This window comes from Massilia sp. DJPM01 (assembly GCF_030348125.1).
GTDB classification, from domain to species: domain Bacteria; phylum Pseudomonadota; class Gammaproteobacteria; order Burkholderiales; family Burkholderiaceae_D; genus Telluria_A; species Telluria_A frigida.
This window is the reverse complement of the sequence record NZ_JAQOZV010000058.1, coordinates 1-47,986: the sequence shown is the minus strand read 5'-3', so window position 1 is coordinate 47,986 and position 47,986 is coordinate 1. Positions and strand designations below refer to the sequence as shown.

General features: G+C 62.8%; 46 protein-coding genes and 1 tRNA gene. 30 read left to right on the top strand and 17 right to left on the bottom strand.

Annotation, left to right across the window (positions count from 1 at the left end):
- Positions 1-402 precede the first annotated feature (402 nt).
- Complete coding sequence (locus PO883_RS27890; RefSeq protein ID WP_289312666.1) at positions 403-2,070, top strand: methyl-accepting chemotaxis protein; 1,668 nt, start codon at positions 403-405, stop codon at positions 2,068-2,070.
- Positions 2,071-2,079: 9 nt separating this feature from the next.
- Here PO883_RS27890 and PO883_RS27885 read toward each other — a convergent pair whose 3' ends face one another.
- From PO883_RS27885 to PO883_RS27870, 4 genes are read right to left on the bottom strand one after another with little or no spacing between them, the layout of a single operon-like run.
- Positions 2,080-3,228: an FAD-dependent monooxygenase gene (locus tag PO883_RS27885; RefSeq protein ID WP_289312665.1), complete on the bottom strand. Its 1,149-nt coding sequence runs from the start codon at positions 3,226-3,228 to the stop codon at positions 2,080-2,082.
- On the bottom strand, positions 3,228-4,562 hold the full coding sequence (gene pepP / locus PO883_RS27880) for a Xaa-Pro aminopeptidase (protein ID WP_289312664.1): 1,335 nt from the start codon (positions 4,560-4,562) through the stop codon (positions 3,228-3,230). The genes PO883_RS27885 and pepP overlap by 1 nt, the downstream gene beginning before the upstream one ends.
- Positions 4,559-5,281: an N-acetylmuramate alpha-1-phosphate uridylyltransferase MurU gene (gene murU, locus PO883_RS27875; RefSeq protein ID WP_289312663.1), complete on the bottom strand. Its 723-nt coding sequence runs from the start codon at positions 5,279-5,281 to the stop codon at positions 4,559-4,561. Before murU ends, pepP begins: the two co-directional genes overlap by 4 nt.
- A 13-nt stretch (positions 5,282-5,294) precedes the next feature.
- Positions 5,295-6,350, bottom strand: coding sequence for an aminoglycoside phosphotransferase family protein (locus PO883_RS27870; RefSeq protein WP_167090349.1), 1,056 nt, complete (start codon positions 6,348-6,350; stop codon positions 5,295-5,297).
- 97 nt (positions 6,351-6,447) lie between these two features.
- On the opposite strand from PO883_RS27870, the gene PO883_RS27865 reads away from it, so the two are divergent.
- The 5 genes from PO883_RS27865 to PO883_RS27845 all read left to right on the top strand — a co-directional run bounded on the left by PO883_RS27865 (position 6,448) and on the right by PO883_RS27845 (position 12,376).
- Positions 6,448-8,676: an LPS-assembly protein LptD gene (locus PO883_RS27865; RefSeq protein WP_289312662.1), complete on the top strand. Its 2,229-nt coding sequence runs from the start codon at positions 6,448-6,450 to the stop codon at positions 8,674-8,676.
- A gap of 74 nt (positions 8,677-8,750) precedes the next feature.
- Positions 8,751-10,145 (top strand): peptidylprolyl isomerase, encoded by a 1,395-nt coding sequence (locus PO883_RS27860; RefSeq protein WP_289312661.1) that lies wholly within the window; start codon positions 8,751-8,753, stop codon positions 10,143-10,145.
- Positions 10,146-10,149: 4 nt separating this feature from the next.
- Complete coding sequence (gene pdxA / locus PO883_RS27855) at positions 10,150-11,199, top strand: 4-hydroxythreonine-4-phosphate dehydrogenase PdxA (RefSeq protein ID WP_289312660.1); 1,050 nt, start codon at positions 10,150-10,152, stop codon at positions 11,197-11,199.
- Positions 11,200-11,219: 20 nt separating this feature from the next.
- A complete protein-coding gene (gene rsmA / locus PO883_RS27850; RefSeq protein ID WP_289312659.1) occupies positions 11,220-11,999 on the top strand; it encodes a 16S rRNA (adenine(1518)-N(6)/adenine(1519)-N(6))-dimethyltransferase RsmA in 780 nt (259 codons plus the stop codon).
- Between the two features lie 26 nt (positions 12,000-12,025).
- On the top strand, positions 12,026-12,376 hold the full coding sequence (locus PO883_RS27845; protein WP_289312658.1) for a DUF5710 domain-containing protein: 351 nt from the start codon (positions 12,026-12,028) through the stop codon (positions 12,374-12,376).
- A gap of 117 nt (positions 12,377-12,493) precedes the next feature.
- On the opposite strand, the gene PO883_RS27840 is transcribed toward PO883_RS27845, so the two are convergent.
- Positions 12,494-14,743: a PhoX family phosphatase gene (locus PO883_RS27840; protein ID WP_289312657.1), complete on the bottom strand. Its 2,250-nt coding sequence runs from the start codon at positions 14,741-14,743 to the stop codon at positions 12,494-12,496.
- 242 nt (positions 14,744-14,985) lie between these two features.
- Between PO883_RS27840 and PO883_RS27835 the strand changes: the two genes are divergently transcribed.
- Entirely contained in the window at positions 14,986-16,461 is a 1,476-nt protein-coding gene (locus PO883_RS27835; RefSeq protein ID WP_289312656.1) for a serine hydrolase, read from the top strand.
- Between the two features lie 186 nt (positions 16,462-16,647).
- On the opposite strand, the gene PO883_RS27830 is transcribed toward PO883_RS27835, so the two are convergent.
- Together PO883_RS27830 and PO883_RS27825 are read right to left on the bottom strand one after the other, a co-directional pair.
- Positions 16,648-17,262, bottom strand: coding sequence for a hypothetical protein (locus PO883_RS27830; protein WP_289312655.1), 615 nt, complete (start codon positions 17,260-17,262; stop codon positions 16,648-16,650).
- Between the two features lie 50 nt (positions 17,263-17,312).
- Positions 17,313-17,921 (bottom strand): hypothetical protein, encoded by a 609-nt coding sequence (locus PO883_RS27825; RefSeq protein WP_289312654.1) that lies wholly within the window; start codon positions 17,919-17,921, stop codon positions 17,313-17,315.
- Positions 17,922-18,123: 202 nt separating this feature from the next.
- Between PO883_RS27825 and PO883_RS27820 the strand changes: the two genes are divergently transcribed.
- Both PO883_RS27820 and hrcA read left to right on the top strand, forming a co-directional pair.
- Positions 18,124-18,840: an HAD family hydrolase gene (locus PO883_RS27820; protein ID WP_289312653.1), complete on the top strand. Its 717-nt coding sequence runs from the start codon at positions 18,124-18,126 to the stop codon at positions 18,838-18,840.
- Positions 18,841-18,967: 127 nt separating this feature from the next.
- Complete coding sequence (gene hrcA / locus PO883_RS27815; RefSeq protein WP_167090326.1) at positions 18,968-19,984, top strand: heat-inducible transcriptional repressor HrcA; 1,017 nt, start codon at positions 18,968-18,970, stop codon at positions 19,982-19,984.
- A 21-nt stretch (positions 19,985-20,005) separates the two neighbouring features.
- On the opposite strand, the gene fur is transcribed toward hrcA, so the two are convergent.
- Positions 20,006-20,434 (bottom strand): ferric iron uptake transcriptional regulator, encoded by a 429-nt coding sequence (fur, locus tag PO883_RS27810; protein WP_054264984.1) that lies wholly within the window; start codon positions 20,432-20,434, stop codon positions 20,006-20,008.
- 90 nt (positions 20,435-20,524) lie between these two features.
- Between fur and PO883_RS27805 the strand changes: the two genes are divergently transcribed.
- The 5 genes from PO883_RS27805 to PO883_RS27785 are packed head-to-tail and all read left to right on the top strand — an operon-like array spanning position 20,525 to position 23,352.
- Positions 20,525-21,085 (top strand): outer membrane protein assembly factor BamE, encoded by a 561-nt coding sequence (locus PO883_RS27805; protein ID WP_167090324.1) that lies wholly within the window; start codon positions 20,525-20,527, stop codon positions 21,083-21,085.
- Positions 21,086-21,116: 31 nt separating this feature from the next.
- Complete coding sequence (dapB, locus tag PO883_RS27800) at positions 21,117-21,926, top strand: 4-hydroxy-tetrahydrodipicolinate reductase (RefSeq protein ID WP_289312652.1); 810 nt, start codon at positions 21,117-21,119, stop codon at positions 21,924-21,926.
- A gap of 8 nt (positions 21,927-21,934) precedes the next feature.
- Entirely contained in the window at positions 21,935-22,591 is a 657-nt protein-coding gene (locus PO883_RS27795) for a MotA/TolQ/ExbB proton channel family protein (RefSeq protein WP_289312651.1), read from the top strand.
- Between the two features lie 10 nt (positions 22,592-22,601).
- Positions 22,602-23,024, top strand: a complete 423-nt coding sequence (locus tag PO883_RS27790; RefSeq protein ID WP_289312650.1) for a biopolymer transporter ExbD — start codon at positions 22,602-22,604, stop codon at positions 23,022-23,024.
- A 1-nt stretch (position 23,025) separates the two neighbouring features.
- Positions 23,026-23,352, top strand: coding sequence for a barstar family protein (locus PO883_RS27785; protein WP_167090316.1), 327 nt, complete (start codon positions 23,026-23,028; stop codon positions 23,350-23,352).
- 55 nt (positions 23,353-23,407) lie between these two features.
- Here PO883_RS27785 and PO883_RS27780 read toward each other — a convergent pair whose 3' ends face one another.
- The 4 genes from PO883_RS27780 to PO883_RS27765 form a co-directional block, all read right to left on the bottom strand.
- The gene (locus tag PO883_RS27780; protein WP_289312649.1) at positions 23,408-23,770 is read right to left on the bottom strand and encodes a VOC family protein; all 363 of its coding nucleotides are present in this window, start codon (positions 23,768-23,770) and stop codon (positions 23,408-23,410) included.
- 72 nt (positions 23,771-23,842) lie between these two features.
- Complete coding sequence (locus PO883_RS27775; RefSeq protein ID WP_289312648.1) at positions 23,843-24,613, bottom strand: AraC family transcriptional regulator; 771 nt, start codon at positions 24,611-24,613, stop codon at positions 23,843-23,845.
- Positions 24,614-24,678: 65 nt separating this feature from the next.
- A complete protein-coding gene (locus tag PO883_RS27770) occupies positions 24,679-25,290 on the bottom strand; it encodes a hypothetical protein (protein WP_289312647.1) in 612 nt (203 codons plus the stop codon).
- Complete coding sequence (locus PO883_RS27765) at positions 25,280-25,774, bottom strand: hypothetical protein (protein WP_289312646.1); 495 nt, start codon at positions 25,772-25,774, stop codon at positions 25,280-25,282. The genes PO883_RS27770 and PO883_RS27765 overlap by 11 nt, the downstream gene beginning before the upstream one ends.
- Positions 25,775-26,034: 260 nt before the next feature.
- On the opposite strand from PO883_RS27765, the gene leuS reads away from it, so the two are divergent.
- The 11 genes from leuS to PO883_RS27710 all read left to right on the top strand — a co-directional run bounded on the left by leuS (position 26,035) and on the right by PO883_RS27710 (position 40,576).
- Complete coding sequence (gene leuS / locus PO883_RS27760) at positions 26,035-28,677, top strand: leucine--tRNA ligase (RefSeq protein ID WP_289312645.1); 2,643 nt, start codon at positions 26,035-26,037, stop codon at positions 28,675-28,677.
- Positions 28,678-28,680: 3 nt separating this feature from the next.
- The gene (lptE, locus tag PO883_RS27755; RefSeq protein ID WP_289312644.1) at positions 28,681-29,199 is read left to right on the top strand and encodes an LPS assembly lipoprotein LptE; all 519 of its coding nucleotides are present in this window, start codon (positions 28,681-28,683) and stop codon (positions 29,197-29,199) included.
- Between the two features lie 9 nt (positions 29,200-29,208).
- Positions 29,209-30,225, top strand: coding sequence for a DNA polymerase III subunit delta (gene holA, locus PO883_RS27750; protein ID WP_167090302.1), 1,017 nt, complete (start codon positions 29,209-29,211; stop codon positions 30,223-30,225).
- Positions 30,226-30,289: 64 nt separating this feature from the next.
- Positions 30,290-31,555: a glutamate-5-semialdehyde dehydrogenase gene (locus PO883_RS27745; RefSeq protein WP_289312643.1), complete on the top strand. Its 1,266-nt coding sequence runs from the start codon at positions 30,290-30,292 to the stop codon at positions 31,553-31,555.
- 16 nt (positions 31,556-31,571) lie between these two features.
- On the top strand, positions 31,572-31,982 hold the full coding sequence (locus tag PO883_RS27740) for a CopD family protein (RefSeq protein ID WP_289312642.1): 411 nt from the start codon (positions 31,572-31,574) through the stop codon (positions 31,980-31,982).
- A gap of 10 nt (positions 31,983-31,992) precedes the next feature.
- On the top strand, positions 31,993-32,592 hold the full coding sequence (locus PO883_RS27735) for a 2-hydroxychromene-2-carboxylate isomerase (RefSeq protein WP_289312641.1): 600 nt from the start codon (positions 31,993-31,995) through the stop codon (positions 32,590-32,592).
- Positions 32,593-32,704: 112 nt separating this feature from the next.
- Positions 32,705-33,907, top strand: coding sequence for a class I SAM-dependent RNA methyltransferase (locus tag PO883_RS27730; RefSeq protein WP_373890110.1), 1,203 nt, complete (start codon positions 32,705-32,707; stop codon positions 33,905-33,907).
- A gap of 2 nt (positions 33,908-33,909) precedes the next feature.
- On the top strand, positions 33,910-35,214 hold the full coding sequence (locus tag PO883_RS27725; protein ID WP_289312640.1) for a multidrug effflux MFS transporter: 1,305 nt from the start codon (positions 33,910-33,912) through the stop codon (positions 35,212-35,214).
- Positions 35,215-35,523: 309 nt separating this feature from the next.
- Positions 35,524-37,770: a bifunctional diguanylate cyclase/phosphodiesterase gene (locus PO883_RS27720; protein ID WP_289312639.1), complete on the top strand. Its 2,247-nt coding sequence runs from the start codon at positions 35,524-35,526 to the stop codon at positions 37,768-37,770.
- A gap of 116 nt (positions 37,771-37,886) precedes the next feature.
- Positions 37,887-39,119 (top strand): putative DNA modification/repair radical SAM protein, encoded by a 1,233-nt coding sequence (locus PO883_RS27715; RefSeq protein ID WP_289312638.1) that lies wholly within the window; start codon positions 37,887-37,889, stop codon positions 39,117-39,119.
- Entirely contained in the window at positions 39,095-40,576 is a 1,482-nt protein-coding gene (locus PO883_RS27710; protein WP_289312637.1) for a UdgX family uracil-DNA binding protein, read from the top strand. Before PO883_RS27715 ends, PO883_RS27710 begins: the two co-directional genes overlap by 25 nt.
- Positions 40,577-40,603: 27 nt before the next feature.
- Here PO883_RS27710 and PO883_RS27705 read toward each other — a convergent pair whose 3' ends face one another.
- Positions 40,604-41,728 (bottom strand): hypothetical protein, encoded by a 1,125-nt coding sequence (locus PO883_RS27705; protein WP_289312636.1) that lies wholly within the window; start codon positions 41,726-41,728, stop codon positions 40,604-40,606.
- 286 nt (positions 41,729-42,014) lie between these two features.
- Between PO883_RS27705 and PO883_RS27700 the strand changes: the two genes are divergently transcribed.
- A tRNA-Arg gene (locus PO883_RS27700) sits at positions 42,015-42,090 on the top strand.
- Between the two features lie 202 nt (positions 42,091-42,292).
- Here PO883_RS27700 and PO883_RS27695 read toward each other — a convergent pair.
- On the bottom strand, positions 42,293-42,616 hold the full coding sequence (locus tag PO883_RS27695; protein WP_289312635.1) for a helix-turn-helix domain-containing protein: 324 nt from the start codon (positions 42,614-42,616) through the stop codon (positions 42,293-42,295).
- Positions 42,617-42,974: 358 nt separating this feature from the next.
- Between PO883_RS27695 and PO883_RS27690 the strand changes: the two genes are divergently transcribed.
- The 4 genes from PO883_RS27690 (at position 42,975) to PO883_RS27675 (ending at position 45,695) form a co-directional block, all read left to right on the top strand.
- Positions 42,975-43,748 (top strand): replication initiation protein, encoded by a 774-nt coding sequence (locus PO883_RS27690; RefSeq protein ID WP_289312634.1) that lies wholly within the window; start codon positions 42,975-42,977, stop codon positions 43,746-43,748.
- 452 nt (positions 43,749-44,200) lie between these two features.
- Positions 44,201-44,599, top strand: a complete 399-nt coding sequence (locus tag PO883_RS27685) for a hypothetical protein (RefSeq protein WP_289312633.1) — start codon at positions 44,201-44,203, stop codon at positions 44,597-44,599.
- Between the two features lie 327 nt (positions 44,600-44,926).
- On the top strand, positions 44,927-45,136 hold the full coding sequence (locus PO883_RS27680) for a hypothetical protein (protein ID WP_289312632.1): 210 nt from the start codon (positions 44,927-44,929) through the stop codon (positions 45,134-45,136).
- A 349-nt stretch (positions 45,137-45,485) separates the two neighbouring features.
- Positions 45,486-45,695, top strand: coding sequence for a transcriptional regulator (locus tag PO883_RS27675; RefSeq protein ID WP_289312631.1), 210 nt, complete (start codon positions 45,486-45,488; stop codon positions 45,693-45,695).
- A 337-nt stretch (positions 45,696-46,032) separates the two neighbouring features.
- On the opposite strand, the gene PO883_RS27670 is transcribed toward PO883_RS27675, so the two are convergent.
- From PO883_RS27670 to PO883_RS27660, 3 genes are all read right to left on the bottom strand, one after another.
- Positions 46,033-46,515 carry an AP2 domain-containing protein gene (locus PO883_RS27670; RefSeq protein ID WP_289312630.1) on the bottom strand — a complete coding sequence of 161 codons (483 nt, stop codon included), beginning with the start codon at positions 46,513-46,515 and terminating at the stop codon, positions 46,033-46,035.
- A 44-nt stretch (positions 46,516-46,559) separates the two neighbouring features.
- Complete coding sequence (locus PO883_RS27665; protein ID WP_289312629.1) at positions 46,560-47,462, bottom strand: hypothetical protein; 903 nt, start codon at positions 47,460-47,462, stop codon at positions 46,560-46,562.
- Positions 47,463-47,516: 54 nt separating this feature from the next.
- On the bottom strand, positions 47,517-47,986 hold a 470-nt coding region (locus tag PO883_RS27660), incomplete at its 5' end, for a hypothetical protein (protein WP_289312628.1).

Below are 47,986 nucleotides of genomic sequence, written 5' to 3'. Positions count from 1 at the left end.
ATTCCACACCCCATCGGGATGCTCCAGCGCCGCGTGACGGCGCCCGCGCACCAACCCGACCATATTCGTTGCGCTCAGCTTCCTCCGCGGGCGTGACGATTCACTTTTCCGCTTCCCCTCTCATCTGCCAAGCACCCTGCGTCATGCGCCAAGCCTGGTTTGCCCACTGTATCCCGCTCCGCGACTGGCGTCAGAGCGCGCGGCGATATCAACCAAGACAAGCACACAACAATGCGGCCTAGCTTGTCGCATCGCAAACACAAGTCACGCTGAATTTGCCCTGTGTTGATACTGCGCCATTTAATTCACCATCCAAGTTCGGTATATTTCTTTGAGGACAGGCTTTCGCGCCGCGCTGCGCCCATCTGGCTCCCCCAATCGCACGCTGAAAGGTCACCGACCATGTTCAAGAATCTGACGATCAAGGCCCGCCTCATTTTCGTCATCGCGGTGCTCAGTGTGATTTCCCTGCTCATCGGCTTGCTCGGCTTGCGCAACCTGAGCGTGACCAACGCCTCGCTCAAGACGGTGTACGAAGACCGCCTGGTGGCGGTGGGCATGCTGGCCGAAGTGCTGACCGAGATCCAGCAAAACCAGACCGCCCTGTCGAAAGCGGTCAGCGCCGACCCGGCCGGCCTGGGTGCGGTGGCCGACGAGGTCGACCAGCGCGTGAAGGTCGTCACCACCGTGTGGGGCGAATATATGCAGACCTATCTGACCCCCGAAGAAAAGATCATCGCGGCCAAGTTCGTGGCCAGCCGGGAAGCGTTCGTGGCGCAGGGAATCAAGCCGACCCTGGCCGCGTTTCGCGCCAAGGACGCGCCAGCCGCTGTCGCCCTGGTGAACGGCGCGCTGACCCAGACCTTCCAGCCGGTGCGCGAGAACATGAATGCGCTGATCAAGTACCAGCTCGGCGTCGGCAAGTCCGAGTATGCGGAAGCCACGGCGCGTTTCGAGACGGCGCGCGCGCTCGCCATCGGCCTGATTGTCGTTAGCGCCGCACTCGGCCTGCTGATCGGCGCCGCGCTCATTCGCGGCATCTCGCGCTCGATCGCCGAGGCGCTGCGCTTTGCCAACAGCATCGCCGGCGGCAATCTGACCGGCACCGTCAAGATCGAATCGAACGACGAAATCGGCCAGCTGCTCACGGCGCTGCAAAAAATGAACGACAGCCTGGTCGACGTGGTGCGCCAGGTGCGCCAGGGCACCGATACGATTTCCGTCGCCTCGTCCGAAATCGCGGCCGGCAACCAGGACCTGTCGAGCCGCACCGAGGAGCAAGCCAGCTCGCTGGAGGAAACCGCATCGTCGATGGAAGAACTGACGTCCACCGTCAAGCAGAGCGCCGACAACGCGCGCCAGGCCAGCACCCTGGCCGCGACGGCATCGGACGTGGCTACCAAGGGCGGTAACGTGATCGGCAACGTGGTCGATACGATGGGCCGCATCAATGAGGCCAGCAACAAGATCGTCGACATCATCGGCGTGATCGACGGGATCGCGTTCCAGACCAATATCCTGGCCCTGAACGCGGCGGTGGAAGCGGCGCGCGCGGGCGAGCAGGGACGCGGGTTCGCGGTGGTGGCGAGCGAGGTGCGCAACCTGGCACAGCGCTCGGCCCAGGCGGCCAAGGAGATCAAGGGCTTGATCGGCAGCTCGGTCGAGCAGGTCGAGGCGGGCAGCAAACTGGTAAACGACGCGGGCAGCACGATGGACGATATCGTCCAGAGCATCCGCCGGGTGACCGATATCATGGGCGACATCGCGGCGGCCAGCCAGGAGCAGACCCTGGGGATCGAGCAGATCAACCAGGCGGTCACGCAGATGGACCAGGTGACGCAGCAGAACGCGGCGCTGGTGGAAGAGGCTGCGGCGGCGTCCGAAGCGATGCAGGACCAGGCGCGCCAGCTGGCCGCCGTGGTCAGCGTGTTCAAGCTCAATGCCGGCGCCGCGCTGGCATCGGCGCCACGGCAAATGGCGGCGCGCAGCGCGTCCAAGCCGGTGGGGCGCGCGCCGGTGAAAAAGCAGCTGGGCAGCGCTACGCCGGCCGAGGATTGGGAAGAGTTTTAAACGACGCTATCAGCGCCGTCCGAACATCATCCATTCACCCAGCAAATTCTTGGCCGGGTTGAATGTGTCGAGCAAGCCAAGCGACAATCCCAGCAGGGCCTGCCCCGGCCCCTCATGCGCGAACGCGCGCGCCATGCTATCGGTCAGCTCCACCACCAGCTTGCGGTCGCTCTGCCGCTCGCTGGCGAACGCGCTCACGGCCGCCGGCCCCGCCTCGCGTACCAGCAGCCGCGCCAGCACGGCCGCATCGCGCAGCCCCAGGTTCAATCCCTGTCCCGCCACCGGATGCAGGGTCTGCGCCGCATTCCCGATCGCCACCGTACGCTTGGTGGCAGCCGGTTCGGCATTGAGCCCGAGCGGATAGGCACTGCGCGCGCCAGTTGCGGTAAACCGTCCCAGGCGCTGCCCGAACGCCTCGCCCAGCTGCGCCAGGAAAGCCGCGTCATCGAGCGCCAGCAATGCCTGCGCGCGCTCCGGCCGCACGCACCACACCAGCGCATACTGATGGCCATCGGCGCCGTCCTGCGGCAGCAGCGCCAGCGGCCCTTCGCCGGTAAAGCGCTCGTACGCGCGATGCGCAAGCGGCGCGCTGGCGCTGACGCGCGCAATCACCGCCGTCTGCCGGTAGTCGTGCGTGCGCGACCTGGCATCCTGCTCGCCGAACACGCCGCCCTCGGCCTGCACCACCACCGCCGCATCCAGCGCGCGGCCGTCGTCCAGGGTCAGCCCGACGCCATCGGCACGCTCCGCATGGCCGGCCACGCGCGCCGGCCGCATCGCCACCACGCCGGCGCGCTCGCACGCCGCCGACAGGGCCGACACCAGGTCGCCGTAGCGCGCCACGTAACCGAGTGCCTCCACGCCATGCTCGCCGCGGTCGATCAGGCTGCGCCCGAAGTGGCCGCGGCGCGATACATGGACCTGGTGGATGGCGCTGGCCGGCAGCGGCCAGGCGCCGATCTCTTCCAGCAGCAGGCGGCTGCCATACGACAGCGCGATCGAGCGCGGGTCGCTCATTGCCGTACCCAGCGCCTTGGCGTCGATCAGGCCAATCCGCGCGCTATCCATGCCGCGCCGCGCCAGCAGGGCGGCCAGTGCCATGCCGACCGGGCCGGCGCCGCAGATCGCCACATCGAACGTTGTGTGTGTGTTGTCCATCAGGTCCGCATCAGTTGTTCAATATCGTCCGCCAGTTTGGGGGCGCAAGCGCTCAGGATCGTATGCCCGCCCGGGGTGAGCAGCACGTCGTCCTCGATGCGGATGCCGATGTGCCAGAACTGTTCCGGCACGCCGTCCGCCGGACGCACGTAGATGCCCGGTTCGACCGTCAGCACCATGCCCGCCTGTAGCGGGCGCGATGGCTTGCCATCCACCGTGACGTCGCGGTAAGCGCCGGCATCGTGCACGTCGAGGCCCAGCCAGTGGCCGGTGCCGTGCATGTAGAACTGCTGGTGCGCGCGCTCGGCGATGACGTCGTCGACGCCGCCGAATTTGCCCTTGTCCAGCAAGCCCAGGTCGAGCATGCCCTGCGCCAGCACGCGCGTGGCGGCGTCGTGGATGTCGCTGTATTTCTGGCCGGGCCGCAGCACCGCCAGCGCCGCCTCCTGCGCTGCCAGCACCAGCTCGTACAGCATCCGCTGCGGTCCGCTGAAGCGGCCGTTGACGGGGTAGGTGCGGGTGATGTCGGCGGCGTAGCTGTCCAGTTCACAGCCGGCGTCGATCAGCACCAGGTCGCCATCGCGCGTTTGCGCGTTGTTGGCGTTGTAGTGCAGTACGCAGGCGTTCGCGCCCGACGCCACGATCGGCGTGTAGGCCGGAAACTGGGCGCCGTTGCGGCGGAACTCGTGCAGCAGTTCCGCCTCGATCTCGTATTCGTACACGCCGGGCTTTGAAAAACGCATGGCGCGTTCGTGCGCCTTGCCCGAAATGGTCGCGGCGCGCAGCATCACGGCTTGTTCGCCATCGTCCTTGAACACCCGCATCTCGTCGAGCATGGCCAGCAGGTCATGCGCCACCGTCGGCGCAGTGATGCCGGTACGCGCCTGGCGCCGCACCGCCAGCAGCCAGTTCTTCATTTGCATGTCGAGCGCAGCGCTGTGTCCGAGCGCGTAATACGCCGCCGGGGCGTTGGCCAGCAGCCGCGCCATTTCCGTATCCAGCTCCTCGATCGGGAACGCGGCATCGAAACCGAAGGCGATGCGCGCGCCCTCGGGACCATGGCGGAAGCCATCCCAGATTTCGCGCTCGACGTTCTTCTGGCGGCAGAACAGGATCGCCTGCGCCGCCGTCGACCCATGCCCGGCCACCAGCACCAGCACGCTGTCCGGTTCCGTGAAGCCGCTCAGGTAATAAAAATAGCTGTCGTGGCGGTAGGGGTAGTCGGTGTCGCTGTTGCGCTGCACTTCCGGCGCGGTCGACAGGATCGCCACCGCGCCCGGCTGCATCGCCGCGCACAGGCGCGCGCGCCGCGCCGCGAAAGGCGCGTTGTTCATGGTGCCGCCTTGCGCGCGCCCAGCGGTGCGTTGAGCTCTTCGAGCTGCGCCACCGTGCCGACGTTGACCCAGTCGCCTTCGTAGATTTCGCCGCCCACCTGGCCCAGGTCCGCGTACTGGCGGATCAGGGTACCCAGGCGCGCATGCGTGCCCGCTGCGATGGCCTTGAACATCTCCGGCCGGTACACGCCGATGTTCGAGAAATTCCACTTGGTGTCGCCCTCGTTGGCCACCTGGTACATGGTCAGGCCGAAGTCGCCCTGCGGATTGTGAAACGGGTTCGGCGTCAGGTAGATCCAGCAGGCGTCGCGCTTGTCAAGCGGGTAAGGATTGCCCCACATGTCTTCGTCAACCAGCACGTCGGCCACCTGCGCAAAATCGAAGTAGGGGCAGTAGATGTCGGCCGACAGCACCAGGAACGGATCGTCCCCCAGCAGGTGCAGCGCGTTGGCGATGCCGCCGGCCGTTTCCAGCGCCACCGTTTCGGGCGAGTAGACGATGCGCGCGCCGTACTTGCCGCCGTCGCCCAGTTCGCGCTCGATCATCTCGCCCATGTATGCGTGGTTGATGACGATCTCGGTGATCCCCGCGCGCACCAGGTTCAGGATATGCCAGACGATCAGCGGCCGTCCGCGCACTTTCAGCAGCGGCTTGGGGCAATGGTCGGTCAGTGGCCGCATGCGTTCGCCGCGGCCGGCGGCCAGGATCATGGCTTTCATGAGTGGCCCCGCATCAGAAGGTGTAGCCCACTTGCGGAACCTTGTCCTCGAAGGCGTCGAGCAGGCGCGCCAGCGGTTTGAGGGCAATGTAGCGGTTGCACGTCTTGCGCACGTAGTCGATCACGGTCGGCAGATCGCCCAGGTAGGCGCTCTTGCCGTCGCGGTAGTTCAGGCGGCAGAAGATGCCGAGGATTTTCAGGTGGCGCTGCAAGGCCATGAATTCGAAGTCCTGGTAAAACGCGTCGATGTCCGGATTGACCGGCAGCCCGACCGCCTTGGCGCGCTGCCAGTAGCGCACCACCCAGTCGAGCACGATTTCTTCATCCCATTGCACATACGCGTCGCGCAGCAGCGAGGCCAGGTCGTAGGTGACCGGGCCGAACACGGCATCCTGGAAGTCCAGCACGCCCGGGTTGCCCTGGTCCATGAACATCAGGTTGCGCGAATGAAAATCACGGTGCATGAATACTTGTTGCTGGGCCAGGTTGTTGGCGATGATCGCCTCGAACACCTTGTTCAGCGTGGCGCTCTGGGCCGGCGTCATGGTCACGCCCAGGTGCTTGCCGACGAACCATTCCGGGAACAGGTTCAGCTCGCGTTCGATGAAGGCGCGGTCGTATTCGGGCAGCACGCCGGCTTCGCTGGTGAGCTGGAACTTGATCAGCGCGTCGACCGCGTCCGAGTACATGAACGGCGCATTGTCGACGTCCAGGCGCTGCAGGTACGTGGTGGTACCCAGGTCCGACAGCAGCAGGAAGCCATTGGCCACATCCTGCGCCACGATGGCCGGCACCGAGACGCCGGCAGCGAGCAGCAAGCCTTGCACGTGGATGAAGGCCGGCACGTTTTCGCGCTCGGGCGGGGCATCCATGGCGATCAGGGTGGCGCCGAGTTTGGCGCGCAGTGCGGGCGCGACGTCGAGCCGGAAGTAGCGGCGGAAGCTGGCGTCGGCCGAGGCCGGACGGCGCGATTCGACCTGCACCAGGCCGAGCGTATCGAGCCAGGTGGTGAGCTGCGTCAGGCGGGTGTCCGACGATGTTGCGGGGGTGGTGGGGAGCGATGAAGACATGATGCAGCCTGAGAATCCGATTGAAGGTGAAGATTCCCATATAATAAGGGATTAAACTCAAAAAATCGCCTGCCATGGTGTTTGCACACGTCATTTCATGAGCTGGAAAAAACCGGCAGCTCTCCCCTCGCAGCGTTGGGCCTATGCCCTGACGGCGCTCGTCACCGCCACCGCGGTGCCCTTGCACGCCCAAACCGTCCAAAACGTCCAAAAGCGCGAACGTACCGAAGATCCGAACCTGCCCGTGAACGTGCGCGCAGAGGAAATTTCCGGCCGCCCCGAACGCGAACTCATTCTTGAGCGTGGTGTCGAACTGAGCCGGGGACAAACCCGGATGAAAGCCGACCGCGCCTGCTTCAAGAACGTCGAGAATGAAGTCACCGCCAACGGCAATGTCTGGATGGAACGCTTCGGCGATACCTACAAGGGCGAAGAGTTGCAGCTGAACTTGTCTTCGGGCAAGGGCTGGGTATTGCGTCCCGAGTACCGCATGGGGCTCAACAACGCGCAGGGCGCGGCCAAGCGCGTCGATTTCATCAGCGAAGACGAAGCCATCGTCGTCGACGGCACCTACACCACCTGCGAAGGCCTCACGCCCGACTGGTACCTCAAGTCGAACACCCTGCGCCTCGACGCCGGGCGCGACGTGGGCGTGGCCGGCAAGACCGTGATCTATTTCAAGGGCGTGCCGATCATTGGCACGCCGGCGCTATCGTTCTCGCTGTCGGGCGCGCGCCGCTCCGGCTGGCTGCCGCCGACCGTGGGCCTGCGCTCCAAGGGCCGGGCCGAGGTCTTGCAACCGTATTATGTGAACATCGCGCCCAACCGCGACCTGACCCTGTATCCACGCTGGATGCTCGACCGCGGCATCCAGTTCGGCGCCACCGCGCGCTACCTGGGCGAAAACGCGTACGGCGGCTATTCCGGCCAGACCCATGCCGAAGTCTTGCCCAACGATAAGGTCACCAAGACCGACCGCTGGCGCGTCAATTCGCTGCACAACCAGGGCATTGCGCGCGGCCTGTCGTTCGGCTGGAACCTGAACGGCGCCTCGGATGACAATTATCCGAGCGACTTCTCGCAATCGATTTCCAGCAGCGCCGAACGGCAGCTGGTGCGCGAAGTGCGCACTGACTATCGCGCCGAGCACTGGAATATGTCGCTGCGGGCGCAGAGCTACCAGATTTTGCAGGACCCGAATTTCTTCATTGCGCGTCCGTACGCACGCTTGCCGGAACTGTTGCTGCATGCCGGCCGCTACGACGTCAAGGGCTTCGACTGGGCGGTCGACACCGAGGTGACGCGCTTTGCGCATCCGGACCTGCCGACCGGCAACCGCGCGGTGGTGATGCCGCAGCTCAGTTATCCGATCGTGCGTCCCGGCTACCACATCACGCCCAAGCTCAGCCTGCACGCCAGCGCCTACGAGCTTAGCCGTGGCGTCGACAGCGCCGCCAACGCCCCGACCTCGCTCACGCGCGTGCTGCCCACCTTTTCGCTCGACAGCGGCCTGGTATTCGAGCGCGACGCCAAGCTGGCCGGGCGCCAGATGACGCAAACGCTCGAACCGCGCCTGTTCTACGTCTACACGCCGTACAAGGACCAGAGCAAGTACCCGAATTTCGATACCTTCGAGGCCAGCTTCAACATGGCCCAGATCTTCAACGAAAACCGCTTTATCGGCAACGACCGGGTATCGGATGCGAACCAATTGACCGCGGCACTGGTCTCACGCTTCCTGGAATCGAACGGGGCCGAGCGCCTGCGCCTGGTATTCGGGCAGCGCTTTTACCTCAACGAGCAGCGCGTCCAGCTGCTGGCCAACGCGCCGCGCACCGAAAGCCGCTCCGACGTGCTGCTGCAGGCGTCCGGCCGCATTTCCGAGAAATGGAACTTCGACAGCGCGGTGCAATACAATGCCAGCGCCAGCAGCGTGGTCGCGTCCAACTACGGGGTGCAGTGGCAGCCGGGCGAAAAGAAGGTGATCAACGCCGAGTATCGCTTCCTGCGCGACAGCGTCAAGAATGCGATGATATCGTCGCAGTGGCCGCTCTCGAAGCGCTGGTATGGCGTGGGCCGGATGAATTACTCGGTCCTGAGCCACAAGGTGGTCGAAAGCCTGGTCGGGCTGGAATACCAGGCCGATTGCTGGGTGTTCCGCATGGGTGGCCAGCGTTTTGTGACGACCACGCGCAATACCTCGACCCAGGCGTTCGTCCAGCTTGAGCTGAACGGCCTGTCCAAGCTTGGTTTCGGCAGTCCGCTCGAATCGTTTTACAAGAGCGTTCCAGGTTACACGAGGCTCAATCCGGGCCCGAGCCGTTAAGCGGGACGTCGGATTTTTTATTCACCGAATATCACCTGAATATGAGTGCTTCCCAGATTATGCGTAATATCCGTATGCACCAACTCAAGATCGCAGCGACGCTGCTGTGCGCCCTGTGCGCCGGACAGGCCGCCGCGCAGGGCGCTCCGGCCAAGCCAGGCGCCCCGGCCAAGCCGGCGCCAGCGGCCCCCGCCAAGCCGTCGGGCGGCTTCCTGCCGCCGGCATCGGCGTCCGCCAATGTCATCGATTCGATCGCCGTGGTGGTCAACGATGAAGTCATCACCCGCAACGAGATCGCCGCGCGCGTGCGCGCCGTCGAAGGCGCGATGAAATCGCAGAACGCGCCCGTGCCCGAGGCGGCCGACCTGCAGCGCCAGGTCATCGAGCGCATGATCGTCGAACGCGCCCAGATGCAGCTGGCCAAGGAAATGGGCGTGCGCGTCGACGACACCATGCTCGACCGCGCTATCGGCCGCATCGCCGAGCAGCAAAAGATGTCGGTGCAGGACATGCGCAACCAGATGGAAAAGAGCGGCACCACCTTCGCCGCCTTCCGCGAAGAGATCCGCAGCGAAATCATGATGCAGCGCCTGCGCGAGCATGAAGTCGACAACAAGATCCAGATTTCCGACGCCGAGGTCGACACCTACCTGGCCGCCGAAAAAGCCGCCGCCGCCGACAAGGTCGAAATGAACCTGTCGCAGATCATGGTGCGCATCCCCGAAAACGCCTCGCCCGAGCAGATCGCCGCGCGCCGCGCACGGGCCGACGAGGTGATGCGCCAGCTGCGCACCGGCGCCGACTTCGCCAAGATCGCCGCCACCTATTCCGATTCGAGCGATGCGCTCAAGGGCGGCGAAATCGGCTGGCGCAACACCGACCGCCTGCCGCCGCTGTTTTCCGACGCCCTGTCCAAGCTCAAGCCGGGCCAGGTCACGCCGGTCCTGAAAAGTACCACCGGTTTCCACATCCTCAAGATGGTCGACAAGCGCAACCTGGCCGACGCCAGCGCGCCGGCGGCGGTGCAGCAGACGCGCGCGCGCCACATCCTGCTCAAGGTCAGCCCGACCATGACGGCGGCCGACGCCAAGCGCAAGCTGACCGAATTGAAGGAGCGCCTCGACAACAAGGCCGCCAAGTTCGAGGAACTGGCGCGCCTGTTCTCCAACGATGGTTCGGCCAGCAAGGGCGGCGACCTCGGCTGGCTGTACCCGGGCGATGTCGTGCCCGAATTCGAGACCGTCATGAGCACGCTCAAACCGGGCGAGCTGAGCGCCGTGGTCGAAACGCCGTACGGTTTCCACCTGATCGAAGTGATGGAACGCAAGAGCGACGACCAGAACAAGGAACGGGTGCGCATGGCCGCGCGCCAGGTGATCCGCGACCGCAAGCTCGAAGAAGCCACCGAAGACTGGGCGCGCCAGGTGCGCGACCGCGCCTACGTCGAGTTCCGCGACGAAAACAAGTAAGCCGATGCACCAGGCAAGCACACGGCCGGCGATCGCCATCACCACCGGCGAACCGGCCGGGATCGGGCCGGAAATCTCGATCCGCGCCGCCTGGGCCATGCGCGCGCAGGTCAACTGCGTGCTGCTCGGCGACGCCGCCTTCCTGGCGCTGACCGCCAGCCTGATCGACCCGGCGATCCAGTTGGCCGCGCTGTCGGTGCAGGCGCTGCGCAACGGCGGCCTGCCGCACTTCGGGCCGTCCCGCATCGCCGTGATCGACGTGCCGCTCGGCGCCCACGTGGCGCCGGGCGTGCTCGATCCGGCCAACGGGCGCGCGCTGCTGGCCACGCTCGACCTGGCGCTCGAAGGCGCGCGCGCCGGCTGGTTCGATGCCATCGTCACCGCGCCCTTGCAAAAGAGCACCATCAACGACGCCGGCGTGGCGTTTTCGGGCCACACCGAATACCTGGCCGAAAAAACCGGCACCGCGCAGGTGGTGATGATGCTGGCCGGCGAGACTGAGCCCGGCAATCCGCCGCTGCGGGTGGCGCTGGCCACCACCCATTTGCCGCTCAAGGACGTCGCGGCGGCCATCACGCGCGAGGGCCTGGCGCGGGTGATCGGCATTATTCATCACGACCTGAAAACCAAATTCGGCATTGCCGCCCCGCGCATCCTGGTCACCGGCCTCAATCCGCACGCGGGCGAGAACGGCTACCTGGGGCGTGAAGAGATCGACACCATCACGCCGGCACTGGAACAGGCGCGCGCGAACGGCATCGACGCGCGCGGGCCGTATCCGGCCGATACCCTGTTCCAGCCCAAATACCTGATCGAGGCCGACTGCGTGCTGGCCATGTACCACGACCAGGGCCTGCCGGTGCTCAAATACGCCACCTTCGGGCGCGGCGTGAACATCACGCTCGGCCTGCCGCTGATCCGCACCTCGGTCGACCACGGCACCGCGCTCGACCTGGCTGCCGCAGGCCTTGGCCGTGCCGACTGCGGCAGCATGGAACAAGCCATCCGCACCGCCCTGCACATGGTGGACGCCCAGCGTGCATCGCAGCTTTAAACAGATTTGAGAAGAAGAACATGAAACACGTCGCCCGCAAGCGCTTTGGCCAGAATTTTTTGACCGACAAACTCGTCCTCGATAACATCATCGACGCCATCGGACCCGAGAAAGGCCAGGCGATGGTCGAAATCGGGCCGGGCCTGGCCGCCATGACGGCGCTGCTGCTCAAGCGCCTGGACCACATGCACGTGGTGGAGCTGGACCGCGACCTGGTCGCGCGCCTGGAAAACAACTTCCCGCGCGACAAGCTCACCATCCACTCGGGCGACGCGCTCAAGTTCGACTACGGCCAGATTCCGGTGCCGCAAGGGCAGAAGCTGCGCGTGGTCGGCAACCTGCCGTATAACATTTCGAGCCCGCTGCTGTTTCACCTGGCCGAATTCGCGCACCTGATCGAAGACCAGCATTTCATGCTGCAAAAGGAAGTCGTCGAGCGCATGGTGGCGGCGCCGGGCAGCAAGGTGTACGGACGTTTGTCCGTAATGCTGCAATGGCGCTACGACATGTCGCTGATGTTCATCGTGCCGCCGACCGCGTTCGATCCGCCGCCGCAGGTGGAGTCGGCGATCGTGCGCATGGTGCCGACCGCGCGCAAGCTGGCCTGCGACGGGCCGACCTTGGAGGCGGTGGTGATGAAGGCGTTTTCGCAGCGCCGCAAGGTGATCCGCAACTGCGTGGCCGGGATGTTTACCGAGGCGCAGCTGATCGAGGCCGGCATCGATCCGTCGACGCGGCCGGAGACGGTCAGCCTGGAGCAGTATGTGGCGCTGTCGAACTTGCTCAAGCAACCGGCCTGACTGGCCGACCCGATGGGAGCGTTGTCATGATCATGCTGAAAGTGCCGTACGCCGAAAAAGACGAGGCCAAGGCCCTGGGGGCGCGCTGGAACAAGGATAGCAAGCTGTGGTACGTGCCCGATAACGTGGATGCGGCGCCGTTCCAGCGCTGGGTGCTCAAGGGCGTGGCGCCAGGCCCCGCCAAGGCTTCCGGCGCTCCGGCGGGCAGGGTTGATTCGTATGTGGGCAAGCAGGTCGTGGGCGCGCGCTACGTGGCGCTGGAACACGGCTGCAATCCGTTTGAGGCGTGCCCGGAGTGCGGGCCGAAGCTGGCGGCGTCCGGATGGACGGATGCCCGCGCCGAAGTGCTGCGGATTGTGAGCGGGCTGACGACCTGAAGCCGCGTCGAATGTTGTTCGCCGCGCACCCGTTACTACCCTTCCTCCACAAACCTTAAAACCGTCATTTCTGCCAGTGGCAGGAATGACGGTTTTTAAGTTAGTGGCTAATGGTCCTTACGTCCCGATCCGCCCACCATCGTTCTTGGTAATCACGATGGTCGCCGAGCGTGGCCGCTTGCCCGCGCCGTAGCCGGCATTGCTCGGCCACTGGCTGGTGTACTTCGACGGATCGCCCAGATTCGCCTGCGCCGTATTTTCACCCGGGTGCTGGATGTTGATGAACATCGACTTCCCATCCGGCGTTTCGCAAATCCCCGTGATTTCCGACCCCACCGGCCCGACCAGGAAGCGCTTGAGCGTCTCCGCGCTTGGCTTCTTGCCCACGTAGGTATCGACCGCCAAGGTGCCGCCATTGGCCTTTGGATGGTTCAGGGTGACCTTGGCGCCATCGCCGACCGTGCCCGGAATCGCGGCAAGCATCATGCAGTTGCTGACGTCGGTGTACGCGCCATCGTCGGTCTGGATCCAGCAAATGCCGGTGTACGGGCTGAATGCGAGGCCGTCCGGGCTCGAAAAATCCTGGTCCGCGGTCAGGTTCGACAAATTCACGAAGCCGCCACTGGCACCCGCTTCGGCGCCGAACAGGTACACATCCCACGTGAAGCTGGTGGCCGCGCTGGCGCCCGCGCCTTCCTTCATGCGCAGGATATGGCCGTTCGGATTACCGCTTTGGGCCGAGCTGCCTTTCATGTCGGTGTAGGCGCGCGGGTTGGCGCTGTCCGGCACCAGCTGCGACGACGTCGGGTCGACCGCGCGGTTCGAGTTGTTGGTCAGCGCGTAGTAGATTTCGCCGTTGGCCGGATTGACCGAGCACCATTCCGGACGGTCCATCTTGGTCGCGCCCACCGCATCGGCGGCCAGGCGGGCGTTGATGGCGATGTCGGCCTGGTCGGCGAACTTGTAGGCGCCGTATCCGGTAATCGCGGTGTTCGACATGGCCAGTTCGATCCACTGGCCGCTGCCGTCGGCGTTCAATTTGGCGACATACAGCTTGCCGCTATCGAGGTATTTGTCGCCGGTGGCCATGCGGTCGCTGGCGCTGGCGTCGGCGGCAGCCCAGACGGCGGTCGAGACGAATTTGTAGATGTACTCATTGCGCGAATCGTCGCCCATGTACACCGCCAGCTGCTGGCCGACGACCGGGTTGCCGAAGGCGGCGCTTTCGTGGGCGTAGCGGCCGAGCGCCGTGCGCTTCCTGGCCGGTTTGGACTTGTCGTACGGGTCCATTTCGACGATGTAGCCCATGCCGTTCATTTCATTGCGGTAGTCGTCGCTGCCATCGAGCGACGTCCCCTTTTTGCTGATGTCCCAGCGTGCGTACTTGTCGTCGCTGCCGGCGCTTTCCCAGCCGTGGCGCGAGGTGGCGCCCTGGCTGCGGCCATAGCGCTTGAGCGAGGCGATGCTCTTGTCGCCGGCGCGCGCTGCGTCGTCGGCGCCGCCGCGTACAAAGTAGCCGGACCAGTTTTCTTCACCGGTCAGGAACGAACCCCATGGCGACTTGCCGGTGCCGCAGTTGTTCAGGGTGCCGCGCGTCTTGGTCGCGGTCGGCGAGTATTTGGTGGTCAGGAGCGCATTGCCGCGCGCGGGGCCGGACAGTTCGATGTCGGAGAGCGGCGTCAGGCGGCGGTTGAACGACGACTCTTTGACGTAGGCCCAGGCGGCGCCGGTCTTCCTGACTTCGACCACGCTCACGCCGTGAATCGCGATTTCCTTGTCCACTTCGGCGGCGGGGCGCGGCAGGGTGGTCGCGCCGCCATTGGCGTGCAGGAAGAAGGACGACAGTTTCGCATCGGTGGTCGCTTCATGGTTCATGGCCAGCAGGCCGCGCTCCGAACTGCTGGTGGTGGCGGTGCCGGTCGCCGACAGGCCGTAGAATTCCATGCCGTCGTGATGGTCGCCGGCGCGGGTGTCGAAGTTGTCGTCGGAGCCGTCGTTCTTGTAGGCGGGGGTGGTGCCGTTGAGCGGGTCGCCCAGCGCATAGATCACCGACGCGGTGTAGCCGGCCGGGACGGTCACGAGATCGGCCAGGCTTTTCGGCACGGCGGTAAACGCCAGCAGTTTTTCAGCCGGGACCGGCGTCGGGGTCGGCGTCGGCGTTACCGGGCCTGGGCTGTCATCGCTGCTGCAGGCCGACAAACCGACTGCGCCGAAGATCGCCGTGGCGGCCGACGCCATGCCGCCGCGCAGCAGGCTGCGGCGGCTCAGGCGGGCATTGAGCACCGTGTTGAAGTGTTCGTTCGGCGAATCGTTGCAGTCGATATCATCCGGATCGATGGCGCGAACCGGATCGTTTGGCTTGTTCATGAAGGTCCTATGGCTGGGGGTTGATTTAGCAAGCCGGATTCTAGCCAGCCCAGATGACCGTGCCGTGACGGCAGGATGACAGGATGATGACAAGCGCTGGCTTGTCGATCCGGAATGCATGGCCGCGCAAGGCGATCCATGCAGAAATATCGATTCCAAAGCGCCAACATTGCCCCCGTTCATGCCATGATGGGTGCTGGCTTGCCGAACGAATTGCCCTCACCCTGAAGGAATGACATCCGATGAGTTTTCCCCGCACGCTGTGTTTCCTGATCGTCAGCCTGGCCGCCGGCATGCCCGGCGCGAGCGCCCTGGCGGCGGCGCCAGCCAGTGCCGCAGCCGATGCCTCCGCCGACAGCGCCGCCAGCAAGGCCGTGCTGGAATTCATGCGCGCCGAAATGCAGGAACGGCGCATTCCGGGCTTGCAGATTGCCGTGATCCGCCACCAGAAAGTGGTGTTTTCAAGCGCGCTCGGCGTGGCCAACATCCAGCACGGGGTGCCGGTCGACGATCGCACCGTATTTTCGATCAATTCCGGGACCAAGGCAGTCACCGGCGTGGCCATCATGCAGCTGGTCGAACAGGGCAAGCTGGCGCTCGCCGCGCCGGTATCGCGCTATCTGGATGGCTTGCCGGCCGCGTGGCAGGGTGTCACCATCGCCCAGTTGCTCAATCACACGTCCGGGATTCCCGACGTCCTCGATCGGGAAGGCGACCTGTTGCCGGGCGGCATGGACGGCGCCTGGAAGACTGCACAAACGCTGCCGGTACAGTTCGCGCCGGGCCAGCGCTTCAGCTATAACCAGACCAACTACGTGCTGCTGGGGAAAATCATTGACCGCCTGAGCGGCGAGCCCTTCCTGGCGTCCATCCGGCACCGCCAGTTCGACGTGGTTGGCATGCCCGACAGCAGCTTCGGCGATAGCGCCGACGTCATCAAGAACAAGGCCAATTCCTACCGCTTCGGGCGCGACGGCACGCTGCGCAACGTGGTCGAAGAGTTTCCGCCGGCGATGCGCACGGGCGCCGGCATGAATACCACGGCGACCGAACTGGGCAAGTGGATCGTGGCCCTGCAGCAGGGGCGCCTGCTGCAGCCGGCGAGCATGGCGGCGATGTGGACGCCGTCCTCGTTCGCCGATGGGCGGCCGGCACCGTGGGCCATGGGCTGGCCGGCGATCCGCCGTGGCGCACAGGCGCACCGGGCGGTGGCGGGGATCGGGGGCGGGCGTTCGGCCTTCTATATTTATCCGGACGACGACCTGGCGGTCATCATCCTGACCAACCTGGCCGGGGCCCAGCCGGACCAGTTGATCGACACGGTGGCGGGCTTGTATGTGCCGGCGCTGCGCGCCACCGGCGGCGGCTATGCCCTGTACCGCTTGCGCGAGCAGACCGCGCGCGGCGGTTTCGATGACATCGACGGGCAGCTGCGCCAGGTGACGCGGCAATATGCGGTGCCGAACCCGTCCGAGGGCAGTTTGAACGGCTGGGGTTACCGCTTGCTGTCGCGCAAGCAGCCCAAGCCGGCCATTGCGGTGCTCGGCCTGGCGGCGCGCCTGTATCCGGACAGCGCCAACGCCCATGACAGCCTGGCCGAAGCGTATGAAGCCGTGGAAGAGCAAGCGCTGGCGATCCGCCATTACCGCCGTTCGCTGGAGCTGGACCCGGACAACCGCAACGCGGCCGGCCACCTGGCGGCGCTGGAAAAGAAATAAGGCGCAAGCACCGAAAACCAGGACAAAAAAAAGCCCGCTGTGAAGCGGGCTTGAAATCCAATTCTTTTTGAGGAGAGTTGGAGGAGACAGGTGCAATTATGCTGCGCTACAGCATATCAAGCCAATTTATCTTTGGAATATCAGATATAGCTTTTGCAAATATCACCTGCCCAACCCTCGCCGCGCTTACTTCTCGCGGCAAGTCACATCGATGTTGGTGATATCGGCATCGCCCATTTCGCCTACGCGGCGCTCGACCGTGCAGGCATACTTGCCGCCATCCGGCTGCTTGAATACCGACACGCCGTAGCTGGTGCCGAAGGTGGTCGCGCCGGCGAATTTGTAGGCGGTCGCGTCCTTGGGGACGGCGTATTTGTCGCTGCTGCCGTTGATCAGCACCAAGCCTTCGCCCGTGTAGGTACGGGCCCCGCCGTCGGCGCCGAGCGCCTTGACCGCGCCGCCGATCGAAAAGGCGTTATCGATGCACTTGATAATCACGCTGATGGAAGCCTGGCGTCCGGCGTTGTCCTTGCCGTTGTCCCAGGTGCATTTCTGGTGCAGCGCACTGGTTTTGACCTGGACATCGTAGGGCACGCCGTATTCGATCGTGTTGGGGAAGCGGAAAGTGGTGGCCTTGGCCTCGACCGTGAGGTCTTGCATGCCGACGTTGCTCAGTACCAGGCCGGAATACTTCAGGTTTTCAATGGTGCCTTCGACAGGGAAGGTCGCTTTGCCGCCGCAAGCGGACAGGCCCGCGACGAGGGCCAGCAGCAGCGAATGGCGCAGGACGGATAACTTCATAGAATTCTCCAGGGGAAAGGGCGCCGCCCGCGCAGGGGCGGCTGCCGGGATCAGTTGCAGGTGATGAGGATATGGTCGACGTCGGCTTTGCCCATCGTGCCGATGGCGTTGTCAATCCGGCAAGTCAAGCCCGGCGGCTGGTGCAGCACGCTCAGGCCGTAGGCCATCGTTTCGCCGACCTGGCCGAGCTTGTCTTTTTTATTCTCGGCCAGCGTGGTCATGTTGAATTCGGTGGAGTTGGCCGCAATACTGAGGCGATAGCTGCCGTTGATGATGACCAGCGGGCCGCTCGTCAGGCCGGTGATCTTGCCTTTGATATCATGCGGGATCAGGGTGCAGCGCACGGTAATGTTGCCGACGCCGTAGACGCTCGATTTGCCCTTGCCATTGACCATGGCGCAGGTGGCGTTCGATGGCGGCGACTTGATGGTGATGTCGAATTCGGTATTGGTGGCGATCAGGTCGGGAAACACGAAGGTGCTCACGTTCGGTTCGACCTTGAGTTCCGGGCCGCCCTTGTTTTGCAACACCAGGCCGGATACGGTCACATTTTCCACGGTGCCGCCCAGCTGCATGGTGCCATCGTCGTCGCCGCCGCAAGCGGCCAGACTCAGCGCGCACGACAGTGCCACGGCGGAACGCAGGTACAGATTTTTCATACTTTCTCCAAAACGAATGCGGTAAGGTGGGAGGCTGGGCCGCCGATGGACAGCCTGATGTGGACATCATTTTAGTGCATTTGTTAACCCGGCGGCTCATTGCCTTGTAACGGGTGCAAGGGACCTGGCGCGCCCGGCGCGCCGATTGATTTTCGGCGCCGCCCTCGTTATGCTGGAACCTGTCCCATTACCGAGCCAGAACATGAGCATTCCGCCGCGCCGCACCTGGCCCAGAGCCATCCTGTTCGACCTGGACGATACCCTGTGGCCGATCGCCCCGGTCATCCTGCAGGCCGAGCAAACCCTGCATGCCTGGCTGCACAGCAACGCGCCGCGCGTGGCCGAGCGCTTCACCGTCGACGCCCTGCGCCAGGCGCGCCTGGCGCTGCTGGCCCAGCAACCCGAGTTCCAGCTCGACCTGGGCGCCCTGCGCCGCGCCGGCCTGCTGTCGGCGTTCGAGACGGCCGGCGAAGATGCCGCCAAGGTCGAGCAAGCCATGGTCCAGTTCTATGCGGCGCGCAATGCCGTGATTCCCTACGATGACGTGGTGCCCGGCTTGCTGCGCCTGAAAGGCCGCAGCCTGCTTGGCTCGGTTAGCAATGGCAATGCCGATTTGCAGGCGATCGGCTTGTCGCACCATTTCAAGGTGTCGCTGGCGGCCAGCCAGTTCGGCCGCGCCAAGCCGGACCCGGCCATCTTCCTGGCCGCCTGCGTGGAACTCGGGGTCGACCCGGCCGATGCCGTGTACGTGGGCGACGATGTGCTGCTCGACGTGCAGGGCGCCCAGCGCGCCGGGCTGCGCGCGGTCTGGCTCAACCGCACCGGCAGTGCGCTGCACCTGGAGCACGGGGTGGTGCCGGACGCCATCTGCGGCAATTTCGACGAGCTGCTCGACTGGCTCAAGCGCGCGCACGACTGAGGCGGCCGGGGCGCACGGGCGGCGCCCGTCGGCCCGGAAAAGCGCTAAACTGCACACCGCGCCTGCGAACGTGCATAATAAGCGGATCAACACTTGTGCATGTCCACCTCGCACCACACATAGAATCATGCAACTCGATACCCGTGCGCAAACGCTGCTCAAAGCCCTGGTCGAACGGTATATTGCCGACGGCCAGCCGGTAGGGTCGCGCGCGCTGTCGAAAATTTCCGGACTCGACCTCTCGCCCGCGACCATCCGCAACATCATGGCCGACCTGGAAGAACTGGGGTATGTGTCCAGTCCGCACACCTCGGCCGGACGCATTCCGACCCCGCGCGGCTACCGCATCTTTGTCGATACCTTGTTAACCGTGCAACATCTGGACGAGCACGCGGTCGATGGCCGCCTGCGCCTGCCGGCCCAGCAACCGCAAAAGATGATCGCCAACGCGGCGCAGATGCTGTCGTCGCTGTCGCAGTTCGCCGGCGTGGTACTGAGCCCGCGGCGCGAATCGGTATTCCAGCAGATCGAATTCTTGCGTTTGTCGGAAAAGCGCATCCTGCTGGTGATCGTCGATCCGCGCGGCGACGTGCAAAACCGCCTGCTGCTCACCGAGGCCGACTACACGCCGGCCCAGCTGGTGCGCTCGGCCAATTACATCAACCAGAATTATGGCGGCCTGTCGTTCGACGACGTGCGCACGCGCCTGTCCAGTGAATTGCGCCAGCTGCGCGACGATATGGGGAGCCTGATGCAGGCAGCGGTCGAGGCCGGCAGCGAGGCGATGACCGACCAGTCGGACGATATGGTCATTTCCGGCGAGCGCAACCTGCTCAGCGTGTCGGACCTGTCGTCGAACATGAGCTCGCTGCGCCAGATGTTCGACATGTTCGAGCAAAAGACCGGGCTGATGCAGCTATTGGACGTGTCGAGCAAGGCGACAGGCGTGCAGATCTTCATCGGCGGCGAATCGAACCTGGTGCCGATGGATGAAATGAGCGTGGTCACGGCGCCGTACGAGGTCAACGGCAAGATCGTCGGCACCCTGGGCGTGATCGGGCCGACCCGCATGGCCTACGAGCGCGTGATTCCGATCGTGGATATTACGGCCAAGCTGCTGTCGAACGCGCTCAGCCACTCCTAGACAGCGGCGCCGGCCGCTGCTTCAGGTTTTGTGGGGGCAGGCCGGCTTGACGCAATTACCGTAAATCGCCAGTGCGTGCTCGGCAATCTTGAAGCCGCGCTCGACCGCGACCTTGTGCTGGCGCGATTCGATTTCTTCATCGTAGAACTCTTCCACGCGGCCGCAATCGAGGCACACCAGGTGGTCGTGGTGCGAACCGGCATTGAGCTCGAAGATCGCCTTGCCGGTTTCAAAATGGTTGCGGTTGAGCAGGCCCGCTTGCTCGAACTGGGTCAGTACGCGGTACACGGTGGCCAGGCCGACATCCATATTGTCGGTCAGCAAAATCTTGTATACATCTTCCGCTGTCAGGTGGCGCACCTCGCTGTTCTGGAAAATCTCGAGGATTTTCAGACGGGGCAGGGTGGCTTTCAGGCCGCTGGCCTTGAGGTCGCTAGGATTGTTACTCATGTTTGTTACTCGTATATTGGCGTAGTGCTTTATCATATAGCGTTTTAGACGGAGGTGCCTAGGCTTCCGTACAACGATTTGAGGTCCTCTATGCCTGTCGATACTGCCGTTTTGCACCGTTTTAGCTTGCGCGCCCCGCTCGTGGCGACCCTGGCCGGCGCCGTCCTGAGCCTGTCGGGCTGCTCCATGTTCGGCGGCGCCAAGGATCCCGTGGTCCCGGTCAGTACCTCGCCAGACTCCGGCGCCCAGACCGTCCAGGCCAGCAAGCTGCAGAAGTTCCTGTGGATCTTCTCGCCGTATCGTCCGGACATCCAGCAAGGCAACTTCATTTCCCAGGAAATGCTGACCCAGCTCAAGGTGGGCCAGACCCGCGAACAGGTCAAGTTCCTGCTCGGCACGCCGCTGCTGACCGACGTCTTCCACGCCGACCGCTGGGATTTCCCGTTCTACCTGGCGCGCGGCGATGGCGAGCTGACCAGCAGCCGGGTGACGGTCTACTTCAAGGATAACAAGGTCGAGAAATTCGACGGCGGCAACCTGCCGACCGAGAAGGAATACATCGCGCGCATCGCCGGTCCGTCCAAGGTGGCCGCCAAGGAAGCGCCGAAGCGCGAAGAAGCCGGTTCGGCCTCGATCAAGATCAACAAATAAGCCATCGCACGGGTAGCACGAGGGTAGCAAAATGACGCAGATGAAAATTGCAGTAGCGGGCGCCGATGGGCGTATGGGACGGATGCTGATCGATGCGGTCGCTGCCGCGCCCGACGCGGTGCTGGCCGGCGCGCTCGGCCTGGCAGGTTCGCCATCGATCGGCCAGGACGCGGGCGCCTTTGGCGGCCAACCGGCCGGCATCAGGATCGAAGCGGACCTTGCCGCCGGCCTGGCCGGGGCTGGTTACCTGATCGACTTCACCCGTCCCGAAGGCACGCTCAGGCATCTGGAATATTGCGCCGCCCATGGCATCAAGCTGATCATCGGCACCACCGGTTTCGATGATGCCGGCAAGGCCGCGATTGCCGCCGCCGCCGAAAAGACCGCGATCATGTTCGCGCCCAACATGAGCGTGGGCGTGAACGTCACCCTCAAGCTGCTCGAACTGGCCGCCAAAAGCCTGTCCGAGGGCTACGACATCGAAATCATCGAAGCGCACCACCGCCACAAGGTCGATGCGCCGTCCGGCACCGCCTTGAAAATGGGCGAAGTGATTGCCGACGCGCTCGGGCGCGACCTCAAGGAATGCGCCGTGTACGGGCGCGAAGGCGTCACCGGCGAGCGCGATCCGTCGACCATCGGCTTTGCCACCATCCGCGGCGGCGACATCATCGGCGACCATACCGTGCTGTTTGCCGGCACCGGCGAGCGCATCGAGATCAGCCACAAGTCCAGCAGCCGGGCCAGCTACGCCAACGGCGCGCTGCGCGCCTGCCGCTTCCTGGCCGGCAAGGCGACCGGCTTGTACGACATGCAGGACGTGCTGGCACTCAAGGACTAGGCGGCGCCATGCCACCTGTCAATCACTTCAGCGTCGCGCGCTACTGGGAACAGGGCGACGCGATCAGCCACGCGGTGGCGTATGTGCTGATGCTGATGTCGCTGGTGAGCTGGTTCTTCATCCTGTCCAAGGCGCTCAGCACCTGGCGCGTGCGCCGCGCGGCGCCGGCGCTGGACGCCTTCTGGGGCGCCCCCACCCTGCAGGACGGCATTGACCTCCTGAGCCTGGCCGACCGCGAGCGCATCTATGCGCCGCTGCCCGCGCAAGGGCTGGCGCATGCCGCTGGCGGCGCCACCCTGGCCGGCGCAATGAGCAAGGACGAACAGATCATCCGCGTGCTGCGCCAGGAAATCACGCGCGCCACCCATCGCATCGAAAGCGGACTGACCGTGCTGGCCTCGATCGGCGCCACCGCTCCGTTCGTGGGCCTGCTGGGCACCGTGTGGGGGATTTATCATGCGCTGTCGAATGTGTCCGCGGCCGGCATCGTGCAGATCGACAAGATCGCCGGGCCGGTCGGGGAAGCCCTGATCATGACCGGCTTCGGGCTGGTGGTGGCCATTCCCGCCGTGTTGGCGTATAACGGATTGAACCGCCTGAACCGGCTGACCCTCGCCGAGCTGGACGGATTTGCCCACGATTTGCATTCCTACTTCAGCAAATAAGGGGAACGGCATGGCATTCGGCAGCTTCAATCCATCGCGCCAGCAGTCGATGATGAGCGATATTAACGTGACCCCGATGGTCGACGTGATGCTGGTGCTGCTCGTCATTTTCATCATCACTGCGCCCATGTTCACGCATGCGGTCAAGCTCGACCTGCCGCGCGCGCAGGCCGCGGCAGCGCAGCAGCAGCCGCACACGGTCACCATCGCCATCGATGCGGCCGGCGTGCTGCATTGGGGCGGGGAGCAGGTCGACGCGCCCGGACTCGACGCGCGCCTGCTGCAGGCCGCGCGCCAGGCCCCGCAGCCCGAACTGCAGCTGCGCGCAGACAAAAACACCCGTTACGAAGTCGTGGCCCAGGTCATGGCGGCGGCACAGTCCCATGGATTGAGCAAGCTGGGCTTCGTGACCGATCCAAAAAAGGAGAAATAACATGGCCAGCGCTGAACTCAATGGTGCCTCGATCCTCGGCTGGGATACCTTTCATTCCGAAAGCCGCGCGGCGTTCGGGTTTCCCGAGTTTTACGCCAACACGATGGATGCCTGGGTCGATTGCCTGAGCTATCTGCGCGACGAAGACGGCATGACCAAATTCCGGCTGAAACCGAACGAGGTGCTGGAAATCGTCGTCAAGGACGCCGCATCGATGCGCGAGCGCGTGCCCGACCTGCTCGACGAGATGACTTTCTGCATCGCCGGCATCAACGAGCGCTACGAGGATTACGGCGAAAAGCCGGCGCTGGCGCTGGTGTTGCGCTGACCGGCTTCATGCTGCGCGGGCAGCGCGTGCCCGCGCACAGGTTTCCGGCTGGCGCTTAACGCACCTTCTTGAGGTCGAAATTCGGGTTGTAGATCAGCCCCAGCGTATTGCCGAACGGATCCTTTAGCTCGACCACCTTGATCCCCTCGCCCACGTCCTGGATGGCCGAGTGGATACTCGCGCCCAGGCCCGTGATGCGGTCGGTTTCCGCCTCGATGTCATCCACGCCCCAGTACGCCACGCAGCCGGGCATGCCGGGTTCGCCCGGGTGCAGGCCCAGCTCGAAGCCGCCGATGTCGAAGCCGATATAGAACGGCTGATCGAAGTAGGGGGCGGTGCGGAACACCTCAGTAAACCAGGCCTTGGCCGCGTCCATATCCTGGACCGGGTAGCAGACAGTGCGCATTCCGTTGATCATATTCGTCTCCTTGAGTGCAAAGCAGCATCCTGCCATGGAGCGCCGCGTTTGTATTGTAAAAATGTAAGGCGGTCAGGCCGGCGGGGCGGCGAACGATTCCGGCGTGCTGCCCGCCAATTGGCGAAATTCGTGGATCAGGTGCGGCTGGTCGTAATAGCCAAGATCGAGTGCGAGGCATGCCCAGTCGAGCTGGTTTGCATCGCGTGCGGCGGCGCGGATGCGTTCGCTCGCCTGGCGGAAGCGGCACACGCGCGCGAACTGCTTGGCGCCCAGGCCGACTCTGGCGCGGAACTGGCTGGAGAGGTGCTGGCGCGACACGCCCAACTGCGTGGCCAGCGTCTCGATGCGCATGGTGCCGCCGGATTGTTCGATGGCGCCCACGGCGGCGTCGACCAGGCTGGGCGCCATGGTGGTGCCTGCGCTGCGCAGGCGCTGCAGCAGCAAGCGTTCGACGGTGCCCACGGCGTCGACGTCGGAGAGTGTGCGCGACCACAGGGCGTCGGTGAACTGGCGCGCCGTGGCGCCGCCCCACAGCTCGTCCAGCAGAGGATGCTGGTCAGCCAGTTCGTGCAGCGGCATGGCGAAAAAGTACGCGGCGGCGCCCGGCTTGAAGCGGGCGGCGACGGTGCGCACGGGCTGGTGCACGGGAACGTGGACGACCGTGCTCATCATGCCGGATACGCGGCTCAGCGCGGCCACATCCTGCCACAGGATATCCATGCAGTTATCGGGCAGCACCCGGTGCGTGACAGGTGAGGCGCCTGGCAGCACCTGGCAGGTCCACAGGCAGGCCAGATACGGCGCCAGCGCGGGGTGAGGCGGGTGTTCCTGGTAGAGAACCATGGTGGTGCCCTGCAAGTGGCAAAAAAGGCCATTTTACCCTGCGCGCACTGTCTTTAAAGGGGGCATCAAGGGAAGTATATCCTGGCAAAAATCGCGCTGTTCATGACGAGAAGGACGCCGAGTAGCCAGCGGTGCACGGTCAATGCCTCTTTTACCGAATCGATCTTCGCGTTCAGGTCGGTTCGGACACCGTCGATTTTGGTGCTCAGATCGGTTCGGACACCGTCGATTTTGGTGCTCAGGTCGGTTCGGACACCGTCGATTTTGGTGCTCAGGTCGGTTCGGACACCGTCGATTTTGGCGGTCAGATCGGTTTGGACACCGTCGATTTTGGTGCTCAGGTCGGTTCGGACACTGTCAATTTTGGTGCTCAGGTCGGTTCGGACACTGTCGATCTTGGCGTCGAGCACCTCGATTTTTGCGCTTGATTCAGTTCTGAATGTCTGTAGTTCGGCGCTGAGTTCCGTCTTTGCCAGAGTTATTTGCGAACTTAAGCGTTCTTCCGACCGACGAATATCGCGTTGCCACTCGTCCTTCATTTGCACATGGTCGGATGTCGACACCCCCGCGCTCGCCACCTCGGTCAGTGCCCCGGCATGCAAGTCCGCCTGGTTTCTGGCTACCCCGGCCGATTCCAACTGCTGGGCGTGTCCAATCGCATCGAATTCAATTGTCATGGCAGCAGTCTCCGGTACGTGGTATTCGGTTCAACAGAATATGCAGCGACATCGCTTGAGCCGTGCTTGATGACTGCATCAGGATCGAGCGAACTGCATGTGAAAAGAATATTATTTTGGTAAGCATGGCGAGCGTTACGCCGATCAACACTCCCATGTAGAGATAGGAGAGGTCGCGCGAGATGAGTCCTCGCTGGTCCATTCGTACATCAAGAAACGACTTGAGCGCGTCAATTTTTGCATTCTGCAGTGCGATTTCGGCGCTCAGGACCTTTCTGGCGTTTGTCACGTGCGACATCAAACGCGCTTCCGATTCATGGCTTGCGGTTTGCAAATTGTATTGCAGGGTCAACAGTTGAGCCTCCTGCTTGGCCTTGTCCATCATCTTGGCCAACGCTTGTGCATGCACCTCCGTCTGCTGTTGTGGCAAACCTGCCAACTCCAGCTTCCGCACGTAGTCTGTCGTGTCGAAATTGCTCATCATGTCAATTAGACGTCGATATCGCCGGATAGTTCAGCAAAGTTCAGGGAAAAGAGCGGCCGGCTTGGCATGTGGTGCGCTTTTCGGCGGCTCCGTAAGCTGACGCGTCCAATTCGCTTGTCATCTTATTTGGACGGCAACGCCGCCCCATAGTTCAGCGAAATTTGGCGCCCAAGCCCCGGCCGCGCCCGGATGCGGGATGTGCCAGTATAATGACCGGTTCATATTCACTTTTGGCCGGGCCACGCTTGGCTGCACATATCATGCAAGATAAATATAGTCCCGCCGACGTTGAACAAGCCGCCCAAGCCCACTGGAAGGCGATCGACGCCTACAAGGCTGTCGAGAACGACCCGCGTTTCCCGAAAGGTAAGTACTACGCCTGCTCCATGCTGCCTTACCCGTCGGGCAAGCTGCACATGGGCCACGTGCGCAACTATACGATCAATGATGTGATGTACCGCTACCTGCGCATGAACGGCTACAACGTGCTCATGCCGATGGGCTGGGACGCCTTCGGCATGCCGGCCGAGAACGCGGCGATGCAAAACAATGTGCCGCCGGCGCAATGGACCTACTCCAACATCGCCCATATGCGCGAGCAGATGGAATCGATGGGCCTGGCGATCGACTGGTCGCGTGAAATGACCGCCTGCAAGCCCGAATACTACAAGTGGAACCAGTGGATGTTCCTCAAGATGCTTGAAAAAGGCATCATCTACAAAAAAACCGGCACCGTGAACTGGGACCCGGTCGACCAGACTGTGCTGGCCAACGAGCAGGTGGTCGACGGCAAGGGCTGGCGTTCCGGCGCGCCGATCGAAAAGCGCGAAATCCCGATGTACTACGCGCGCATCACCGACTATGCCGACGAACTGCTCGACTACGTCGACAACAAGCTGCCGGGCTGGCCGGAGCGCGTGCGCGTCATGCAGGCCAACTGGATCGGCAAATCGATCGGCGTGCGCTTCGCCTTCCCGCACACCATCGCCAACGCCGCCGGTGAACTGATCGACGACGGCAAGATGTACGTCTTCACCACCCGCGCCGACACCATCATGGGCGTGACTTTCTGCGCCGTGGCGCCGGAACACGCGCTGGCGCAGCACGCCGCGCAGACCAACCCGGAACTGGCGGCCTTCATCGCCGAGTGCAAGCTCGGTAGCGTGATCGAAGCCGACATGGCGACGATGGAGAAGAAGGGCATGCCGACCGGCCTGTTCGTCACCCATCCGGTCACCAACGAGCAGGTCGAAGTCTGGGTCGGCAACTACGTCCTGATCACCTACGGCGACGGCGCCGTCATGGGCGTTCCAGCGCACGACGAGCGCGATTTCGCGTTCGCCAAAAAATATAATCTGCCGATCAAGCAGGTGGTCGCCGTCGAAGGCAAGCAATACTCGCTTGAGGCCTGGCAGGAATGGTACGGCGACAAAGAGAACGGCGTCTCGGTCAATTCCGGCAAATACGACGGCCTCGATCACATTTCCGCCATCAACGCGGTTGCGGGCGACCTGGCCACGGCCGGCCTGGGCGACAAGAAGATCACCTTCCGCCTGCGCGACTGGGGTATCTCGCGCCAGCGCTACTGGGGCACGCCGATCCCGATGATCCATTGCGCCGATTGCGGCGTGGTGCCGGTGCCCGAAAAAGACCTGCCGGTGGTGCTGCCCGAGGACTGCGTCCCGGACGGCAGCGGCAACCCGCTGGGCAAGCACGAAGCTTTCCTCAAGTGCGACTGCCCGCAATGCGGCAAGCCGGCGCGCCGCGAGACCGACACGATGGATACCTTCGTCGACTCGTCGTGGTACTACATGCGCTATACCTCGCCAGGCAGCAACGAAGCGATGGTCGACGCGCGCAACGATTACTGGATGCCGATGGACCAGTACATCGGCGGCATCGAACACGCCGTCATGCACCTGCTGTACGCGCGCTTCTGGACCAAGATCATGCGTGAACTCGGCCTGGTCAAGTTCGACGAGCCGTTCGTCAACCTGCTCACGCAGGGCATGGTGCTGAACGAAACCTACTACCGCGACGACGAAGCCGGCCGCAAGTCCTGGTTCAACCCGGCCGACGTTGACCTGACGCTGGACGACAAAGGCCGTCCGCAAGGCGCCACGCTCAAGAGCGACGGCCAGCCGGTGGTCATCGGCGGTACCGAGAAGATGTCGAAATCGAAGAACAACGGTATCGACCCGCAAGCCCAGATCGGCCAGTACGGCGCCGACACCGCGCGCCTGTTCACCATGTTCGCCTCGCCGCCAGAGCAGACGCTCGAATGGTCCGACAGCGGCGTCGAAGGCGCCAGCCGCTTCCTGCGCCGCGTGTGGGCGTATGCGTACGCGCAGTCGCCGCGCATCGCCTCGGCCCTGGCCGCGACCGACAAGGTTGAAGGCAGCGAAGCGCACAAGACGCTGCGCCGCGAACTGCACAAGATCCTGCAGCAGGCCGACTATGACCTGAAACGCATCCAGTACAACACCGTGGTGTCGGCCTGCATGAAGATGCTCAACACGATGGAATCGGCCAAGCTGGAAGACGGCCCGGCCACCGACGCGGTGATCGCCGAAGGCCTGTCGATCTTCCTGCGCGTGCTCAACCCGGTCGCGCCGCACATCACCCACGTGCTGTGGGAAGAACTGGGCTACGCCAAGGCCCACGGCGACATCCTCAACGTGCAGTGGCCGCAGGTTGACCCGGCCGCGCTGGAACAGGCCGAGATCGAAATGATGATCCAGGTGAACGGCAAGCTGCGCGGCTCGATCAAGGTGGCCAAGGATGCCGACAAGGCCTCCATCGAAGCGATGGCGCTGGCCTGCGAAGCGGTGCAGAAGTACATCGAGACGCCGCCGAAAAAGGTGATCGTGGTGCCGGGCAAGTTGATCAGCATCGTGGTGTAAGCGATGACGATCCTTCGATCCGCCACCGTGCTGCGCGCCGCCGCGGCGCTAGTCCTGCTCGCGACGCTGTCCGCGTGCGGCTTCCAGCTGCGCGGCTCGAACGGCCAGTTCAACATGCCGTTCCGCAGCATCTACCTGGCGTTCCCGGAAACGTCGGCCCTTGGCACGGAATTGAAACGCAACCTGCGCGGCGGCGACGCCGTGCAGGTGCTGACCGATGCGTCCAAGGCCGAGACCCTGTTCGACGTGCTGTCGGAAACGCGCGGCAAGCAGATCCTCTCGCTCAACGCCCAGGGCCGCGTGCGCGAGTATCTGCTCACGTACACCCTGGTGTTCCGCCTGCGCGACGCCAAGGGCTTTGAACTGCTGCCGGCCACCGAGATCTCGCTCAAGCGCTCGATTACCTTCAACGAGAGCCAGGTGCTGGGCAAGGAATCGGAAGAAGTGCTGCTGTACCGCGACATGCAGACCGACCTGGTACAGCAGGTGCTGCGCCGCCTGGTGGCGGTCAAGCCGACATGAGCGTGAGCGATGCAACTGCGCTTTGACGCCCTCGAAGGGCACCTGGCCAAGACGATCGCGCCGCTGTACGTGATCTCCAGCGACGAGCATCTGCTGGCGCTGGAGGCGGCCGACAAGATCCGCCGCGCCGCGCGCGCCAACGGCTATTCCGAGCGCGACGTGCTGACGGTGGAGCGCACCTTCAAATGGGGCGAGCTGCTGGCCGCGAACCAGGCCTTGTCGCTGTTCGGCGACAAGAAGCTGATCGAACTGCGCATCCCGACCGGCAAACCGGGCAAGGATGGCGGTGCGGCGCTGCAAAGCTACGCCAAGGACCTCAGTCCCGACAACCTGACCCTGATCACCCTGCCCAAGCTGGACTGGCAGACCGCCAAGGCGGCCTGGGTCGGCGCCTTGCAGCAGGCCGCGGTGTACATCGAAATTCCGGCGGTCGAACGCGCTCAGTTGCCCGGCTGGATCGGCACGCGCCTGGCCGCGCATGGCCTCTCCGCCGACCGCCAGTCGCTCGACTTCATCGCCGACCGGGTCGAAGGCAACCTGCTGGCGGCGCACCAGGAAATCCAGAAGCTGGCGCTGCTGCACGATCCGGGCAAGCTGACCTTCGAGCAGATTCACGACGCGGTGCTCAACGTGGCGCGCTACGACGTGTTCAAGCTGTCCGAGGCGATGCTGGCGGGCGATCCGGCGCGCCTGGTGCGCATGCTCGAAGGCCTGAAAGGCGAGGGCGAGGCGCTGCCGCTGGTTTTATGGGCGGTCGCCGAAGAAATCCGTACGCTGTTAAAATTGAAATCCGGGATGGCGCAGGGAAGGCCGCTCGGCATGCTGCTCAAGGAATACCGCATCTGGGGTCCGCGCGAACGCATGATGGAACCGGCGCTGCGCCGCATCTCGCTCCCGACCCTGGAAGGCGCGATGCGCGACGCCGCGCAGGTCGACAAGATGATCAAGGGCCTGCGCGCCAAGGGCTTCGCGGGCGACGCCTGGGATGCGATGCTGCAGCTGGCCTTGAAAGTAACGCGCGGATAGACCGCAGCGGCACGCTACCATGGTGCCTGCGCGACGAATGCGCTTCACCTACGTAGACGAGATAATGAACATTACCGAATACATGCAACAGGTCGGCCAGCGCGCCCGCGCCGCTTCGCGCGCCATGGCCAGGTCCGACAGCGCCACGCGCAACCGCGCGCTGCTGCTGATCGCCGATGCGATCGTGCGCGACAGCGCGCTGCTGCGCGCGGCCAACCAGCTCGACCTCGATGCGGCCGCCGCCGCCGGTCTCGCGCCGGCCATGCTGGACCGCCTGCAACTGTCGGACAAGGCCATCGACACCATGGTCGAAGGCTTGCGCCAGATCGTCTCGCTGGCCGACCCGATCGGCGAAATCTCGAACATGAAGTTCCGTCCGAGCGGCATCCAGGTGGGCCAGATGCGCGTGCCGCTGGGCGTGATCGGCATCATCTACGAAGCGCGTCCGAACGTCACGGTCGACGCGGCGGGCCTGTGCATCAAGAGCGGCAACGCCACCATTTTGCGCGGCGGCTCGGAAGCGATCAACTGCAACCGCGCGCTGGCGAAAATCGTGGCCGAAGGCCTGGCCGGCGCCGGCCTGCCGAACGACGGCGTGCAGATTGTCGACACCACCGACCGCGCCGCCGTCGGCGCCCTGATCACCATGCCGGAGTATGTCGACGTGATCGTGCCGCGCGGGGGGAAAAGCCTGATCGCGCGCCTGATCGCCGAGGCCACCGTCCCGATGATCAAGCACCTGGACGGCATCTGCCACGTCTACATCGACACCAAGGCCGATCTGGAAAAGGCGGTGGCGATCGCGTTCAACGCCAAGTGCCACCGCTACGGAACCTGCAACACCATGGAAACGCTGCTGGTCGCGCGCGCCATCGCTCCGGCCGTACTGCCACGCCTGGCGGCGCTGTACGCGACCAAGGAAGTCGAACTGCGCGCCGATCCGGAAGCGCTGGCGCTGCTGGCCGGCTACCCGCACCTGGTCGCCGCCGTGGAAGAAGACTGGAGCACCGAGTACCTTGCGCCGGTGCTGTCGATCAAACTGGTGGACGGCATGGACGCGGCGATCGACCATATCAACACCTATTCGTCGAAGCACACGGAAGCGATCATCACCGAAGACTACAGCGACGCGCTGCGCTTCTTGCGCGAAGTCGATTCGGCCTCGGTGATGGTGAACGCCTCGACCCGTTTCGCGGACGGCTTCGAGTACGGCCTGGGCGCCGAAATCGGCATCTCCAACGACAAGCTGCATGCGCGCGGCCCGGTCGGACTGGAAGGCCTGACATCGCTCAAGTACGTGGTGTTCGGCCACGGCGAAGTACGCTCTTAACTTACTTTGGATGGCCATGCTCTGGATTAAAGCGTTTCACATCGTCTTCATCGCCTCCTGGTTCGCCGGGCTGTTTTACCTGCCGCGCATTTTCGTCAACCTGGCGCAGGAAACCGACACGGTGGCCACCACGCGCTTGCTGCTGATGGGGCGCAAGCTGTTCCGCTTCACCACCATGCTGGCGGTGCCGGCGGTGCTGCTCGGTGTCTGGCTGTGGCTCGGGTACGGTTTTAAAGGCGGGTGGATGCATGCCAAGCTGGCGCTGGTGCTGCTGGTGATCGGGTATCACCACGCGTGCGGCTCGCTGCTGAAAAAATTCGAGAACGGCGCCAACAAACGCAGTCATGTCTGGTTCCGCTATTTCAACGAGGTGCCGGTGCTGATGCTGACCGCCATCGTGATCCTGGTCGTGGTCAAACCCTTCTGACGGGGGCTTCATGAGTAAAACGGTTCAGTATTTTTTCGCGCCGCAGTCGCCGTGGGCGTATCTGGGGCATGAGCGCTTCGTGGCCATGGCGCAGGCACGCGGGGCCCTGATCGACATCAAGCCTTTTGACCTGGGCAAGGCGTTCAGCGTGTCGGGCGGGCTGCCGCTGGCCAAGCGCGCGCCGCAGCGCCAGGCCTACCGCCTGCAAGAGCTGGGGCGCTGGTCGAAGCACCTGGGCTTGCCGCTGATTGCGCATCCGACCTATTTTCCGGTGCCGCCCGAGGCGGCGGCGCGCCTGATCATCGCCGCGCGCACCAGCCTGGGCGCCGATGCGGCGCTGGGGCTGACCGGTGCGATCATGCGCGCGCTGTGGGCCGAGGACCGGAATATCTCGGACGCGGATACGCTGGCGCAGATTGCCAGCGCCTGCGGGCTCGATGGGAAGATGCTGGTCAAGTCGTCCGAGACGGCCGGCGTGCAGGAACAGTATGACCGCAACACCGATGAAGCCATGGCCGCCAGTGTGTTCGGGGTGCCGTGGTACGTGGTTGACGGGGAGGGATTCTGGGGACAGGACCGGCTTGAATTTGTGGAGCGGGCACTAAGTTAGCGCGGGAAGTCGTTTCTGGCAGTGCCAGGAACGACGGTAACTGCGCAAACGGCCTCGCATAGAGTAGCACCAACAGAGTATCTTTTTTTACAACGGACAAAGGGTTCACCAAATGCCATCATTTTTCTGCCCCTGCCCTCGCGGCATGGAAGCGGCTCTCGCCGAAGAACTGGGCGAAATCGCCCTCACCAGCACCACCATGAAGGTGCACAACCAGGTTCCCGGCGGCGTGCACTGCTCCGGCGACCAGACTGACGCCTACCGCATCAACCTGCACTCGCGCATCGCGTCGCGCGTGCTGATGCGCATGGCGCACGCCAGCTACGCCAACGAGAACGATATCTACGACCTGGTCCTGGCCCAGCCATGGGAAGACTGGTTCAGCGTCGACCACACCATCCGCGTCGACGTCACCGCCGTCAAGTCGCCCCTGCGCAGCCTCGAATTCACCACGCTGAAAATCAAGGACGCCATCTGCGACCGCTTCCGCGACCAGTTCGACAAGCGCCCCTCGGTCAACACGCGCGAGCCGGACATGCGCATCGTGGGCTTTCTCGACAACCGCAATTTCACGGTCTACCTCGACACCTCCGGCGAAGCCCTGTTCAAACGCGGCTGGCGCGAAGAAACGGGCGACGCGCCGCTGCGCGAAAACCTCGCCGCCGGCATGCTGCGCGTCTCCGGCTGGAAACCTGGCACGGTGCTGTTCGACCCGATGTGCGGCTCCGGCACCATCCTGATCGAAGCGGCCCAGATGGTGCAGGGCATTCCGCCCGGCGCGCGCCGCAGTTTCGCGTTCGAGAAATTCCACAACTTCGTGGCCGCCCCGTGGCAAGACATGAAAAACGCGATCAAGCCGCTGCCGTTACCAAGCGAGCCGACCATTTTCGGCAGCGATATCTCGGGCGACATGGTCGCCATGACGCGCCATAACCTGAAAATCGCCGGCATCATGTTCGACGTGCCGCTCAAGCAGATCGAGGCGCAGGAAGTCAAGGCCCCGACCGAGCAGCCGGGCATCCTGCTGACCAACCCGCCGTACGGCGAGCGGATCGGCGTGCGCGGCGACAGCACCATCCCGGCCGACGACATGTCGGTCGCGTTCTACTCGGCGCTGGGCACCACGCTCAAGCAGCGCTTCGCCGGCTGGACCGTGTTCCTGTTCACCGCCGACCTGACCTTGCCCAAACTCCTGCGCCTGAAGGAAGCGCGCAAGACGCCATTCTTCAACGGCGCGCTCGAGTGCCGCCTGTTCAGGTTCGACATGGTGGCCGGCTACAACCGCCGCGAAGAAGCCAAGCCGAAACCGGAGTAAGCATGTTCCCCAGCCCGCCGCCCGACCTGCCGCCCGATCCCGTCACGCCGGTGCCCCTGGCGCCGGCGCCAAGGCGCGCAGTGCCCGGCATGGTGGGCCTGGCGACACTGCTGGCCGGGCTGTCGATGCTGGGACCATTCTCGATCGACGCCTACCTGCCGGCCTTCCCCAACATCCAGGCCTCGCTGGGCGCCACCCCGATCGAGGTCCAGCAAACCCTGACCGCCTACATGCTGGCCTTTGCCGGCATGGTGCTGTGGCACGGCGCGCTGGCCGACGCTTTCGGGCGCCGCAACGTGGTGCTGTGCGCGCTGGTGGTGTTCGCCATCGGCACCTTCGGCTGCGCCGCCTCGCATTCGGTGCACTATCTGTGGATCTTCCGCATCATGCAGGGCGTGTCGGCCGGGGCCGGGATGGTGGTGGGACGCGCCATCATCCGCGACCTGTACGACGATGCGCCGGCGGCGCGCCTGCTCTCGCTGGTGACCATGATCTTCACCATCGCGCCGGCGATCGCGCCGATCCTGGGCGGCTGGATCGTCAAGTATTCCGACTGGCGCACCATCTTCCTGGTGCTGCTGGCCTACAGCGTGATCCTGTTCATTTTCTGCTACCGGCGCCTGCCCGAAACGCTGCCGCCGGAAAAGCGCCAGGCCTTCAATCCGCGCTACCTGTGGCAGAACTACAGCGCCGTTTTCAGTTCGCCCCTGTTCCACATGAAGGCCGGTATCGTGGCCTTCAACTTCGCCGGCCTGTTCCTGTATATTGCGGCCGCGCCGGTGGCGCTGCCGCTGCACCTGGGCCTGGGGCCCGACCAGTTCGGGTGGCTGTTCATTCCTACGGTGGCCGGCATTTTCCTCGGTGCGCTCGCGGCCAACCGCATCGCCGGCAAGATCACCTTCGCGCGCCAGATCGGCATCGGTTTCGGCTTCTTGCTGGCCGCCGCCCTCGCCAATCTGTTGTATCACAGCGTCTTTACACCGGCGCTGCCGTGGAGCGTGGCGCCGATGTTCTTCTACACCTTCGGCATGTCGCTGATCGCTCCCGGCGCCACCCTGCTCGCGCTCGACCTGTTCCCGCACATCCGCGGCACGGTCGCCTCGTGCCAGTCGTTCGCCGTGACCCTGCTGGGCGCACTGGTGGCGGGCGTGATCGCGCCCTTCCTGTCGCACTCGATGCTGTGGCTGGCCATGGGGCAGGTCGGTTTCGCCCTGTGCGCACTGGGCTTGTGGGTGGCGTCGCGCATGTACCGCCGCCGGCGTTCCGACAGTCTCCGGAGTGTGCCCCACAAGCAGCCTCTACAATAAAACTTTTGCCTTGGGTAATGTTCCACGGGTCAACATTCGTGCATATATGCTAAGATAGCCGTTTTTAAAACCTGACATGCTGCCCAAACCCCGCGCGCGACAGGTGCATGTTGACTTTTTCGTCGTGGCCGCATTGCGTTGTGCGCCACCTCCAACCATCGACCATTTGGCGGCAGTTTTCGACACAATGCAGCATTCGGACAATGATCTTCGCAAGCGGCCAGGGCGTGCCCTGCCCCCACGGTTTCCCGCACCAGCCGGACAAGTGCGCGTTGCGGATGCGGACGATGGATTCCGTTTAAGGCTCCAATGAACGACAATCCTGCCAGCGCGCTGTCGCGGGCCGCTTCCGCCGCCGAGCCGAGCGCCACTTTCGGCGCGGCCGATCTCCCTGCGCAGCCGCGCATCCTGCTGATCGACGACGAGCCACGCCTGCTGTCGGCCCTGCACGAACTGCTGCGCGACCGCGGCTTCGAACTGGTGACCGCCAAAAGCGGCGCCGAGGCGCTGGCGCAGTTGAGCGCGCGCCGCTTCGACCTGGTCCTGCTCGACCTGCGCCTGCCGGACATGAGCGGCCATGAGATCATGGACTTCATCAATGAGCGCGAGATCGACGCCGACGTGATCGTGATGAGCGGCGACGTCGGCATCGAGGCGGCCATCGGCGCGCTCAAGCGCGGCGCCTACGATTACCTGCGCAAGCCGTACAGCCGCGAAGAGATGCTCAAGACGGTCGGCAACGCGCTGCAGCAGCGCAGCCTGGCCATGGCCAACGAGCGCATCGCCTCGCAGCTGGAAAACTCGGAGAAGCTGTACCGCTACCTGGTCGACAGCTCGCCCGACATCATCTACACCCTCAATCACGAGGGCCGCTTCACTTTCATCAACGACCGCGCCTTCCAGCTGCTCGGTTTCGCGCGCGAAGACCTGATCGGCCAGCACTACACCATCCTGGTGCACGATGAAGACCTGGAGCGCGCGCGCTACGCCTTCAACGAGCGCCGGGTCGACGAGCGCGCCTCGCGCAATGTGGAACTGCGCCTCAAGTGCCACGCGCGCGCGGGCCAGAACCGGGCGTTCAACACGACCCTGATGACGATCTCGCTCAATTCGATGGGCATGCATGTGCCGGACCACGACGTCAAGAAGCTCGAGTTCTACGGCACCTACGGCGTGGCGCGCGATATCACCGACCGCAAGCGCGCCGAGGAAGTCATTTCCTACCAGGCCTACCACGATATCCTGACCGACCTGCCGAACCGCATCCTGTTCAAGGACCGCCTGGGGCTGGCCATCATCCAGGCCAAGCGCAAGCTCACCGAGCTGGCCGTGATGTTCATCGACCTCGATCGCTTCAAGCTGGTGAACGACACGCTCGGCCACGTCAAGGGCGACGAGCTGCTGCAGCAGGTCGCGCTGCGCCTGAAGCTATGCCTGCGCGATGGCGACACCCTGGCGCGCCAGGGCGGCGACGAATTTACCATCGTGCTGCCGGAACTGGCCGGGCGCGGCGAAGCGAAGGCGATCGCCGAGAAGTTCCTCACCTGCCTGCACCTGCCGTTCGACCTCGATGGGCACCAGGTGCACGTCTCGGCCAGCATCGGCATCGCGATCTATCCGGGCGACGGCGAGTCGATCGACGAATTGCTGCGCCACGCCGACATCGCCATGTACCAGGTCAAGGCGCTGGGCAAGAACGGCCACAGTTTTTATCACAACTCGATGCTCGACGTGTCGCACCAGAAGATCGCGCTGGAACAGAGCCTGCGCAAGGCGCTCGAGCAGAACGAGCTGGAAATGTACTACCAGCCGCAGATCGACGTGATCACCGGCCGCATCATCGGCGCCGAAGGGCTGATGCGCTGGAACCATCCGCAGCGCGGCGTGCTGAGCGCGAACGAGTTTTTGCCGTTCGCCGAAGACAATGGCCTGATGCTGCCGATTTCCGACTGGATGCTGGACGCCTTGTGCCGCGATATGCTGGTGTGGAACGAGAACGGCGGCGAGGCGATCCGCCTGTCCCTGAATCTGTCGCCGCAATACCTGGACCGCGGCGACTTTTTCGAGAAGATGCGCGGCGCGCTGCAGCGCTACGGGATTTCGCCGGCCCAGATCGAAGTCGAGATCACCGAGAATATCTGCATCCGCAATCCGCAGTATGCGATCGAGCAGTTGAACAAACTGTGCCAGCTGGGCGTGTCGGTGGCGATCGACGACTTCGGCACCGGCTACTCGTCGCTGTCCTACCTGCACCGCTTCCCGATCCACACCATCAAGATCGACCAGTCGTTTGTGAAGGAAATCCACGACGAGCAGGGGCATTATCCGGTCATCCTGGCGATCATTTCGATCGCGCGCGGCTTGGGTTTGCACCTGATCGCCGAAGGCGTGGAAACCGAGGTGCAGGCGCGCTACCTCAAATCGAACGGCTGCCTGACCATGCAGGGCTACCTGTTCCATCATCCGATTTCACTGGCCAGCTTCCTGGAAGTGCTGCGCGAGCAGGAAGTGCAACTGGCCGCTTGCCAGGCCATGCCGCAGGCCAAGCGGGCCTGAGGGCAGCGGCGCCGCAAGAGGCCTGACAAGACTGCACATCCTGGCGCACAGCGCCTGCGCCCATCCATGGGAATGGTGTAAGATACTGTATATATATACAGTTGAGCGCCTGGCCCATGGAACTGACCGACAAGCTGGAAATCCTCGCGGATGCGGCAAAATACGACGCGTCCTGCGCCAGTAGCGGCGCGCCCAGGCGCAGCTCCGAGGGCAAGGAGGGCATCGGCGCCACCAATGGCATGGGAATCTGCCACAGCTACACGCCGGACGGGCGCTGCGTCTCCCTGCTCAAGATCCTGCTGACCAATTTCTGCGTCTACGATTGCCAGTATTGCGTCAACCGGCGCACCTCCAACGTGCCGCGCGCGCGTTTTTCGGTCGATGAAGTGGTCAAGCTGACGCTCGATTTTTACTTGCGCAACTATATCGATGGCCTGTTCCTCAGTTCCGGCATCATCCAGTCGGCCGACTACACCATGGAACAACTGGTGGCCATCGCGCGGCAGTTGCGTGAAGTCCACAATTTTCGCGGCTATATCCACCTCAAGACCATTCCGGATGCCGATGCCGCCCTGATCGCCGCCGCCGGCAAGTATGCCGACCGGCTCAGCGTCAACATCGAACTGCCGACCGAGGGCAGCATCGCGCGCCTGGCACCCGAAAAAAGCGTGCACACCATCAAGCTGGCGATGGGGGCCATCCGCCGCAAGCTCGACGAAAAGGCCGGGGAAGCGCGCGCACCCAAGTTCGCGCCGGCCGGGCAGAGTACGCAGATGATCGTCGGGGCCGATGCCAGTGACGACCACACCATCCTGGGCACCGCCGAAACCCTGTACGGCAGCTACAAGCTCAAGCGCGTCTACTATTCGGCCTTCAGCCCGATTCCGCACAGCCCCGACAGCGTGCCGCTGGCGCCGCCGCCCATGCAGCGCGAGCACCGCCTGTACCAGGCCGATTTCCTCATGCGCGGCTACGGCTTCAATGCGGCCGAACTGCTGCCGGCGGCCGGCAACCTGGCGCTCGACATCGATCCCAAGCTGGCCTGGGCGCTGGCGCACCGCGAGCATTTCCCGATGGACTTGAACATGGCCGAGGAAGCGATGATCGCGCGCGTGCCCGGCATCGGCCTGCGCAACGCCAAACGGCTGGTGGAACTGCGCCGCCTGCGCCGCATCCGCTACGCCGACCTGACCCGCCTGCGCTGCAGCATGAAAAAAATCGCGCCCTTCATCGTCACGGCCGACTACCGACCTGCATCGGACACTACCGCGTCCGAGGTGCTGCGCCGCTCGATGGCCGAGCATTCACCCCGGCAGCTGGATTTATGGGCGCAATTGCAGGCGGCGTAAGCGCGGCCGCTTGCGCCGCGGCCGGGCGTCCGGTACTGGTCCATTCCTTCGACCAGTGGCGCCATGCCGCGCGCGACTTGCTGGCGCACAAAGTGCCGCCCCACGCGGTGCAATGGATTTCGCACAAGGATGACGGCGATTTGTTTTCGCAGGGCGCGCAACCGCCGGCGCCGGATGCGGTCGAACCTCATAGCACGTCCACCATGCGCATCTCGCGCCAGCTGATGGACATGCTGCAAAGCGCCGCCTGTTGCCGCGTGCCGAACCGCTGGGCGTTTTTGTACCTGGTGCTGTGGCGCTGGCAGCAAGGCGAAAAAGACGTGCTCTCGGCGGCCGACGACGATGGCGCCCGCCTGCACGCCATGGTCAAGGCGGTGCAGCGCGAGCAGCACGACATGCACGCTTACATCCGTTTTCGCGAGCGCCGCGAAGACGCCGGTCCGCCCCGTTTCGTGGCCTGGTTCGAGCCGGCCCACGATGTGCTGCCGCAGGTGGCGCGCCACTTCGCCAGCCGCATGGGACGTGTCACGTGGATGATCGCCACGCCCGAGGCCAGCGTGCTGTGGGATGGCGCCACCCTGCACAGCACCGGCCCGCTGATGCGCGGCCCGGAAGACATCGACGATGCCGGCGAAGCGTTGTGGCTGACCTATTACCGCAGCATCTTCAACCCGGCCCGCCTCAATGCCGACCTGATGCACGGCCACATCCCCACGCGCTTCTGGAAAAACCTGCCGGAGGGCGCGCTGGTGCCGGGGATGGTGTCGCAGGCGGCCGCCGGCGCGCGCAAGGTGGGCCAGACCCACAGCGTGGGGCAGCGCGGCGGTACGGTCATTCCCATTTCCGCCGACAAGGCGCAGCCGCAGCGCGAGGCGCCCAGCACGCTCGACCAGTGCCGCCGCTGCGAACTGTGGCAGAACGCGACCCAGGCGGTCGGCGGCATCGGTCCGCTTGAAGCGCGCATCATGCTGGTGGGCGAGCAGCCGGGCGACCAGGAAGACCTGGCCGGCCTGCCGTTCGTCGGCCCGGCCGGGCAACTGCTCGACCGCGCCATGGCCAAGGCCGAGCTGGACCGGCGTACGATCTATCTCACCAATGCCGTGAAGCACTTCAAATGGGAGCCGCGCGGCAAGCGCCGCATGCATAAAACGCCGGCCCAGCGCGAGGTGGACGCGTGCAGCTACTGGCTGGGCAGCGAGCTCGAACAGGTCCGGCCGGAAGTGGTCGTCGCCCTGGGCAGTACCGCGCTCAAGGCGGTGACGGGCAATCCGCACGCGACGCTCAAGGAGGTGCTGGGCAAACCCTTCATGCACGCGGGGCGCTGGGTGGTGGTGGTGTATCACCCGTCCTACATCCTGCGCGTGCCCGGGGAGGACATGAAGGCGCAAGCGTTTGGCGTGATGGTCGACGGCTTTCGCCAGGCGCGCGAACTGGCGCTGCCTGGGGCGGCGCCGTAAGGGCGGGCCGCGACAAGGGCGGGAAGCTCATGCGATCAGCCGGGCACCGCCGTCCGGCGTGCCGATGCAGCGCGCCAGCGCATGGCTTGCTGCGTAGCACAGGGTGACTGCGCATCCCAGCAACACATAGCACAGCAGCCCCGGCTGCTGCATCAACTGATGGCCGAACAGGTCGGCACCGATGGCGGTGAGCATCATCATCAGGGGAAAATGAAACAGGAAGGCCATGCTGGCGCCGGCGGCCAGATGGCGGTTGATCCTGGCAAGCAAGGAGGGCGCCGCCGCGTCGCCAGCCGGGAGCTTCGGACTACGGTGGAGTATGGTGGCGAGCACGGCAAATCCCATTCCCACAAGCACGTACTTCCACTGCATCAGCATGTGCCCCCATGGCGCCGGCAGCAGGTCGGTGCGGGCCCCGGTCAGGCGCGAAAACAGGATGGCCGTGGCCAGCAGGGCCCAGGCCGCCAGCGGATGAAGCGGGGGCCGCGGCCACGGGCCGCGCAGGCCGACCGCCACGCCCAGCAGCCAGATGGTCAGCCAGGGCCAGAAGTCCGGCGGCATCCCTATCGCCAGGGCGAGCACGAGCGCAGCGCCGATCGCCATGCTGCATGGCTTGCCGCTGCGCCATGCGCGCCGCGTCAGCACCAGGAGGCAGCATGACCACCACAAGTAGGCGTACAGATACAGCATGCTGTTGCTGCCGAAGGTAGGCACCAGCGCGGGTTGCAGCATGAACAGGTTGCCGAAAAAGGCGGTCCAGCTCAGGGTCACTGTGCTAAAGGCAGGAAAGTCCGAATACAGGCCCGAGCCATTGAGGAAATGCGCACCGGCCAGGTCGAGCAGGCCGCCCAGGACCAGCACCGGCAGCAAAGCCAGGTGTGAGTGCCACCAGCGGCGCAGCAAGGCAAGCTCGCCCTGCGCTGGCGCCATGCGTCGCAGGAGCAGGCCGGCGAAAATGCCGTTCAGGACGAAAAACACGGCAAAGGATTCATGCCCCAGTCCGGTGAAGAAATAAAACACTTGATCGAGGTGGGATTTTTCGTGCAAGGCGTCGTAGTCGACAAACATGAGGAAGCGAAAGTGGTACAGAAGCGTTATCACGGCGCTGATCCACAGCGACGTGTCCAAGAATGTTTCAAAGCGTCTATTCATGGCACCTTCCTTCATCGGTTCCGGGCGATAGCCAGCGCCCCATTGTCCATGCACGCGTACATCGGTAGTTTGTGGCCGGACAAAACCGCAGGCCTGCGCCGTATCGTTGCGGTGGCGGTTCGCGGCCGCCACAACCCGGCGGGCGGGGGGCATGGCGGCGCGCGCGCGGGGGCTGCGGGGAGCGAAGATGGCGAATGGATCGAAAACCCTTGGGCGGGGGGGCGGCCGGGCGCTATAATGCGTGCGACCGTTCAGGTCGTCCAAGAGTCCGAATCGGACCAGAAATGCGGCTGTAGCTCAATGGATAGAGTATTGGCCTCCGAAGCCAAGGGTTGTGGGTTCGATCCCCGCCAGCCGCACCAAAAATCTGTTTAATTTCAATTGGTTAGCGATTTATCAATCGTGCGGCCACTCGTTCCTCGATGAAAAAATTTTCCTATGTAGGGGTAATGTAGGATTTTTTGGTCAACAGTTCTCCATTGAGCAGCACTTGCGCCGCGTCTCCGGACGGGGTGACGGCAGGCGGGAGACGGGTCACATCACGCTTGGCAGGACGACTTCTACCTATTGCAGTTCAGTGACGCATTGACGTAGTGCCTGTCGTTTGTGTTCAGGTAGTTCTGAGTAAGCCAAGATGATTTCGGCGAGGCGGTCGTCGCCACAGTAGAAATAGGCCGTAGAAACTCCTAGCACCTTGGCTATAGCTTCGACGAACTTGTGCGACGGTTCATGAATGCCATTCTCATACCGGCTCATCCGAGCACTTGCCGACGACTCCTCCAGCCCCGCCAACACTCCGAGCTTGTCCTGTGGCAGCTCCGAACGCAGTCTGACTTCGCGGAGGCGACGCGCAAACGTTGAAGGCTTCTGCAAGGGGAGTGACGGCATCCGTCGATAATCGTAGATTACCTTGGATATTTCTCTACGATAAACGTAGAATCGGCGTCTTAATCGTCGAAATCGGGAATGCTCCAGTTGAAGAAATCTTTTTACGCTATCTTGCTGCTAACAGGCTGCGCGTCTACTACCGGGGTCGTCCTCACTGGCAAGGACACATACATGATCGTCCGTGAGGACAACAGCCCGGCTGCGTCGCTAGGCACTATCAAGGCCGCGACATTCAAAGAGGCCGGGGCTTTCTGCGCTGGGCAGGGGAAGGCCATGCAGATCACCAAAGAGAGTGATACACCACGGTCGTTGGGGCAGTTTCCACAGACGACGTTGCACTTCACTTGCGTGTAGCAACATGCAGATCACCTGGACCGGCGATGTTGACCATGCCCGAGACATCGACCCCACGGACGCCATCGCCCGCAGTGCAAGAAATCTATCCGACGACGAGCGATACATTCTTTACAGGCTGGCGGCAGGCCTCTCGCGCGACCCTCGCACGACGGCGCATAGAGGCATGCCAGTGCTGCTACCTGTCGCCGAGTTTGCCCAGCACGTCAGATTGAATGGGAAAAGAGCATACCGCCGTCTTGGGGCCGCCACTGAAGCACTTTTTGGCCGAACGGTAGAGATTGAGTTTGGCAACGGTACTGAATTGCACTTCGCGTGGGCCTCAAGTATGTGGACACGAGACGATGCTTTCGAGCTGAATTTCACTGACACTTTTGTTCAGCATCTTTTGGACGCGATTGCTAAGTCAGAGGCCAGCAGGAGCCGCGCGCCGCTTTGCATCACCCTGAAGGAGGAACACGAAGGAAGCGACAACATCCTTCTGGTTGCGCTGGAGCCGACAAAGTCCAAGAGCAAGCTTCAGCCGCGACGCCCTCGAAGAGTTATCCAGTGGCCGCGCCTGTTGGACCGGGTAAAAATGCGCTTAAAGAGGTTGGTGTCAGCCGAGCAGGCAGACCGACTGATCGAATTGACGGATACTGAGGAGCCGTGGCGCAGGATGTCACGTTCTAAGTTCCATGACTTTACGACGCGTGACATCGGTACGCTAACAGCGTGGCTCATCGACAAGATGGATACTGCGGAGGTCATGCCCCTCACGATACCGTACGCCGGCTAAAGGCCGCTGGCAACTTGGTCCAACGTGATGGCCCGGCATTACCTGCTGCTGTCTTTTTGTTTGCTCTCATCCATACCACTATGACTCGCTTTGCGCCTCCTGCTGTATATAAATGCCCGTCCTGCGGGACCCTGCTGACGTGGGCGCGGCTCGCTTCATTTCGCCCTACGGGTGCAGGCACTAAGTGGTCGGACGGTGGCGAGCAGGAGAACGGTTTGGTTGACATGTGCTTGGTCGTAGGTTGCCCTGGATGTTCAACAATTTTGTGGCGCGAAGACTGCGATTCTGTGGGGACCTTGCCTCGCAAGCCGCCTGAAGTCGGGCCACTCGCACGCGTGATCGCAAGGTGGAATGGGGATAAACACGGCCACCTTGCCGCAGAGCAGGCGTGGCGTGATGTTCCTGGCGAATGGAAAGACGCACAGCATAGGAGGTCGTTGCGGAACCTTAGTGTGGACCGTAAGATAAAACACGCACGCACACTCTCCCCAACCCGCGAACTATTTCTGCGACGCCATCTTTGGTGGATGAGCAACGATCATGAGCGGGTGCTCGACGACGGAACAATGTCCAGGCTTGAGCCTGCAATGCCCAACATCGCTCGTGAGGAAAACATGATGCGGCTCTTGGAACTGCTAGAAGTGACTGCCGACGCCTCAATGCGCCGTGTCGAACTCCTGCGGATGCTGGGTAGATTCGATGAGTCAATCGCGCTTTTGAAGTACGCAGCAAACCCAATAGGCCGGCTCGTTGGGGAAAACCTTGAAGTCAAAGCGTGGGCGTTGGCAGGCGACAAGAGCTTGAAAGTTGTGTCCGTCCGTGCCTTGCATCGTGGGCAGTCGGGTAATTGACGTGCAAGGCGTGCTCTACGAGCTGCCAGCGACGCGGCAGACACTTTGTGGCTCTACCATAGAGTACGCGGCATCGACGGGCTTGGTGTAGCAACCTGCGTTTCAAACTGATCCGAGGGGCCAAACGCAAAGACCTGATGGATACGCACGAGGAGATCGAGGGCCGCGTGCTGGAAACAAAGAATACGGCGTAGAGTAGTCGCTGCCGCAGCGATAGAAGCTGCCACGAGTGACTACAATGGTGATGTAGGCGGCGGCGATACGAGCGCTTTGCTGGGCATTTACCACGGCGCCGCCCGGACTTATTACGTTTCTTGCCATGATTCTATGAAAAACTACACCTGTAAAATTTGGCGTGATGTGGGCGTGATCTGCGGCGTGGGGCTGGTCATGTCTGGCGCGTTTTGGCTGCTGCTGAATACTTATTACAGCGAACGAATGCCGGGCGAGGTTAAAGCCTGGGCGCCGGTTTTTACATTCGTCGTCACTGCTTGGTTCTGCATTGCGCATCGCCTGAAAAACCCTCCGCAGGAGTAGGTCAAAGTAACATCGGCCTGCCGAACAATGTTGCTGTCGACAACCCAGCCGCACCGCTCACCCTTTGGCTAGCAGAGCCATTGAGTTGATGGTCAGTTGCAGTTATCGTCAGTTCATGCTGATGGGTCGCAGGTCGACCAGTTTTCAAATGCAACTCGCTATACCTGGGAGGCTTTAGAGCTTGCAGGCGACATTACAGGACTTACCTGCGTGACGGCTGACCCTGGCCTCAAGCCAAAGGGAGCCTCAGAGCTTGGAGCACAGGGAGCCGTCCGCCGCTGCATACGGTCTGGCCTGATTCTTCAACTACCCACATAATCACTGCATAATTCACGAGGAAGGTTCGATCATGTCAGCACGATTCGATGTAGTTCTGTCCGATGACCTCAACAGGGACATAGACAAGGCAGTAGAGGCGAACGCAACCAACAGGGGCGAGCTGATGCGCAAGGCGTTGCAGCTCTATCTCGCTGCCCTGGACGGCAAGCGACGCGGCCTCAAGCTGGGTCTGGTCGATCCGAAGACCGAGAAGATGCAAACGGAGTTCATCGGCCTATGAGCAATGGCATCGGCCTCAACAGTCACTGTCAGACTACTCCGTTGACTCAGGAGCCGTCGCTCGGGGTGTCCGTGGTCAGGGCCGCACGAAGTTGATGCTCGATCGCTAGTCGCTTTGCCTCTTCTTCCCCGTATTTTGCCGCCGAAAAATATCGACGCTTGGGTAGCCCGGCTTTATCTCGGACCATGGAAGTCCAGTATCTTGTTGTGTAGGTCTTCCCATCAGCGGTCACAGTCTTCACATTCGTAATCCCGACGCCGGGCACGTCGCACTCCGGCACTCGCGCATACGGATGCTCCTCCGGCTCCACCTTGCACGGTCGACGCATCAGCGGATATTATGCTATCGGAAACGCCCGTGTTTCGCTCTTAATATCAGGATGCAGGACGTAGAAACCCTGCACCAGTTCAAGCATCTGCGAGCGTGCATGAACCGCAAGGTCGAAGGCCGCTTGGTCGCCGTATTTTTTTATGGAAAATTGTCGCGTGCGGTTGGCACCGTCACCAGTTAGGAGCCTCGCCTTCCAATAATCCTGGCCACGGTCGCGCGTACGAATTACCCCTGGAACTCCACTCGTGTTTGTGGTGCGGACTGTGGCGCAAACCTCGCGCTTGGATAACGGAACACATTCTATGTTGACCTCATCGCGGAAAGCAATAGCAGCCCGCATGGCGGCGTCCATCCCCCCAAATTGTTCGGCATTGAGTCGGCGGTCGACAATATACCCACGTCGCCGGATCAACACCCTCCATCCGAGCTGCACCCATTCTCCATCGGGGTTTTTATACCTATAAGGTGAGATTCCATAGGGCTTCGTCATCGGATGCCGTCTTCCGGTGTGAGTGAATTTTCAGTATTGAAGGACTAAACGAGAGTAATAGTGACGTTGCGCCAATTGGTCCCGTCAAACTCGACCAAGGAATTTGAACCTGTGAGAATCAATTTTCCTTCAATAACAGCCATTCGACTGCAAAAGAAATGTTTGGTTTGTGTCGCTTTTTTACCTTCCACTTTAAATAACCCGAATCGACCCAGCCCTACATAAATCGCCCCCAGATATTCAATAACGCAATAAATAACATGTTTAACATTTTCGCCGTTGTGAATTACATCGATTTTTTCCCAGTAATCCTGCCCATTCCATCGATATAGAACTCCGTCCCAACCACACACGTATATTTCTTTGTCGGAAACCCAATGGAGTCCTATCAACTGTTTATTGGTTGGCACTGAGTCGACTTGATGCCAATCAGAGCCATCAAAACGCAAAACAATACCTTTGGCTCCGACAGCGATAGCAGTATTTGGGTGAACAGGCTGGATTAAGTTAATCCACTGTGTTGGGAAATTTCGGGAAATGGTGGCGCCGTCCCAGTGGGACAAACCTTTGCTGTGTGCAAACCAACAATTCTTTTCATCCACACCCCAGATGGACATGACGCCGCCAAATTGACCAGTCTTGTGGACTACACGCTTACTATTTTTGACATCTATTAGTTCGCCTGACGCTGTTCCGAGGATATAGCAACTGGGTGTAAATCGATAAATTGAAGTCACCCATGTATCAATACTAAAAAGCAACTTCCATTCTATTTTCCCGGCTGCAGCATACACCGCGAACACGCCGCTAACAATTTCTTCTGGGTCATCCCCTTCATAGTTCCAGCACGCATGGACCAGATATTCATTGGCTTTCTCTCCTGGAATTACCTTGAACAAATCCATTTCAATTTTTCGATTATCATGCGTGTCATTAAAAATTGCCATTTTAGCTACCCTTTTTTTAATTGGGAAAGTGAAAGTCTCAATGCGCCAGCGATATTAAGTGTTGTTTTTCGACCAAGGTATCCGAACAATAGTATTGTCGTTGATCTTCGGACACAAGCGTTTTATCCACGCGTCAACAACGGCCATCACACACTTTGCCTCTTTACTCGTAAGCTCGCCCGCCTCTAACTGTTTCTCGGCATTATCTTTAGCTTTGCCGTACGTGTATGGACGCCCACTTGCCTCGGCCTCATTAGCATGCTCCCTCTGCATTAAAGTAGCCTTACCATGTGGGCTGGTGACATCTTTAGTTCCACCGCGTAAAGCGATACACGGAGCAGCGGAAAAACTATACCCAGTACAGATTGGAGATTCAAGCGAACTGGACAGTTTTTGCTTTCCGTCCATAAATATTGCATGCTGCACAACGTGATGAGACTGCTCATCGTTGATCCTATTTTCTTCCTCATCTCTGCCGCCATGTGGATGAACTGGATATTTTTCCAACTCTTTTTTGCAATCTA

Bases quoted from the DNA above. Each gene is read 5' to 3' on its own strand.
- PO883_RS27890 (WP_289312666.1), top strand. From the start codon at position 403: ATGTTCAAGAATCTGACGATCAAGGCCCGCCTCATTTTCGTCATCGCG.
- PO883_RS27885 (WP_289312665.1), bottom strand. From the start codon at position 3,228: ATGGACAACACACACACAACGTTCGATGTGGCGATCTGCGGCGCCGGC.
- pepP (WP_289312664.1), bottom strand. From the start codon at position 4,562: ATGAACAACGCGCCTTTCGCGGCGCGGCGCGCGCGCCTGTGCGCGGCG.
- murU (WP_289312663.1), bottom strand. From the start codon at position 5,281: ATGAAAGCCATGATCCTGGCCGCCGGCCGCGGCGAACGCATGCGGCCA.
- PO883_RS27870 (WP_167090349.1), bottom strand. From the start codon at position 6,350: ATGTCTTCATCGCTCCCCACCACCCCCGCAACATCGTCGGACACCCGC.
- PO883_RS27865 (WP_289312662.1), top strand. From the start codon at position 6,448: ATGAGCTGGAAAAAACCGGCAGCTCTCCCCTCGCAGCGTTGGGCCTAT.
- PO883_RS27860 (WP_289312661.1), top strand. From the start codon at position 8,751: ATGCACCAACTCAAGATCGCAGCGACGCTGCTGTGCGCCCTGTGCGCC.
- pdxA (WP_289312660.1), top strand. From the start codon at position 10,150: ATGCACCAGGCAAGCACACGGCCGGCGATCGCCATCACCACCGGCGAA.
- rsmA (WP_289312659.1), top strand. From the start codon at position 11,220: ATGAAACACGTCGCCCGCAAGCGCTTTGGCCAGAATTTTTTGACCGAC.
- PO883_RS27845 (WP_289312658.1), top strand. From the start codon at position 12,026: ATGATCATGCTGAAAGTGCCGTACGCCGAAAAAGACGAGGCCAAGGCC.
- PO883_RS27840 (WP_289312657.1), bottom strand. From the start codon at position 14,743: ATGAACAAGCCAAACGATCCGGTTCGCGCCATCGATCCGGATGATATC.
- PO883_RS27835 (WP_289312656.1), top strand. From the start codon at position 14,986: ATGAGTTTTCCCCGCACGCTGTGTTTCCTGATCGTCAGCCTGGCCGCC.
- PO883_RS27830 (WP_289312655.1), bottom strand. From the start codon at position 17,262: ATGAAGTTATCCGTCCTGCGCCATTCGCTGCTGCTGGCCCTCGTCGCG.
- PO883_RS27825 (WP_289312654.1), bottom strand. From the start codon at position 17,921: ATGAAAAATCTGTACCTGCGTTCCGCCGTGGCACTGTCGTGCGCGCTG.
- PO883_RS27820 (WP_289312653.1), top strand. From the start codon at position 18,124: ATGAGCATTCCGCCGCGCCGCACCTGGCCCAGAGCCATCCTGTTCGAC.
- hrcA (WP_167090326.1), top strand. From the start codon at position 18,968: ATGCAACTCGATACCCGTGCGCAAACGCTGCTCAAAGCCCTGGTCGAA.
- fur (WP_054264984.1), bottom strand. From the start codon at position 20,434: ATGAGTAACAATCCTAGCGACCTCAAGGCCAGCGGCCTGAAAGCCACC.
- PO883_RS27805 (WP_167090324.1), top strand. From the start codon at position 20,525: ATGCCTGTCGATACTGCCGTTTTGCACCGTTTTAGCTTGCGCGCCCCG.
- dapB (WP_289312652.1), top strand. From the start codon at position 21,117: ATGACGCAGATGAAAATTGCAGTAGCGGGCGCCGATGGGCGTATGGGA.
- PO883_RS27795 (WP_289312651.1), top strand. From the start codon at position 21,935: ATGCCACCTGTCAATCACTTCAGCGTCGCGCGCTACTGGGAACAGGGC.
- PO883_RS27790 (WP_289312650.1), top strand. From the start codon at position 22,602: ATGGCATTCGGCAGCTTCAATCCATCGCGCCAGCAGTCGATGATGAGC.
- PO883_RS27785 (WP_167090316.1), top strand. From the start codon at position 23,026: ATGGCCAGCGCTGAACTCAATGGTGCCTCGATCCTCGGCTGGGATACC.
- PO883_RS27780 (WP_289312649.1), bottom strand. From the start codon at position 23,770: ATGATCAACGGAATGCGCACTGTCTGCTACCCGGTCCAGGATATGGAC.
- PO883_RS27775 (WP_289312648.1), bottom strand. From the start codon at position 24,613: ATGGTTCTCTACCAGGAACACCCGCCTCACCCCGCGCTGGCGCCGTAT.
- PO883_RS27770 (WP_289312647.1), bottom strand. From the start codon at position 25,290: ATGACAATTGAATTCGATGCGATTGGACACGCCCAGCAGTTGGAATCG.
- PO883_RS27765 (WP_289312646.1), bottom strand. From the start codon at position 25,774: ATGATGAGCAATTTCGACACGACAGACTACGTGCGGAAGCTGGAGTTG.
- leuS (WP_289312645.1), top strand. From the start codon at position 26,035: ATGCAAGATAAATATAGTCCCGCCGACGTTGAACAAGCCGCCCAAGCC.
- lptE (WP_289312644.1), top strand. From the start codon at position 28,681: ATGACGATCCTTCGATCCGCCACCGTGCTGCGCGCCGCCGCGGCGCTA.
- holA (WP_167090302.1), top strand. From the start codon at position 29,209: ATGCAACTGCGCTTTGACGCCCTCGAAGGGCACCTGGCCAAGACGATC.
- PO883_RS27745 (WP_289312643.1), top strand. From the start codon at position 30,290: ATGAACATTACCGAATACATGCAACAGGTCGGCCAGCGCGCCCGCGCC.
- PO883_RS27740 (WP_289312642.1), top strand. From the start codon at position 31,572: ATGCTCTGGATTAAAGCGTTTCACATCGTCTTCATCGCCTCCTGGTTC.
- PO883_RS27735 (WP_289312641.1), top strand. From the start codon at position 31,993: ATGAGTAAAACGGTTCAGTATTTTTTCGCGCCGCAGTCGCCGTGGGCG.
- PO883_RS27730 (WP_373890110.1), top strand. From the start codon at position 32,705: ATGCCATCATTTTTCTGCCCCTGCCCTCGCGGCATGGAAGCGGCTCTC.
- PO883_RS27725 (WP_289312640.1), top strand. From the start codon at position 33,910: ATGTTCCCCAGCCCGCCGCCCGACCTGCCGCCCGATCCCGTCACGCCG.
- PO883_RS27720 (WP_289312639.1), top strand. From the start codon at position 35,524: ATGAACGACAATCCTGCCAGCGCGCTGTCGCGGGCCGCTTCCGCCGCC.
- PO883_RS27715 (WP_289312638.1), top strand. From the start codon at position 37,887: ATGGAACTGACCGACAAGCTGGAAATCCTCGCGGATGCGGCAAAATAC.
- PO883_RS27710 (WP_289312637.1), top strand. From the start codon at position 39,095: ATGGGCGCAATTGCAGGCGGCGTAAGCGCGGCCGCTTGCGCCGCGGCC.
- PO883_RS27705 (WP_289312636.1), bottom strand. From the start codon at position 41,728: ATGAATAGACGCTTTGAAACATTCTTGGACACGTCGCTGTGGATCAGC.
- PO883_RS27695 (WP_289312635.1), bottom strand. From the start codon at position 42,616: ATGCCGTCACTCCCCTTGCAGAAGCCTTCAACGTTTGCGCGTCGCCTC.
- PO883_RS27690 (WP_289312634.1), top strand. From the start codon at position 42,975: ATGCAGATCACCTGGACCGGCGATGTTGACCATGCCCGAGACATCGAC.
- PO883_RS27680 (WP_289312632.1), top strand. From the start codon at position 44,927: ATGAAAAACTACACCTGTAAAATTTGGCGTGATGTGGGCGTGATCTGC.
- PO883_RS27675 (WP_289312631.1), top strand. From the start codon at position 45,486: ATGTCAGCACGATTCGATGTAGTTCTGTCCGATGACCTCAACAGGGAC.
- PO883_RS27670 (WP_289312630.1), bottom strand. From the start codon at position 46,515: ATGACGAAGCCCTATGGAATCTCACCTTATAGGTATAAAAACCCCGAT.
- PO883_RS27665 (WP_289312629.1), bottom strand. From the start codon at position 47,462: ATGGCAATTTTTAATGACACGCATGATAATCGAAAAATTGAAATGGAT.